We start from the raw sequence: 55,168 nt of genomic DNA, 5'->3' as shown, positions 1-55,168 counted from the left end.
GGGCTGGGATGCCGCGCGCGACATTGCCGTTTCGAACTTCACTGCGTCGGCGCGGAAAGCGGTCGTCTTCATGTTCGCCAGATTGTTGGCGATGGTCTCAAGCCTCTTTTCGACGGCGACCTGAGCGGAAAGGCTGACATAGAGCGCTGATTGCATACCGGCTATCTTCCGATCTTCAGGTTCGTGCGTGCGGCCTCCTCGGAGATCGAGCCGGATTGCCGGAGATCTCCGATAGTTTGCGATCGTGGGACACCATCGCGGAAGCAACTCCTGCGCGCACACAAGGATTAAGACTGGCTGAAAAATCGACCGGCAAGCTTGTGCGAGGCTGTTCGCGGCGGTCCAGTGACAGCTTCGTGCAAGGATCGCTGCCTAAACGAATGTGTCCCAATTCGGAGCGGTGTGCTTGAGCATTCTTTTTGGCGTCATCGTCACGATCGCGAGCCTGCTGGGCGGCTTCGTGGCGATGGGTGGGCATGTCAGCGTGATCTGGCAGCCGTGGGAGTTTGTGATCATCGCCGGCATGGCGATCGGCACCTATATTGTCGCGAACCCCTGGAAGGTCGTCATCGACACGGGTGTCGCGACCGTACAGGCGCTTACCGTGGCTGTGCCGAAGCAGCGCCACTACCTCGACCTGCTCGGACTTCTGCACGCGCTCATGCGCGAAGTGCGCAACAAGGGGCGCAATGAAGTCGAGGCGCATATTGACGACCCGACATCGTCGGAGATCTTCCAGAACTTTCCGACCGTACTTGCCAACGATTCTCTCGTGCATTTCATTTGCGACTATTTTCGCCTGATCGTCATGGGAAGTGCGCGACCGCATGAAATCGAGGCGCTGATGGACGAAGAGATCGAAACGATCGTTCGCAGCAAACTGAAGCCGTACCATTCTCTGATGATGGTCGCGGAAGGCCTGCCGGCGCTCGGGATCGTGGCTGCGGTCCTGGGCGTCATCAAGGCGATGGGGGCGCTCGATCAGTCGCCCAAGCTTCTCGGTGGCTTGATCGGGGCGGCGCTGGTCGGAACATTTGCCGGAATTGTTCTCTCGTACGGTCTTGTTGCGCCTTTGGCCCACAAGGTCAAAATGGTGCGCGAGCAGCAATGCCGGATGTACATCATCGTCAAGCAGACGCTGCTCGCCTTCATGAACGGCGCGCTGCCGCAGATCGCAATCGAGCATGGCCGCAAGATGATCGGACCTGGCGATCGTCCCTCGATCGACGTGGTCGAAAACGAAACCATCGCCGGCGCCGCAAAGGGCGGCGGTGGTGAACAGGGGGCGAAAGTGGCGGGAGCAAAGGCCTAATGTCGGAAAGCAAGCCGCTGCGGCACGAGCCGGCGCCGGATCAACTGCTCGGGGCTGCCGGAATCTCGGTCGATCGCATGCCGATGCTGCATGTGATCTTCGATCAGATGACCAACCTCTGCGCCGAGAGTCTCCGGTCGATGTCGCCATCGCAGTCGTATTTTTCGCTGACCGGCGTCGGTAGCGACCGTCTTTCCGAGATTCTCGACGGCCGCGAATCGGAGGCGATCGTGGCGGTGTTCTACGCTCAGGCGTGGGACGGCCGAATCCTCATCGGCTTCGATCGCGACTTCGTATGTACAATGGTGGAGCTGTTGTTCGGCTCCGACGGGGCGGAGCCGCCGCTGGACATGCCGCGCGTTTTCTCGAACGTGGAGCTGCATGTTGCCGAAGCGCTGTTCGAACGCTTCGGCAAGGCATTGCAATCGTCGTTCTCGCGCGCTTCGGATGTCCAGTTCAATCTGGAACGCGTCGAGACGCGGATGGATTATCTGGCAATCGGCCGGCTCAACAACATGGCGGTATATGCCAAGATTCTGGTCCAGGGATTGGACCGCGGTGGCGAGATGTTCATCGTCATTCCGCACTCGGTTCTCAATCCTCTCCGCCAGGCGCTCTCGCAGATCGTGTCCGGAGAGTCCGTATCCACGGACCCGAACTGGAGCAAGCAGCTCCACAACGAGATACAGCGCACCGAGGTGGTGCTGAAAGCAGTGCTCGAGGAGCGCTCGCTCACTCTCGGCGAAGTCGCGGGATTCCAGGTGGGTCAGGTGATCGAGCTGAATGCCACGCCGAGCACCCTCGTGAGGCTCGAGTGCAACAATCAGCGGCTGTTCTGGTGCCAAATGGGACAGCTAAACGGGGCCTATTCACTGCAAGTCAAGGAATCGGCGGATCAAAAGCGGGAGTTCATCGATGGCATCCTATCTCGTTGACCTTATTCTCCTGGCGGCGCTGCTTGTCACCACCATCCGTGTGACGAGGATGCACCGGGAGCTCGTTCACCTGCGCGCCAGTCAGGGAGACTTCGCTTTCATTCTGGGCAAGACCACTGAAACCATGGACGACATGGTGCTCATGGTGCGGGAGTTCAGCGCCGATGGAAAGCAGCTCGTCAACATCCTCGGGAGCAAGATCGAAGAGGCGCGCAAGGCAATCATCGATATCGAAACTCGCGCCGATGTGTCCCGCAGGTAGTTATAATTGGCGTGGTCGCCAGAAAACGAAATTGCCGAGAAAGCACGTGAAATGAAGCAGCCATTCGAAGCCGAATCAGCTACCGCGCCGACGCAGAATCCGTCGGAGACGGCCAAGCTGGGAGGAGCCGCGTTCGGAAAACTGGCGGATCTTGCTGCGCGCGCGGCGGAGGAAACCAGCCGACTTACAAACCTCGAGCCGATCCTGCGCATTCCGGTCACTGTCCAGGTTCTTCTTGGCTCGGCGACGATGCCGGTCGCCGATCTGATGAAGCTGGGGCGAGGCGCCGTCATTCCGCTCGATCATCGCGTTGGCGAGCCGGTGGAGGTGGTTGTCAACGGTCGAATCGTGGCGCGCGGCGCGGTCGTCGTCGTGGAGGATGAGAACTCGCGATTCGGCGTGTCCTCACCGAAATCGTCGGAGGATCCCCAGGCGATGCAGAGGCGTAAGGGATCTCCGAATGGCGTTCAATGCACCTGCAAAGCGTAGCTCCGAAGCCAGGCCGCTGAGCGGTACCGAGAAGGTTGCCGCGCTCCTTCTGGCCATGGGCCGGGAGCTCTCCGGCGGCGTTCTAAAGGAATTCGATCCGGAAGAGATCAAGCTCGTCACGCGCGCAGCGGCGGAATTGAAGCCTATTTCAGGTCCCGAGCTCGAGGCGATCATCGAGGAGTTCGCCCAGCACTTCACGACCGGGCCAAACATCTTCGGAACGGTCGGCGAGCTGGAAAAACTGCTCACCGGCGTTCTTCCTCCCGAGCAGGTCACGGACATCATATCGGAGGTGCTCGGCAACAAGACCAAGTCGGTGTGGGGACGGGTCTCTTCCGTGTCCGAAAGCCTGCTGGCCAACTATCTGCTCAAGGAGCATCCGCAAACGGCCGCCTTGATCCTTTCCAGGGTGAAGCCCGCGTGCGCCGCGCGCGTGATGAGCCTGCTGCCGGCGGAGTTGCGGCACAATCTGATGCGCCGCATGCTGAGCCTGAAACCCGTTGTCGAGGAGGCGATGGGGGTCATCGAGAAGACCATGCACGAAGACTTCATGATCAACTTCGGGCGCAACCTCGCATCCGACACCTATCCTCGCATGGCCGACATCATCAACAAGATGGAGCGGACGCAGATGGAGGAATCGCTGAAGAATCTCTCCGAATCGCGACCGAAGTCGGCGGAGATACTGAAGGGGATGCTGTTCACGTTTGACGATATCGTCAATCTCACCGCCAAGGCGCGCATGCTGATCTTCGACCAGGTCCCGACCGATCGCACGGTGACGGCGCTGAAGGGAACGGATACGAGCTTTCGCGAACTCATTCTGTCGTCGCTGGCGTCGCGGACGCGCCGGCTGGTCGAGCACGAGCTCGCCAGCAGCGTCCCTTCGAACCAGCGCGAAATCCTGGAGGCGCGCCGCACGATCACGGACCTTGCGCTCGACATGGCCGGGCGAGGAGAGATCGAGCTCAACCCGGATCAGGAAGATCAGCCGGTATTCACGTAAAGACTGACCGTTATGGCCGAGGGACCCGACAAGGAGAGCAAGACCGAAGAGCCGACGGAAAAGAAGATAAGGGACTCCGTCGAGAAGGGCAAAATTCCGGTCTCGCGTGAAGCGTCGGTCTTCTCGTCCATGATCGCGCTCCTCATCATCCTGAGCTTCCTTACGGTCGACAGTGTCCGGAAACTGGCATCGACGCTGAGCCGGTTGATCGATGATCCCTCCGGGATTCGCATCCGTAACGGTGCGGATGCGGTGGAATTCATGGTCGTCATCGGGGGCAGTTCGGCCGCGCTACTGCTTCCAATCGTGATCGTCTTGGCGATTGCCGGGTTGGCGGCTTCGTTTCTGCAGAACGCTCCGCGTCTGGTGTTCGAGAGGATAACGCCCGACAGCTCACGTATTTCGATTTCCCAAGGATGGGAAAGATTGTTCGGCGGTCAGGGACGCGTCGAGTTCCTGAAGGCCGCTTTTAAGTTTTTTGCCGTAGGCATTGTGGTGAGCATCGTATTGAGGGCCGAGGAGGCTGTGGCCGTGAATTCCTTGTTTAGCGACCCGACCGGCGTTCCGGAACTTATCTTGACGACTGCGATGCGGCTCGTATCGGCAATCAGCATTGCTACTATCGTGCTGGTGGCACTCGATCTCGTCTGGGCACGATTCCACTGGCGGCGTGACCTGCGCATGACACGGCAGGAGCTCAAGGACGAATTCAAGCAGGCCGAGGGTGATCCTCTGGTCAAGTCGCGGCTGCGGTCGTTGGCCCGCGATCGGGCACGAAAGTCGATGCTGGCTGCGGTCCCCCGCGCGACGTTGGTCGTGGCCAATCCCACTCATTATGCGATCGCCCTGAAGTATCGACATGGCGAAGATGCAGCTCCGACCGTGCTTGCGAAGGGGCAGGATCTCATCGCTCTCAAGATCAGGGAAATCGCCGAGCAGAACAATGTGCCGGTCGTGGCGGACAAGATGCTCGCGAGATCCATGTACGGTGCCGCCCAGGTCGACCGCGTGATTCCGCAAGAGTTCTTTCGTCCGGTGGCCGAAATCATCTATTTCCTGCATTCACGCAAGCAGAAGGCGGGTGCGTGAAAAACGCTCCGCATCAACGGCGGAGATCTCACCAGCCTCGGACAAGTTTGGGTTCGTATACGATCGTCATAGGATGACTGTGACGAGGACGTTGTGGGACCCGTTTATCTCTTCGATCTTGCCTCATCTCACGCACGCTGGCTGTCGCTTCGGCAGTCCACGATTTCGTCGAACGTAGCCAATGCAAATGCGCCCGGCTACCGAGCGCAGGATATCGAGCCGTTCGACAAGATACTCGATACCAAAGTCGTGCCGCTCGCAGTCACATCTCCGAAACATATGACCACCGGCTCGCTCGTGCGTCCGCAGGGCACGCGCAAGGAGAATAGCTGGGAAGTCGTTCACTCCGGAAACTCGGTGAGCCTCGAGCAGGAAATGCTCAAGGCGGGCGATATCAACAAGGACTATTCGTTGAATGTCGCAATCGTCAAATCGTTTCACCGCATGTTCATGACCGGTGCAAAGAGCTAACGCGAGGCTTGATGATCGATCCGCTGCAGGCATCAGTTCAAATCGCCAGTTCGGGACTTGAGGCGCAGTCGACCAGAATGCGCGTCGTATCCGAGAACATGGCAAACGCCAACTCCACTGGCCGTACGCCCGGTGCCGAGCCCTACCGACGCAAGACCACGACGTTCTCTGCGGAGGTCGATCGCGCGGCGGGTGTGCGGGTCGTGAAAATCAAGGACATCGGTGTCGACCGTGCTCCGTTTCGGGTCGACTACGAGCCAACTCATCCGGCGGCCGGCCAGGACGGCTATGTCAAGCTGCCGAACGTGAACATGCTGATCGAAATGGCCGACATGCGGGAAACCAACCGGTCGTATGAGGCCAATCTGCAGGTGATCAAGCAGGCGAGGTCGATGGTTGCCATGACGATCGATCTGTTGAAGGGGGCATAGTCCATGATGATGGAAGCGGTTTCTTCGGTTCTGAAAGACGTTGCCGGCGTCGTTCAATCAAGCAGCGTTGCGACGTCCGCGCCGGCCGCACCGCAGGCGGCTCGACCCTCGCTCGGTTTTGACGGAGTCCTGGAGCAGGTTGCCGCCGATGCGATCGGTAGCCTCAAGGGCGGAGAGGCCGCGTCGGTGTCCTATATCCAGGGCAAGGTGTCGGCCCAGAGCGTGGTCGAGGCCGTCATGTCCGCCGAGCAGACGCTGCAGATGGCGGTCGCCGTGCGCGACAAGGTCGTGCAGGCGTACCAAGAAGTCAGCCGAATGGCGATCTGAGGGATAGCAAATGAGAGCGCTTGCCATCGCGGCGACCGGAATGAGCGCGCAGCAGCTCAATGTCGAGGTCATCGCCAACAACATTGCGAACATCAATACGACATCGTACAAGCGTTCGCGAGCCGAGTTCACCGACCTGTTCTACCAGGTCGATCGCATGCAGGGCGTTCCGAACCGCTCCGGCGAAGCTGCGGTCCCCGAAGGGGCCAAGCTGGGGCTGGGCGTCCGGTCGGTGGCCGTGCGCAAGTTGCACCTGCAGGGCGCGTTGGCGCAAACCGGCAATACCTACGATCTCGCCGTCAACGGCAGAGGGTGGTTCCAGGTCGTGGGGCCGAACGGCGAAACGCTCTACACCCGCGCCGGGGCCTTCAATACCAACGCGGACAGGCAGTTGGTGACGGCGGATGGTTACAACGTCGATCCCGCGATTATCATCCCGCAAGGGACGGTCGATGTCACGGTCAATGAATCGGGCCAGGTGTACGCCAAGCTGGACAACGAGGTTAATCCGCGCCTGCTCGGCCAGCTAAATCTCGCGAATTTCGCCAACGAGGCCGGCCTCGATCCACTTGGTGGCAATCTCTACAAGGAGACGTTGGCGTCCGGCGTCCCGGTCGTTGGCGTTCCCGGCGATATCGGCTTCGGCAAGATCCATCAGCACTATCTGGAGAGTTCGAACGTCGATCCGGTCAAGGAGATCACCGAATTGATCTCGGCGCAGCGGTCTTACGAAATGAACTCGAAGGTGATCCAGGCGGCCGACGAGATGGCGTCGACGGTCTCCAAGGGCCTTCGATAGGATTGCAAGCGGAGAAGCGTCTTGAAGCTCGTCCAGTTCGCCCTGGTTTCCATGCTCGCAGCGCTCTTGCTCGCTGCGGGCGGTGCAGGTGGTGGCGCGATCGCGGAAGAATCCGTGCGCTTGCTCGTGCCGGCAACGGTGATCTATCCGGGCGATCTGATCAAGGACGAGTTGATCATCGATCGCGCCTTCGCGCCGAACATGCCCGGTGCAGCGGCCTTTGCCGCCGACCGGGCATCGCTCGTTGGCCGGGTCGCGCGAAGGACGCTGGTGGCGGGCCAGCCGATCCCGATCAACGCCCTCGAAGAGCAGAAACTCGTGGCGCGAGGCAATGTCGTCAAGGTGATCGTCGAGGATGGATCGCTTACCATCGTCACCTACGCCTCATCGCTGCAGTCCGGCAGTCCGGGCACCATGATCCAGCTTCGGAACCTCGATACGGGCGTGATTATCAGGGGCGTCATCCAGTCGGACGGATCGGTGCGGATTCAAAACGGATGATATTGCGACTTTTATCATTCATCGTCCTGCTGCTTTCCTGCACCGTCGCCGATGCGGCGGTGCGGATCAAGGATATCGCCAACCTCAAGGGTGTGCGGGAAAACCAGCTTATCGGTTACGGTCTGGTGATCGGTCTTAAAGGGACCGGTGATACGTTACGCAACGCCCCTTTCACCGAGCAGTCGCTGCAATCGATGCTCGATAACATGGGGATCAATATTCGGGGAACATTGCTCCGGACGCGGAACGTTGCCGCTGTCGTGGTGACGGCCGATCTGCCGCCGTACGCTACCGGTGGTTCGCGGATGGATGTCGCGCTCTCCTCGCTCGGTGATGCCTCTTCGCTGTTGGGGGGCACTCTCCTCATGACCCAACTCCGCGGCGCCGACGGTGAGGTCTACGCCGTGGCCCAGGGCGCCATTGCAGTCGGCGGATACTCGGTCGAAGGTGCCGCGCAGACGGTCAGTCAGGGCGTTCCGACCTCAGGCCGCATTCCGAACGGCGCGCTGATCGAGCGCGAGGTGCAAGGCAAATTCTACCAGATGGAATCACTCATTCTCGAGCTGAAAAATCCGGATTATGTCACCGCGACGCGAATCATCGACGCCATCAACCACTACGGTCAGGGACGATACAGCGCCAGCATGGCCTTCGAGCGCGACTTCCGGTCGATCGTATTGTCGCGGCCGCGCTCGGTCGCGCCGGTTCGTTTCATCGCCGAGATTGGCGAACTGCTGGTCGAGCCTGATACACCCGCGCGTGTCGTCATCGACGAACGGACCGGCACCGTCGTGATCGGCCGAAACGTCCAGGTCTCGACCGTCGCCGTCACCCACGGCAATCTCTCGGTTCGGATCACCGAGATGCCGGTCGTTTCCCAGCCTGGGCCATTCTCGCGCCGCGGCGAAACGGTCGTGGTGCCGCAAACGTTCATCGAAGCCGGTGAGAATGGCGCGCAAGTCGCGATCTTGCGCGGAACGGACTTGCAGCGTCTTGTGCGTGGCTTGAACCAGATCGGATTGAAGCCACAGGGCATCATCGCGATCCTGCAGGCGATCAAGGCGGCGGGCGCACTGCAAGCCGATCTTGTCATCCAGTAGAACGTCGCGTCAGCGTGGCACAAGCTTGAACGTGCAACGCTTCGGACAGATGCTGTGCGGAGAGCGGATGGTGAGGCGCGCGACGTTGCTGGGAAGAAGCATGCTCCTTGCGGGGTGTCTTGCGCTCTCCGCGCAGGCGTCGGCATGGGCGCAGCCTGAGCAGAAATTGTCGAAGCCGCTGAACCTGGCCAACTTCGCCAAGACATCGCGCGCGGTGCCGTCTCGCCCTGTCGCCAAGCCGGAGGCGCCGTCCGGCAATTCCCAGCTTGAGCTGCCGCTGACGACTGCGACCGTTGCAAAAAATGCAGCGTCGCCATCGGTGCCTGCAGAGCCGGCGACAACCGATCAGCGCGGATCCGACGCCACCGACTTCTGCAAGAACATCACGGATGCAGCGTTGGACGCGCGCGTGGCGTGGCAGCAAAAGCAGCTTGAAGCGTCCGAGGCCAAGCTTCGGGAGCGGATCGCCGAGCTGGAGGCGAAGCGCGCCGAGTACGAGAAATGGCTGAAGCTGCGCGAAGACTTCCTGAAGAAGGCGGAAGACAACGTCGTCGAGATTTACTCCGGCATGGACCCGGATGCCGCCGCACGGCAGATCGCCAGCATGGCGGATGAAACCGCGGCTGCCGTGCTCGCCAAGCTTCGCGTGCGGACCGCAAGCGCGATCCTCAACGAGATGGAGACCGGGCGCGCGGCCCACCTGGCCGATACCCTGGCGGGCATGCGGCGCCCCGACGACGGGAAGACGAACAAATGAAGGTTCTTCGCTTACTTTCTCTGTTTCCGGTTCTCGCTCTGGGGGGCTGCATGAGCAGCCTCGCCGAGATCAACCAGGCGCCCTATATGTCGCCGATCGGCCAAGGCCTGCACGCCGAAGCGCGCGCGGTTCCCGTCGAGCCGCGCAGCCGATACGCTGCAGGCTATCACTCGCTGTGGGACGAGCGGAGGGATCTTTACCGCGATCCGCGCGCAGCACGCATCGGTGATCTCATCACCGTCACCATCTCCATGAACGACAAGGCGACCTTCGACAACAAGACCGACCGGTCACGGGATTCGAAGACGAAGTTCAGCGCCGACTACCTCGTCGACATATTTGGCTGGTCGCCCAAGGGACAGGCCAATGGCAACGTCGACTCGCAAACGTCGACCAAGGGAGCGGGCAAGATCGACCGCACCGATGAGGTCAAGTTCTCGGTCGGGGCGGTCGTGGTCGACGTGCTGCCGAACGGTAACCTGCTGATCAGCGGATCGCAGGAAATGCGCGTCAATTACGAACTGCGCATCGTGAACGTTGCCGGTATCGTCCGGCCGCGGGACATCGGCCGCAACAACACCATTCCCTACGACAAGATCGGAGAGGCGCGAATTTCCTATGGTGGCCGCGGCCGGCTCATGGAGGTGCAGCAGCCGGCGTGGGGGCAACAGATCTACGACCAGGTCGGGCCGTTCTAGCCGATGGTGCGGCCAGAAGTGGCGAAGCTCGTCAGGCGGCGGAGCGGAGCATGGGAAACGTGATGCAATGGTTGGCCGCATTGTTGCTGATTACAATGCTGTCTGCTGGGGCGGGCGGCCTTGCCAGCCTGTATCTCCTGTCCGCCGGGCAGCGGATCGCGGATAGCCAAAAGGATCCCGTGGAGCGGCCGGTCGCCAGCGCATTCAGTCCGACGGCGCGCCTGCGGAAGATCTCACCGGTAGTGACCAACCTGGCGGCGCCGACCGGCACCTGGGTCCGCATGGAGGGATCGGTCGTCACCGATCAGATGAACGAGGAGGAGGCGAACCTTCTCGCGGCCCGGCTGGGCGAAGACATCGTGTCCTACCTGCGAACGGTGTCGGCGACGCAAATCGAGGGCGCGCGCGGGCTGCAGTATCTTCGCGAGGATCTCAACGAGCGGGCGGCGATCCGTTCGGGCGGAAAGGTGCGCGAACTGATCATCGAAACACTGGTCATCCAATGAAGCGTTTCTGCCTCGTCCTGCTCCTGGCTCTTCTCCCCACCGCGGCGGCGGCCCAGATTCCGGATCTGTCCACGCTGATCCCGCAAGGCGGCGGAAGCGCCAGTGGCCGGATCATCCAGCTCGTGGCGCTGCTCACGGTCTTGTCGCTGGCGCCCGGACTTCTGATCATGGTGACGAGTTTCACGAGGTTCGTCGTCGCGCTTTCGTTCCTGCGCGCAGGCCTCGGACTGCAGACGACGCCGTCAAATATCGTCATGATCAGCCTCGCGCTTTTCATGACCTTCTATGTCATGGCCCCGACATTTGACCGCGCCTGGAAGGACGGCGTTCAACCGTTGATGCAGAACGAAATTTCCGAGCAGGAAGCATATACCCGTGTGACCGATCCGTTCCGCGATTTCATGATGGCGCATGTTCGCGAGAAGGATCTGCAAAGCTTTGAAAGCCTGGCGGCCGAAGGCTTCAAGACGCGGCCCGACGGCCAGCGGATCGATCTGCGCGTGATCATACCCGCCTTCATGATCTCCGAGCTGCGAAGGGCCTTCGAGATTGGCTTCCTGGTCATCATGCCGTTTCTGGTGATCGACATGGTTGTCGCCACGCTTACCATGTCCATGGGCATGATGATGATGCCGCCGACCGTGTTCGCGCTTCCTTTCAAGGTGCTGTTCTTCGTGCTGATCGATGGATGGAATCTCCTCGCCATCGGCCTGGTACGATCGTTTCAGTAGAGCATGATCCGGAAAAAACCGGTTTTCCCTCGCGATAAATGTACAGCGTCTGCGCGGAGATCATGCTTAACAAAGAGATGAGATCATGATCCGATTTCGTCTGATCGGATCATGATCTGGCATCGGGTGCCTCGCATGGCATCCGGACCGCAAATCTTCGAGCTGCTGTTCAGCTCTGGGTAAGGTTCGGATGCTAGCAAGGATGAACGGCAGGTTGGGTGTTCCTTCAACCCCAAAGGCATGATGCCGCCCTGCCGTACCGGTGAAAGCCCGGTATGTCCCCCCAGATAAACACCTCACACTAAGGGACATAATCAATGTCAAGCTTGATGACCAACTCCTCCGCCATGACCGCTCTGCAGACCCTGCGGACGGTTAGCGCGGGTCTTGCGACCACCCAGAACCGCATCTCCACCGGCTACCGGGTGTCGACGGCGTCCGATAACGCCGCTTATTGGTCGATCGCCACCACGATGCGTTCGGACAACATGGCTCTGAGCGCCGTGCAGGACGCCCTCGGCCTCGGCGCCGCGACCATCGACACGATGTATACGGGCCTGAACGGCACCGTCAGCGTCGTCTCGCAGATCAACGCGAAGCTGGTTGCCGCCCGTACGCCTGGCGTCGATCGCGCCAAGATCCAGAGCGAAATTACCGAACTGCAGAAGCAGTTGAAGAACACCGCCGACAGCGCGGTTTTCAACGGTGAAAACTGGATCTCGGTCGATTCGACCTCGGCGAGCTACAACTCCTCGAAGACCGTCGTTTCGTCCTTCTCTCGTGCCGGCGGCACCGTCAAGATCGACACGCTTTCGGTCAATCTTGACTCGATCAAGCTCTACGACGCGAACCTGGACACCACCTACGCCGCGCAGGCCTTCCCGACGGCCACCACGGGTGCCTACGATGCCACCAACGACGTTGGCGGCAACATCGTGGTGACCGTCGGCGGCACGGCCACCAACATCGCTGTGGCGAAGAACACCTCCCTCAAGGACATCGCGACGGCGATCAACAAGCTCGGCATCGAGGGTCTGTCGGTCGGCGTCTCGGCGGCCGGTGACGCGCTGTCGTTCAAGAGCCGCAACGACGCGGACATCTCGATCGACGCCAGCGTCTCCGGTCTCGGTGCCGCGGTCTCGATGACCGCGATCACCCCGCCGGTCGCCACCAAGAAGGGCATCCTCGACCAGACCTACGATGCCTATAACGGTACGGCCTGGGAAACCTTCAGCGTCGCGACGCTGGACATCTCGAAGCTCACCGACAGCGCTGCTGACCTCAACAAGCTCGAGACCTACATCCAGGGCACTCAGGATGCTTTCGCCAAGATCACCGACTCGGCGACCAACCTCGGTGCCATCAAGAACCGCATCGGCCTGCAGCAGGACTTCGTCAAGACCCTGACTGACTCGCTCGATCGCGGTATCGGCCAGCTCGTCGACGCCGACATGAACGCTGAATCGACCCGTCTGCAGGCCCTTCAGACCCAGCAGCAGCTCGGCATTCAGGCGCTGTCGATCGCGAACGCGGGCAGCCAGAGCATCCTGTCGCTGTTCCGCGGCTAGTAGACTCGACCTCGTGACTACGACGGCCGCGACCGACCTGGTCGCGGCCGTTTTGCTACGTTCGCGCCGCGCAACCCTCGGACAAGCTTCACGATCGAGAATCGATTCGGAAGTATGGCAGAGGGTTTGATGGTTAACCGCGAACATGCGCAACGGCTCTGGAACAATCTGCTCGAGCTTGGCCCCAGGCGCCTCACCGTGCTCGCGCTTGTCGGCCTTGCCGTTTTCTTGGGTGTGGGCGGCGGCGCCTATTACTTGAGTCGGCCGGAATTCGATGTGCTCTACACCGGTCTTAGCCGGGAAGACGTCTCGCGCGTCGGTTCGGTCCTGCGCGACGCTAGCATTGCCTTTGATGTGAATGCCTCAGGCGACACCATCTTCGTGCGACCGGGGCAGACCGCCCAGGCAAGAACGTTGCTGGCCGAGAAAGGTTTGCCGAACAGCAGCAGCGGAGGCTACGAGCTGTTCGACAAGATCGGCTCCCTCGGTCTCACTTCCTTCATGCAGGAAGTCACCCGCGTCCGCGCACTCGAAGGCGAGATCGCCCGTACGATCCAGGTCCTCAAAGGCGTGAAGGCCGCGCGCGTCCACATTGTCATGCCGGCGCGTGGATCGTTCCGGCGCGAGCAGCAGCCGCCTTCGGCATCTGTTGTGATCCGGACCGACGGGGCTGCCGATGCCAAAACGGCGCGATCGATTCGTCACCTCGTCGCCGCGGCCGTCCCGGGGATGGCGGCCGACAAGGTGACTGTCCTCGACAGCGATGGATCGCTGCTTTCATCAGACGACGAGGGTGCGGCGCCGACAAGCATGGCGAACCTGCAACGCGTCGTCAGCCGGCTGATCCAGGAGAATGTCAGCAAGGCGCTTGCGCCCTATCTGGGGCTCGACAATTTTGAAGTCAGCGTCGCCACTCAGCTCAGCACGGACAAGCGGCAGACCAACGAGACCGTCTACGATCCGGAGTCCCGCGTCCAGAGATCGGTTCGCGCCGTTCGTGAGAAGGAATCGTCGCAGAGCCTGGATCGGCAGACGCCGACGACGGTGCAGCAGAACCTGCCGGATCAACAGATCAACGCGTCCGGTAACAAGAATACCAACGATGAGAAGCAGCGGCGCGAGGACGTCACCAACTTTGAGGTGTCGTCGAAAACGACGACGACCGTGAGCGATGGCTACGTCGTCAACAAGCTGTTCCTTGCGGTGCTGGTCAATCGTCCGCGCCTCCAGGCCAGCCTTGGCGACAAGGCCAGCGATGCGGCCTTGGAGGCAAAGGTCGCCGAGATCAGCCAGCTCGCCGCAACCGCGGCAGGTATTGACCGTCAGCGTGGAGACCAGATCCAGGTGTCGGCGGTCGAGTTCATGGAAGGCGCGCGCGACTTCCCGCCGGTTCCTGCAATCACTTTCACCGATGTGTTGATGCGGCAGTCGGGCGCCTTCGTCAGCGCGGTCGCGATCGTCGCCGTCGCGGCAATGCTGATCTGGTTCGGCCTGCGGCCCGCGATCAACGCGATCCTCGACTCCCGCTCGGCCGAGACTGCCCAGCTCGAGACGGGCGAGACCGCCGCGCTACTCGGCCGCGAGGGCGGCTCGATGGAGCAATTCGGGGAAGAGCCGCCAAATCTCGTCCAGGATATATCGAAAAGAGTTCTGCACGCTCCACAGAGGCGGTTGGAGCAAATCGTTCAGCTTGACGAGAAGCAGGCGGCAGCGATTCTCAAGCAATGGATTAGGCAGGAGGAGTCGGCATGAGTTCGGACAAGGTCGCGCGTTTGCTGGCAAGCTTCGATCAGCCGGAGCCGCAAAAGGCTCGTAGCCGCGTCATTCCGTTCGACTACACCCAGCATTCCACTCCCAAGGCGCAGCCGCGGCCGGCGGCCCCGCCGCCTCCGTCCGCCGAGGACGAGGCGTATGAGCGTGGAAGGTCCAGCGGCTATGCGGCGGCCTTGGCCGAGTTCGAGCAGAAGCTTGCCGACGAGAGACACAGGCTGAGCATGCAGCTCGCCGAGGAAAAGCACAATCTGCTGGATGAAATGGCTGTCAAGATTGCCAGCGAGATCGCCGAAGCGGGCGCGCAGCTTGAAGCCAAGATCGCCGGAGTGACGGCACGCATCCTCGAGCCGTTCATTTCGAACGCGGTGCAGAAGCAGGCGGTTAGCACCTTCGTCGAGCAGCTCGCGTCGGTCGCCTCCGATGTTCGCCGGCCGGCTTTGCGGGTCACATGCCCTGCCGAACTGGTGGAGGTGCTGCGCGGCAAGCTTGCGGTACGCGCGATTGCGGTGGAGCTTCGGGCCGCTCCGGTGGCGGAGGCTTCCGTCACCGTCGATCAGGTCTTCCTTGAAACCCAGATCAAGCTCTGGGCGGAGCGACTGAAGTTCGCGATCCTGAACTGACATGGCCGATCAAGACAGGGCAGAGCTGATCATCGTTCGACGCCGGAGCAGTCTCGACGGCGAGGAATCACACAACAGTGTCTGGAAAATCGCCTATGCCGATTTCATGACGGCGATGATGGCGTTCTTTCTGGTGATGTGGCTCATCAGCGCCACCAACCAGGAAACGCGCGAAAGCGTCGCCAACTACTTCAATCCGATCAAGCTGACCGACTCGACCCCTGACCGCAAGGGTATCAACGATGCCCGGCGCGTCGATCCCGGCAAGGCCGAGGAGGAAGACAGCCTGCGGCCGAAACCCGAACCGGGCAAGTCGGCGCAGTATACGCAGCGCCCGGAGCAGGCGCAGCCAGCGCAGCCGCCGCGTTTCGGTGAGGCGACGCTGTTCCGCGATCCTTACGCGGTGCTGTCGGAAATTGCCGGCGGTCCCCCGCGGATCGCGGAAGTGGGCACTGCGCTGGATTCGACCCGCAAAGAGGGTTGGAAGGGCGGCGAGGCCTTCAAAGACCCGTTTGATCCCGTCTATTGGCCCATGGGGTCTTCAGCGCCGCTGGAAAAGAAGGCGTCAGGCAGCAAGGAGCTTGGCAATCTGCCGTTCGACAATGACGCCACGGCGCTCAGCGAGGGAAAAGGTCCACGCCCGTCGGAAGGCAAGCCGGATGCCACGGCGGCCCCCATTCAGGGATCCGATTCAGCCAAGGGATATCCGGTACCGACCGAAAAGCAGAATACGGCAAAGGCGATTGGCCTGTTCGCCGATGATGACTCCATGAACGATCCGGCCGCCAATCGTTCATCTGCGGCGCAAGGAGAGAAGGGCTCGACTCCGCCCGCGGGAGACAAGGGCTCAACCGCTCCTCCAGGAGATAAAGGCTCAGCCGCTCCGCTAGCCGAAAGGAAGCCTGTGCAGAGCGAGGCGGCCAAATTGCAGGCTGCCATCTCCGCCGCTCTTGCGCCGCTCGGATCGGCGCGTCCTGTTGCTGAGGTCCGCGAGAGCAATGAGGGCCTCCTCGTCAGCCTCACCGACGATGTCAACTACGGCATGTTCGCCACCGGGTCGGCCGAACCAACCGCTGGCCTCGTGCGGGCCCTCGACAAGATCACGCCCTTGATATCACAAAGCCAGGGTCCGGTGATTGTACGCGGCCATACCGATAATCGCCCCTATCGATCGTCGGAATACGATAATTGGAGATTGTCGACCGCGCGCGCTCACATGGCTTATCACATGCTGATACGCGGCGGGCTCGATGCCCGGCGCGTCGACCATATTGAAGGTTTTGCCGATCGCCGGCCGAAAAACCAGTACGATCCGTCGGCCGCCGAGAATCGGCGGATCGAGCTTTTGATTCGTACTCCTTTGCCATGAACCGCGCGGGAACCATCGCCGTCGCGCTGGTCGTTCTGGTCGGCGCAGCCCGAGCCGAAGAGGCTGAAGCGCCGTCGCGCGAACCCTATCAACTGGTCCGGACGCTTCACGCTTTGCAGGATGACATCGCGCGCGGAAGCCTGGAGGCGCACAATGCGCAGCCGGCCCTGCTCAAGCGATTGGGCGAAGAGTTTCAGAAAGTTGATCCGTCCGTCTGGAAGGAGCCGAGAAACTCGCGCGCGGTGGTGACCTTCCTGCTGAGCGGAGGATCGCCCCAGGTGGCGGAAGCGCTGCGCTCCCGGAAACTGCTCGTCCTCGATGAGGCGATCCTGGATGGCGCGATCGCCTATGTGGAAGGCCGGGCGGAGGACGCCAAGGCGCGGCTTGGGAGCATCCATGCGCGCGACTTGCCGCCGACCATCGCGGCCGAAATTGCACTGGTGCAGTCCGCGCTCGTCGCACAGACCGACCCGAAAGCCGCGATCGAACGGCTCGATGACGCGAGACTACTGATGCCGGGAACGCTGGTCGAGGAGGCCGCGCTGCGTCGGGAGATCTTCGTCGCCGGCCAGGTTGACGATTTCGACAAGTTCGAAGCGCTGGCTCAAAGATATTTTCGACGCTTCAGGCATTCGATCTATGCGGGGAATTTCCGCCAACGCCTCGCAGTGGCTGTCGCGCGCTTCAGCTTCGTGCAGCAATCGGATCGGTTTCCCCGCCTTGTCGCCTTGCTCGATCAACTCGACGACGCCGGCCAGCGCGCCCTGTATCTGCTGATCGCGCGCACCGCGCTGGTGCGCGGCAAGGTCGAAATGGCGGATCTGGCGGCAGAGCGCGTGCTGGGGCTCACGGAAGAGGGGAGTTCCGAGCGAGAGCGCGCGCGCTTTTATCGCGCGGCCGCGCGCGTGGTGACAAACGCGCATGAACAAGCGCTGTTGGATCTGCAGAAGATCGAGGTTGGCCGGCTTCCCGAACGAGATGCCGAGTTGCTGAAGGCAGCGCTCGCGGTCGGACGCAACGTCAAAAAGGCGCTCCCCGCAGCCCCGGCACAGCAGGACCAGTCAGGCGAGGCGCAGACGTCGATGCGCCCGCGGATCGACTTCGGCCGCTCGCTTGCGGCCGTCAATCGGGCGCAAGTCCTTCTCGACGAATCGAAAGAGCAATTGAAGGAGCGAGCTCGATGAACAAGACCGACCCTTTGATGGCAATGATCCGCCAGCTCACCGGTGGCAAGGCGGCTTCGCGCCTCGTTCCCCAGAACGCGATGCTCGCCAAGGACCACAAGGGGAAGGTCGAGGACAGCAAGGGTGACGCCGGGCATTTCCGTGAGCAGCTCCGGGTGCTCGCGCAGGGAGCGAAGCAAAAGCCGCTCGATATAAAGCCGCAGCTCGATGCCAAGAGTGTCGATATGGAGTCTCCGCAGGACCCTGAGCCGTCCAATCCCCTCGCGGAAGTGCTGGACCACGTCGCCGGTCGGCCCAAGGATCGGACCCGCCAGCAGCCACGTGAGACTTCCTCGCACCAACCGGGCGGAGAAATCACCTCGCCTGCTCCGGAATGGCGTACGCCCGAGGCTGCACTCAGTTCCATGATCTCCAGGCTCGATCAGCCACTCTCTCCGCGGGATGATGGCGATGCTCCGCTCCCAGCCCGGTCGCAAGCCCGGGTCGAGCACCGAGCGGACCTGCTCACGCCGGGTGAGCCAAAATCTCCAAAGGTAGATGTCCCCGAGCAGCGCTTTGCATCATCAGGCAGTGCAATCGAGACGCGGCCCATGCCGACGGTGAAGGTGGCGGTGCGCGAACAGGAGACGCATTTCCAGCCCGTCGGCCAGCCGACGCTATTGCAGAAGATCGTCGATCGCATCGCTCCTGATCTATCAACGGCGCCGGCCGCAGCCCCCGCGACTGCGGCCGATTTCACACCTCCGGATATGCGTCGAGGGCCGGACGCGCCGATCAGGATGCTGACGCTGCAACTCGATCCGCCCAGCATGGGTACGGTGACCGTGAGGATGCGCCTGGCCGGCGATGCCGTAGAGGTAAGGCTGCTGGCGGACCAGCCAGAGACAACGGAGCTGCTGCGCAAGGATCGCGGCGCCCTGATGGATGCGATGCGGTCCGCCGGCTACACGTTCGAAATTGCGTCGATTGACCATAGCAGTGCGCGCCATCCGACGTCAGGTGGCGGCCAATCGCACGCGCAATCGGACCAGCAATCGTCGCAGCAGCCCCAGGGCGGATCGCAGTTCAACAACGGCGCCTCGGAGCGTCAGTCGAGCGATGCGCAAGCCGGGACGCGTCACAACAGGCAGCAGGGCCATGACCAGTTCATCAAGCCAACCGAGCGTCGCCAGGATGAAGAGGTTGCGGTCGATCGCAATGGCGGTGCTGTCTATCTGTAGCCTGTCCACCGTCGCACGTGCCGACGGGCTCTGCGAGCGTGAGATGGCGCGTGCGGCACGTGCTCACGGCGTGCCGCTTGGGGTGTTGTATGCAGTGGGCCTGAGCGAGACGGGACGCAAGGGTGTCCTGCACCCTTACGCGCTCAATATCGATGGCCGGACAGCCATGGCTAGCGACCTCCCAGATGCCGTTGCTCAGTTCCGTGAGGCCAAGAGCAAGGGCGCCAAGCTGGTCGATCTCGGTTGCATGCAGATCAACCATCACTATCACGGGCGCGAGTTCGCCAGCGTCGAGGCGATGTTCGATCCGGTGAAAAACGTCGACTATGCGGCGCGCTTTCTCAAGGAATTGCGCGCGCGGGAGGGGAGCTGGACCATGGCGGTCGCCCGCTACAACGCAGGTCCGAACAATACGGTCGCGCAACGGCGCTACATTTGCAGCGTGATCGGAAGCCTGGTGGCGAGCGGCTTTGGAGCGTGGACGACCGGCGCACGCGCATACTGCGCGGAGCGCACGACCTGAGCTAGAGGAATGCGCCGCAGACAGCCTCGCACAAGGAAGAACGGCTCTAATGATATTCACTCACGATGGAGGTGATTGATGAGTCTGTATGGTGTCATGCGCACTGGTGGCTCCGGCATGAATGCGCAATCCAACAAGCTGTCGACGGTGGCCGACAACATCGCGAACGTCAACACCACAGGCTACAAGCGCGCCTCCACCGAATTCTCTTCGCTCATTCTGAGGAGCGGGTCCGGCAACTACAATTCGGGCAGCGTGGAGACGAATGTCCGCTACGCCATCTCCGATCCCGGAGCGCCGCAATACACGACATCAGCGACGGATCTCATGATCCAGGGCAACGGATTCTTTGTCGTGACCGATGCCGGCGGCACGCCGTTCCTGACCCGCGCCGGTTCCTTCGTGCCGGATGGCGAAGGCAATCTGGTCAATGCCGCGGGCTTCTATTTGATGGGCTATAACGTCAAGAACGGTCCGCCCAACGTTGTCGCGAATGGTCTGACCGGCCTGGACGTCGTCAACATCGCGCAAACGGCACTTCAGGGTAATCCCTCGACGAGGGCGACATTGGAGAGTGCCAATCTCGATGCCAACTCGGCCATTACCGCAGGTCCGCCCGCCTATACGTCCAAGACCTCGATCGTCACCTACGACAATATCGGGAACAAGGTGACCCTCGACGTGTACATGTTCAAGACGGCGGCCAACACTTGGGACGTGCAAGCGTATGACAACGCTGCATCGACGAACGGCGGTTTCCCCTATTCAAGCGGACCGCTGGATTCCGATACGTTTACCTTCGACGTCAGTGCGACCGGAAAAGGCAAGCTGGACGCGGCCAGCCCCACTACTCTCACGTTTACAATTCCGGGCGGCTCGCCGTTCACGCTCGACCTTTCGGCGATGACGCAGGTCGCCGACGACTTCGCCTTCAAGCCGAACGTCAACGGCAATGCTCCGAGTTCGATCGACAAGGTGGAGGTTGATGCCGACGGCACGCTATACTCGATCTATGCCGACGGCACGCGGCTCGCCTCCTATAAAATTCCGCTCGCGACAGTGCCGAGCCCGGACAATCTCGTGCCGGAAGCTGGGAATGTCTATTCGGTCGGAATCGACTCCGGAAACGTGCAGCTCGACTTCGCCGGGCGCAGCGGCCTGGGCACCGTTAAATCGGAGGCGCTCGAACAGTCCAACGTCGATCTTGCGGCCGAGCTGACATCGATGATCGAGTCGCAGCGCGGATATACCGCCAATTCAAAGGTCTTCCAGACCGGCGCCGACCTGCTTGACGTACTGGTCAATCTGAAGCGCTAAGCGGCGTCAGCGCATCATCGGGGCGGGGGGTCTCATGTCACTCACGGTCGCACTCAGCTCGGCGCGTACGTCGCTCATGACGACCAGTGCGCAGGCTTCCGTGATATCGCGCAATATCGCCGGCTCCATGCAGGACGGCTATTCGCGAAAGAATGTGCTGGTCGCGTCGCTGCCAGGAAACGGGGTCTATGTTGCTGGCATCCAGCGCGCCACCAGCCAGGGGCTGTTCTACAATGTGCTGAAGGCGGCGTCTTCCACTGCCAAGCAGGATTCGATCTATAACGGGCTGCAGAAGATCGCGGCGACAACCGTTGACGACCCGCAGCAGGACCAGTCGCCGGCCGCGCAACTTGCCAAGCTGAAGAGCGCCCTGCAGCAATATGCGACGGCGCCGGACAATATCACGCTCGCACAAGCGGCAGTAACGGCGGCCAAAGGCGTCGCCTCAGCACTCAATGATGCGACGAAGACGGTTCAGTCGGTACGCGCCGATGCCGATGCCGACATGGTGACATCGGTCTCGACCATCAACCAACTGCTGGCCCAGTTCGAGACGGTCAATACATCGATCGTCAAGGGGACCATCACCGGAAGCGATGTCACAGACTACCTCGATATGCGGGACAACATCCTCTCCAAGCTCTCGCAGGAGGTCGGCATAACGGTCGCGACCCGTGCCAACAACGATATGGTCATCTACACGGATTCGGGCGTTACGCTCTTCGAGACCAAAGCGCGATCGGTCACGCTTGCCCCGACCCATGCTTACGCCGCCGGCACCACCGGAAATGCGGTCTATATTGACGGCGTGCCCGTCACCGGCGCGTCTGCCGTGATGCCGATCCATGGCGGAAAGCTCGCGGGCCTTGCCGCGCTGCGCGACGATTCCACGGTCACCTATCAAAACCAGCTCGACGAAATCGCGCGCGGCCTGATCGAGACGTTCGCGGAGAGCGACCAGACTGGCGCGGCGCTGCCCGATGTGCCCGGACTTTTCACCTACCCGGGCGCGCCGGCCATGCCGCCGGCGGGTGTGATCTCCTCGGGGCTCGCCGGCACCATCTTCGTCAACCCGTCAGTCGATCAGGGGGCAGGTGGCAATCCGCTGCTGCTGAGAGACGGTGCCATCTCCGGCAACGTGGCTTATCGGTACAACACGAGCGGCGCCGCCGGTTACTCGGTTCGGGTGCAGGGCCTTGTGGATGAGATGGCCAAGAGCCGTCCGTTCAACCCGGCGGCTCTTGGCAAGCCGAATGCGAGCCTGATCGACTTCGCCGGCTCGTCGGTGAGTTGGCTGGAAGCTCAGCGCAAGAGCACGAACGATGAAGCGACCTATAGCCAAACGCTGCTGGAGCGCAGCGCGGAAGCGCTGTCCAATGTCAGCGGCGTCAACATGGACGACGAAATGTCGTTCATGCTGCAGGTCGAGCGCACATTTTCTGCCTCGTCGAAGCTGATCGCGACGATCGACGAGATGTTGAAAGACCTTCTGGCGGCGGTGAGGTAACGGTATGGCTACGACGTTCATTTCCTCCAACTCGATCTCGACGACGTTGCGCATCGCGGCCATGAAGAGCCAGACCGCAATCGCACAAGCGACGAAGGAGGCGACGACCGGCCGCTTCGCCGATGTGGGCCGCGAGCTCGGCGCTCTCACCGGCCGTGATGTGACGCTCAGGGCCGAGCTGCTCGACGTCGACAAGCTGGTGGACACCAACGCCCTTGTCGGCGGACGGCTCGACGTCTCGCAGCAGCGGGTGGGCGAGTTGATCAGTACGGCGCAATCCTTCCAGAAGGATTTGTTTGCGGCGCGCAATTCCGCCAACGGCGGCAACGTCATCTTGACGCCGTCGCGCGCCAACCTCGACAGTCTGATCGGCGCGCTGAACGTCACGACGGATGGCCAATATCTGTTCGGCGGCATCAATACCGGCGTGCAGCCGGTGACTGACTACAAGGCCGGCTCGACCAGCAAGAGTGCCGTCGATGCCGCGTTCCTGGCAAATTTCGGTTTCACGCAAACCGATACCGCGGTCTCGAACATCACCGCCGCGGCGATGACAAACTTTCTGGATACGACGTTCAAGGCGCAGTTCGACGATCCGGCCTGGGGCGCAAACTGGTCGACCGCTTCCGATCAGGTGATGCGGAGCCGCATCTCGACGACGGAAACCATCGACTCGTCAGCCAGCGCCAACGAACCTGCATTTCGCAAACTGGCGATGGCCTACACGATGCTGAGCGACCTCGGCACGCAAAACCTCAACCAGAACGCGTTCCAGGTGGTGGTCGACAAGGCGACCGAAATCATCGGTGATGCGATCAACGACTTGGCCGGTGTCGGCGCCAAATTGGGAACCGCCCAGGAGCAGACAACCAGCGCCACGAGCCGCCTGAAGATCCAGAGCGATCTGATCACGAAGCAGGTCACGGCGATGGAAGAGGTCGATACGGCGGAAGCGTCTGTTCGCGTCACAAACTTGAAAAACCAGCTGGACATGTCGCTGGCGCTCACGGCGCGCATTCAGCAGCTCAGCATCCTCAACTATCTCTGATCGGCGATCCCGTCAGTAACCAGCCGGCTGCGAGTTAGATGACATTATCCAGTTACGATGCGGTGATCGAGGACAGCGGGCGGGAGGCACGTGCCCGCGAGCAACAGGCCCTGAGCCACGGGATCGATCTGCTGAGGCGTCTGCAGAGCGGGGATCTTGCGCCCCCAGAGGACGCCGAGGCGTTGCTCTTCATTCGAAGAATCTGGGCGTTCTTCGTGGAGGACCTTTCGAACGCCCGCAACGGGCTTCCGGAAAAGTTGCGCGCCGACCTTATCTCGATCGGCCTGTGGATCATCAAGGAAGCGGATCGGCTTCGGCAAGAGGAATCCAGCGACGTCGCGGAGCTCGTCGCGATCAACGTCATCATCCGAGACGCCCTCGCATGAAGAAGCCGATCTGTATTTCGTTGCGCGGCGGCGAGCGGATCTATGTGAATGGAGCGGTGTTGAGGGCCGACCGCAAGGTGACCCTCGAGCTGATCAATGACGTGACTTTTCTGCTCGAGAGCCAGGTCATGCAGGTCACGGACGCGACGACCCCGCTGCGCCAGCTCTATTTCGTCGTCCAGCTCATGCTCATGAGCCCGCACGACGTCGAAGAGGCGAAAGCTGTCTATCGGCAGCAGCGGTCGGGGCTGCTCGCAGCCACCGAAAACACAGAGATTCTGGACGGCCTGGAGCAGATCGAGAAGCTGGTCGAATCGAAGCGATACTATGAGGCTTTGCGCAGAACTCGCGCACTGTTCGAGATTGAGCAGATGATTCTGGCCGGCGGCGATTTGCCGAGGCCTGTCGAAGTCGCGTGAAGCATCAGGAGGACAATATGAACGTTGACAGCGTGGCTTCTCCAAATTCGACGGCGAACAAGAACTCAGAATCCTCGTCCGCGCCGACAACGGTGACCTACAATCAGTTCCTGCAGCTCCTGATCGCGCAGATGAAGAATCAGGATCCGACCAATCCGACGGACATGTCGCAATACATGAGCCAGTTTGCGCAGCTCTCCGCCGTCGAACAGGCAATGCAGACGAATACCAAGCTCGACACGCTGCTGTCCTCCAGCGCGCTCGCCCAGGCCGAAAGCCTGGTCGGACACACGGCGGCATTTACGAGCTCCGATGGCGAGGATGTCAAAGGCAAGATCATGTCGGTGCGAATCATCCAGGGCGGAGCCGTCGCGAAACTCGACAATGGCGTCGAGGTGCAGCTCGGGCCGGGCATCACGATCAGCTAAGCCATGAACGAACGCGACGCTCTCGACATTGTTCAGCAGGCGATCTGGACCATCATCGTCGTATCAGGCCCCGCGGTCGGGGCTGCGATGATCGTCGGTATCCTGATTGCGCTGCTGCAGGCGCTGACCCAGGTGCAAGAGATGACGCTGACCTTCATTCCCAAGATCGTGGTCATGCTGATCGTGGTAGCGGTCTCGGGCTCGTTCATCGGCGCGCATATCTACGCCTTCACCGAACTGCTCTACTCGCGGATCGAGCACGGATTCTAGAGCATTTTCGGTTCTGATGGGATCAGAACCGAAGCTCTAGGTTCTTGTTCTGACGCGTTTTCTTCACGCGAACCGGTGTCCACTTCGAAAACGCTCTGAAGCCGGGCGCGGTCGCCACCACCTTCGCGCAAGCTAGGCGCTGCAATGTGCTGACATGACGGTGTCCCAGGAATCCCCATGGCCCAAGCACTAAGCCCAGCTCTGCCGAGCGAGCGTCGGATGGGTGCCGACGTTGCCTTTGCGGTCGGCATCGTCGCCATCCTGACGATGCTGGTCCTGCCGGTTCCGTCGGTCCTGATTGACGTCGGCCTCGCCTTCTCGATTGCGCTCTCTGCCCTGATTCTGATGGTGTCGCTGTGGATTCAGCGCCCGCTTGATTTCTCGGCCTTCCCGACGGTGCTGCTGATTGCGACCATTCTTCGCCTTGCGCTGAATGTGGCGACGACGCGGGTGATCCTGTCGCGCGGGGCCGAAGGCGAGCACGCGGCCGGTTATGTGGTCGCCGGATTCTCGAAGTTCGTGATGGGCGGGGACTTCGTCATCGGACTGATCATCTTCGCCATTCTCGTCACGGTCAATTTCGTCGTGATCACCAAGGGCGCCACGCGTATCGCGGAAGTCGGCGCCCGCTTTACGCTCGATGCGATCCCGGGCAAGCAAATGGCGATCGATGCCGATCTGTCCGCGGGGCTGATCGACGACAAGGAGGCGCAGCGTCGGCGCAGGGAGCTGGAGGAGGAGAGCGCCTTCTTCGGCGCAATGGATGGTGCTTCGAAATTCGTGCGCGGCGATGCCATCGCCGGGCTGATCATCACTGCGATCAACATATTCGGCGGCATCGTCATCGGCGTGGTCCACCACGGCCTCCCACTGGCGCGGGCGGCCGACGTTTTCACCAAGCTTTCCGTCGGTGACGGTCTGGTCTCGCAGATCCCGGCGCTCATCGTCTCCCTTTCGGCTGGCCTGCTCGTTTCGAAGGGTGGCACCAGGGGATCGGCCGAGGAGACGGTGCTCAAGCAGCTCGGCGGATATCCGCGCGCGCAGTCGGTGGCTGCGCTCATGATGTTCGTTCTTGGAATGTTGCCGGGCCTGCCACTGCTGCCTTTTGCCTTCCTGGGCGGCGTGATGGCGTTCATGAGCTACGCGCTTCCGCGTCGGCAGGCGGCAAGACGGCAGCAGGAGGCGACGCTTGCGGCGCAGGAGCGCGAACGATCGCAGGCAGAGTCGAAAGAATCGATCAAGGAATATCTGAAGACGGCGGACGTCGAGCTCTGCGTGGGCAGCCAGCTAGCGGTTCAAATGCTGCATGTGCACGGGGAACTTGCGCATCGCGTCAGCAAGATACGCCGCCGCTTTGCGACCCAATACGGGTTTGTGATTCCCGAGATCAAACTGACGGACGACATGTCCGTCGGGCCGAAGAGCTACCGCATCAAGATACATGGCACTATCGTGGCGCAGCATGAGCTTCGCATCGGCGAGGTTCTGGTGCTCTTCGACGGTGTTCGCAAACCGGACGTGCCGGGCGATGAGACGGTGGAGCCGGCCTTCGGCATGAAGGCGATGTGGATTCCGGAGACGTTCCTCGAAGAAGTCAAACGGGATGGCTTCAAGGTTGCGGACAACATTTCCGTCCTTCTCACCCATTTGAGTGAAATCATCCGCGGCAACCTGGCGCAGCTTCTTTCCTACAAGGACATGCGAGCCCTGCTGGATCGGCTCGATCCCGAGTACAAGCGGCTCATTGAGGATATCTGCCCGTCGCAAATTTCCTATTCGGGCTTGCAAGCGGTCCTCAAGCTGCTGCTTGCCGAGCGCATCTCGATCAGGAACCTGCACCTAATCCTCGAAGCCGTTGCGGAAATCGCGCCTTACGTCCGCCGCGCCGAACATATCGCTGAGCACGTTCGCACGCGCATCGCGCAGCAGATCTGCGGTGACTTTGCCGACAACGGGGTCCTGAAAGTCCTGCGGCTTGGAAATCGCTGGGATCTCGCATTCCATCAAAGCCTCAAACGCGATGCCAAGGGCGAGATCGTGGAATTCGACGCCGATCCCCGCCTTGTCGAGCAGTTTGCGGCGGATGTCTCTACCGCGGTTCGAAAGGCAATGGGCCAGGGCGAAAGCGTCGTGCTCGTCGCACCCCCCGAGGTGCGTCAGTATGTTCGCATGATCACGGAACGGATGTTCCCCACCCTGCCGGTGCTGTCGCACGTCGAGATCGCTCGTGGTGTCGAAGTGAAGTCGCTCGGAGCCATTTCTTGATCGCGAGCGCATCAGGCTCCGTGCTGGCCACCTTCCTGATCTTCTGCCGGGTCGGCACGTGCCTGATGATTGCGCCTGGATTCTCTCGTTCCAACATTCCAGTGCAGGTCCGGCTGTTCCTGGCCATCAACGTCACGCTGATGCTGGCGCCCCTGCTCGAAGCCACCGTACGCCCGGTCGTCGAGACGGCTGCGACGGCGGCCATCGTCCGTGCGATCATGTCGGAATTGGTGATCGGTCTCCTGATTGGCCTGACCGCCCGGGTGTTCTTCCTCGCGCTGGAAACAATGGCGACGATGGCGGCATCCGCGATCGGGCTCAGCGGAATAGCCGGAACGATGGAAGACACCGAACACATGCCGGCCCTCGTGCCATTCATCACATTGCCGGCGATCGTCCTGTTCTTCATGACCGATCAACATTGGGAGCTGCTTCGCGGCCTCATCGGCTCCTATCGGACCTGGACGCCGGCGGTCGGCATCAGCGGCGAGACCGGCCTCTCCGAGCTTGCCGATCATCTTTCACAAGCGTTCGTCCTGGCGCTCAGGGTGGCCAGCCCGTTCGTCATTTACGGGGTCATCGTCAACCTCGCGCTCGGGCTCGCCAACAAGCTGACGCCAAGCATTCCCGTCTATTTCATTTCGCTGCCCTTCGTGCTGTTCGGCGGCCTCATGCTGGTCTATCTCACCAGTCGCGAACTCGTGCTGCAGTTCACTATCGCATTTTCATCGTGGCTGGCCGGTTGATCGACGCATGAAATCAAGAGATCGCAAAATCCGTCGCATCGCCGCCGTCCAGGCGAAGATGCACCGCCTTGCGGAATGGGAGCTGATCGAGTGCCGTGCGAAGGAGCATGAACTGCAGGAGCGGCAGCGTCGGATCATCGAGGGTTTCAACGACGGGAACGGAGTGCCTCCGTTGGCGGCGCAAAATGCGGGCCAGAATCTGAGGACGGCGAGCGTCGAACAGGGAGTGCTTGCCAAGGCGAAGGAGCGTCTCGCCTCGCAGGCCATGACCGAGGCGCGCAAGCTGAAGCAGGTGCTCCGGATGGCCGGCACGGTCGCGCGGCAGGCATTTCGGGAGCAGGAGCGGCGCGTCCTCGAGGAAGTAACTGAAACAGCGGCAAAACGGCCAGCCGAGAGAATGCAGGCCAACGAAACCAGTTCGGATCGCTAGAGCATGATCCGGAAAAGTGGAAACCGGCTTTCCGAAAAGATCATGCTCAAACAAGGAGATGAGATCATGATCCGATTCCCTCTAATCGGATCATGATCTAGTGAGGCACAGCATGACGGTCACCCCCGTACCGGATCTTATCTTGGATGTGATGGAGGCCGCAGATCCGGTCTCCCAGCGCACGGCCGCTGGCAAGCTTGAGCGCGCCTCATCGGCAGGCGGCGAAGACTTCGCTGCGGCGATGGACCGGAAGATCGAGGCAGGCGCGCTTGAACGAACCGTAGCGTCTGCGCAAGGCACGGGCGCTGCGCGCGGCGGTGCGATCGACGGCAGCGGGCACGCCACGATCATCAGGAAGGCAGATACCGATCGCGCTGTGTATCGAAAGTTCGAAGCGTTCGTCCTGCAAACGTTCGTCGAGTCGATGCTGCCGCAGAACGCAAGCGAGGTTTTCGGCAAGGGAACCGCCGGCACGATCTGGCGGTCGATGCTGGCTGAGCAGATCGGCAATGAGATGGCCAAGGGTGACGGAATCGGAATTGCCAAGCAGCTCGCGAAAGCGCGCTCCGTTGCCAATTCCGCGACTGGTAAGGGCTAATTTGCAGCAAGATGAGCGCAACGATGAATCAGAATAACGAGCAGCAACAAACGCTTGAAATCCTCGAGGCGCAGGCGACGACTGTTTCCGAGGGAGGCGGTTTGCCGGCGCTGTCACAACAAGCCTTGCCCGAGCTAACGGATGCGCAGGATATCGCGGCTCAATGGCTCGGAACCAACTCCAACGCGTTGAATGCGATCGAGCGGCTCACGGCAACCATTGACGAGGAGACGGACAAGCTTGAGAGCCGGACGCAAGTCGATTTTGATTCCTTTAGTCAGCGCAAGAATCGTGGCCTGCTTGAACTGACAAGGGCGATGCGCGTGACACAGGGAATCGAGTTCGACCCGCGGGTGGTTGCGCACCTGACGCGCCTGCGGGCAGGCCTTGTAAGAAATCAAGCCGCACTACAAATGCACCTCGATGCCGTTCGCGAGGTCTCGGCGATTATCGCGAGGTCGATCCAGGAAGTTGAATCGGATGGCACATACTCATTGATGGGGCAGGGTGGATGCAAATAGTCAGGCTGCTCGTGGCAGGAGTCTGGGCCTGCATCGTCACCGTCGGTGCAAGCTTGGCTCTGTCTTATTGGAAGGAAGGACATGCCGCGCCTGCGGCCAAGCAGGAATACGCGGGCGGCCTCCTCTATGAGAAGACCAGGGTAATCAACGTGCCGATGATCGCGGAAGGCAGCGTCCAAGGCTACATCGTTGCACAGTTCGTCTTCACGGCCGATGCTACAGTGCTTCGTCAGTTGCCGGTGCCGCCTGAAGCCTTTGTTGTGGACGAGGCATTTCGGAAAATCTATTCCGACGAGAATCTCGACTTCAAGAACCTCGCTCGATTCGATCTCGCCCACTTTGCACGTACGGTCAGAGAGCACGTCAACAAGCGCCTTCAGGCTGAGGTCTTGCAGGACGTGCTCGTCCAGGATTTCAATTATGTTTCGAAGGATCAAATTCGCCGTTAGACCGCCTTCTCAAGTCGTCGAGCCGGTATCCCATATAGCGTTTTGACTCGATCGGATCGTAGCCGAGATGGTTGCGGAGCTTCTTGCGAAGCTTGCTCACGTGCCCCTCGATTACGTTTTCGTCGAAGCTCGAGTCGAAAAGACCGTAGGTCGCATTGAAGAGCTGGGTCTTTGTAAGCCACTTTCCCTGGTGCGCGACCAGATGCTCGAGAATGCGCAGCTCGCGACGCGGCAGGGCCAGCGTTCTGCCGCCGATTTCCGGATCCCGGCCGTCAAGAAAAACGTGGATCAGGCTCGTTGGCGTTTCGGCTGATTGACCGCCGGTTCGTCGTCGGATGACGGCCGTGCGAACGAGTATCTCGCGAACATGGATCGGAATATGGACAACGTCGTCAACGCCGGCTTCGAACAACTCGATCGTATCCCGGAGCTGCTTCAGGTTGTTCAGGGCGATGATCGGTGCGTGAGACTTGTTGCGGATGCTCTTGGGAATGCTCGTTCGATCCGAGCAGTCCCCCAGGATAAACGCCCCGATTGCCATTACGTCATTGCCGACGGCGGATTGCAGCCATTCGCGAAAATCTTTCGATGAGAAGCCGATCGAAACGACGCCTTCGCGATCGAATCCAGCCGCATAGCCCCGTGTAACGGTCTCCCGATCATCGATGACGATGAACATGTGGATGCCCCTGTTTGCCCTAGATAGTTGTTGTGGAGTCGAGCAGGCGTGCTCGCTCCGCTTGGTTACGCAAAACAACAGGTACTGACACGATACAAATTACTGAGACCGAAACACGCGCGTCTGGTTCGCTCGAAAGCTTGATCAGGTGCGGGTGGTGCCGCCATTTGAGGCGATGAGGAAAGTTGCCGTGGTGATGCTGTTCGGCAGTCTTTTGGGATTCCTCAGCACTGTTCGTGCAGTTGCAGTCTGGTCTCGATACAACCGATCGAAATTGCGGCGAGAAGCGAACAGCGTCTTGTTGTTGAAGGTCACATCAAGAATGAACATCAGCTCGCGCACTGTCGAATCGGATCACGTCCATTACGTCGAAGTGGAGTATGATCGTCAAGCAATTGAACTAGGCATTTACTGCGAGACAACTCATCAGCGAGTAGATGTTGCTTTATTGAAACGCTTACTCAACCAATCTGCTCGGAATACTTGGCAATGTGCTCCTCTAAGTTGAGACAAAGGGAGAGAATTCTTCTGCCGACCGCAGCGCCACGAGTGGCGATCATCGTCCTGAAACCGTCGCGGAACATATCCGTGTTTCGATGAGATCATTTTCCGCGTGCGTGAGTCAGATTCTTCGTCGGTTGGGCAACTGTGACGTTGTCGAATTGCTGAAGGCACTCCACAATCATCAGCCCAATCGCGGCCGCGGCGTTGAAGTGGCGTTGCTGGCACGAGGATCATCATGAGGCGACAAGAGACCATCGCTTGATGTGATGGAAATTGGCCGAAGTGCGGCCTTGCCTTGGTGAGCGCCCGACTACGATGAGTGGCAAAACGTCGCGCACGCCGGAGATGCGATAGATGGACTGCCGTTCGTCGCGCGTTGCACGAACAGGCGTATGTCTGACGATCGACATGCAGACAGCGCGTCGCACGGCACGATCACGGCGCGAGTGGAACCTGCGGAAAGTTGGAGCATGTCGTACCTGCATTGCAACGCTATGCACGCTAGCGGTCATATCGGTGATGCACGCTAGCGTGCATATCGCGCGAATTGACTGCGTCATACGATCGGTCGTGCAGCAGCCACATCAACGCGCGGAAGGAACGACGCCCTTGCTGGTCCTTACCTGCCAGCCGCCGTTCTCGTTTTTGATTTCCTCGATGCGACCCAGGTTCGGCACATCCTGGCCCCGAGCAACCTCGATCACACCTGCTGGTCCTTCAATTATGGCGACGCCCTCATAAGCGCGCCGCACGCGCCAGCCCTGGATGATCTCTCGCCGCGCACTGGTTGGCCGCGGCTGCGGCTGAATGGCGCCAGTGATTTCGGGGGATGAGGCCGCCGCCACGGTTCGCGCAACCGGCGGCTTTGCTTCGGCCATGCGCTCGACTCTGGTGGCCGATATCGACTGATCTCTTTCGACGCGCTCGACGCTTTGGACCAGGCGGCCAAATCGGTCGCTCGAGGCTCGGTTTGCGGTGTCGAATGCCGCGCGGTTCGCCGCGACGTCACTTGATAGCGTTGCAACGTTGCGCCGCAGTTGCGACATCGCCTCACGGAGGTTGCGAAGCTCGGTATCGGATGCGGTGTTGATGGCAATGGGCCGCAAGACCAGGAAGGCGACGCCGCCTATGGAGATGAAAGAGGAGATCGCGACGATCACTGCGAGGGTGACGAACGGCGCCATCCATGTCCGCGGCTGCGGCTTCTTGACGACGAGTGTGGCGGCCGGGATGGGCGTACGCGCCTTGGGCCTGACAGGCTCTGGCCGCGGCATTGTGCGGGTGCGCTTCATGGTGGCGAGCGCCTCCTGGGCGAGCAGCTCGTCAACGGTAGCTGCGGCCACGCGAGGGGCGGCGGCTTTCGCCTTGTTGCCGGGGCGCGTCTGCGATGCGCCGCCCTTGCCGTCCTCGGTGGCGGTTGGCTGCGGGGCAGTCGGTGTCGCTGGGGCTGCGGTCTCGTTGGTTGCTGGTTCGGCCATGGTTTTGTCGGCGGACAGGCAAATCCTGATTTGCTGGATAGCAAGCGAACCTTGCGTGAAACCTACGATCCCCTGGGCCACCGGGACGTGATGTTGGTGTTAGCAGCGGATCTTCCGCGATCGCAGCAGTCCGTCAGGTGCGCATCCGGAATGCAGCCTCCATATTGCCGGGAGCTGCGGCTGTTCAACGTTGCTTGCCCAACAGCGCGATAGACAGGAGCGTGTCTTGACTGATGCCTGCGCCTGCCCCTTGCAGGATGGCGAGCGCTGGTGACGTGGCCTGGCTGCTGTTGTTCTTCACGTCGTACATCGCAGTAAACCGCTTTAACAGCGCTGCAACTTTCTCCGGATCGGCGAGATCCTTCAGGTTGAGGTGTTTTTCTACGATCTTTGCTTGCTGATCGACGTCCATGCTTCCCATCTCGTCGGGCAGATTGTAGGTGGTTCGAAACACCTGCGCGAGAGCCTGGTCAGCAAGGATATCGTATGCGGACGTGATCTGTGCGGACTTTCGTTCGAAATACAGCGCCAGGCGAACACCCGCATTCGCCTCTCCCTGCTGCGCTTCCAACGTTTTCTGGAGGTAGCTGTTCTGCGTTTCCAGGAGCTGGTCTCGCCGCTGCGGTCCTATTGTCTCTATCCGGGCGACGTTGCCTTTCTTGTCGAAATTGAACGATGCCGCGATCTCGGCAAAGCGGGAGTCGCTGGCGGTGTTTGCGAAGCTCTTGGGATCGTTCAGATCGGAATTGAAGATCTTCTTGAGATAGTCGTTGGTTACCTTCGCGGGATCCAGGCCGTTTGCGACGAGAACGATATCGACCAATTTCCTGTCCGAGAGCAGCTCGGAAACGCTCTCGATGCCTGCGATCGTGGTCTGGTAATACTTGGCGTCCTTCTCAGCCTTTTGTCGAAGGCTGTCCTTCTCCGCGGCGCTTGCAAATCGCGTTTTTGCAACGATGTAGTCCTTGACGATCTGCGTGACTTCAACCGAGTTCTGCGCCAGCAGGGGCGTTGTCAGGTCGCCCTTGCCGTCAAAGTTGAAAGCATGCGCGAGCTGTAGGTATCGGTCGTCTCCGAGGGTATAGGCATAGCTTGTCGGGTCGCTCAGATCGCTGGTGAGCACAGCCTTGATCGTGACCGGCGAGACTTTTTCCGGGTCGAGGCCAGCCGCCTTGAGTGCGAAGTTATAGACGTTCGGCGTCGACATGAACTGTTCAACTGACTTTATCTTAGAAATATTGGCCCTGAACTGCGTGATCGCGAGGGTTTCATTTTCTTCCTCCGCGTCGAGATATTCTGCCCCCTTGGTGAGAACGAACTTGTCGTTGGTGCTGGTCCGGTTCGCGTCGGTCTGAGCGGATGTGCCGGAAGCAAGCGTTCCATCTGCCGAAAACTCGAACGCGCCGGCGAGATCGAAATAGTGGCCGATCGTGGAGAGAGAGTTTTGGTAGCTCGATATGTCTGCCTTGCTTTGCGCCAACCGGTTTGTTTCGGTCGTAATCTTCGCTCTCAAGCCTGTCACATCGGCGCCAGGTTGCGATAGCTGCGCCATGTACTGCGCAATTTTCGAATTGGCATCGGTGGCAACCGCCTGGGCTTGACCGAGGCTGGCATTGATCGCATCCTTCTGGGGACCCAAAACGGTGTTAACATAACTGTTTGGATCGGATGGATCGCTGCTCAAGACCTTCCGTATCGTGTCACGCGACCAGTTGCTGTCATCGATCTCGAACGCCTCAAACACATATGTGCGAAGGCGGTCGTCGTTCAGCAGATCATCGACGTTTTTGACCCTGCCGATCACGATGTTGTAGTAGCGCGTGTCTTCGTCGATTGCGTCAACCCGCCTCTGGACCGCTGCCGTGTACAAGCCGATCATCTCGTCAGTCTGGTTTGACGATTGCGCAACGGGCGTATCCGAGCCTGTGAAGGAAAATGCCGAAGCAAAATCCCGGAAGCGCTTGTCCGTCAGTTTGTTGGCGAAGCTGTTCGCGTCGAGGAGATTGCTCTCCAGCACCTTTTTCATGAAGGCTTTTGCATAGATCATATCCTCCAGCCCATATGCCTTCATCGCATATTGGTAGAGTCGATCGTTCTTCAGAAACTCGTCGACGGTTTTGACCTTGCCTATGTTGTCTTTGTAATAGGCGGCGCTTCGTGTCACGTCGGGCTGCTGCGCAACTCGCGTCAGCGACTGCTGGAGGTTGCGCACGACGGAATTGTAGCTGGCGTACGTCGACACCATCAAGACATCCTTTTTTGGAAAGCTCTCTGATATAATGACCATCTTGCTTGCGTGAAGCTGGCAGGGATGCCGGGACAAGGCGGTCGCGCAGTATCGGCGGCTTCCGCGCCTGGGGATCAAGGTGGCGTCCGGCGAAAGCCGTTGGTGTTCCGCCAAGCCATGTTCCGACACAGACGTCACCGAGAGCAGGGCCGTATCAGTGTTGCGCAGGCTGGTCAGTTGCGCTGGGCCGTCCAATAGCCTGCGCAGCGCGCATTGCCGGAATGACCGCTCCAGGTTCCACGACCTGATGGACCGACGAGCCTGCCGGATCCGGAAGCGTATTTCTCGTGCACGGTCACGGAGGCGCGGACGGCGCCGGATCGCGCCACGCGCCCCCTGAAATTCACCAGATTGGGATGAGTGACGATCCCGTTGATGATGTTGACGGAGAAACTGTATGTCGGATCGCAGGGACCGTATTGCGTGACGAACAGGAGACTCCAGGGGCCGTCATAGGCAGACCGCGCGTCGGCATTGGTAACGAGGAGCGAGCCCATGCCGGCGATTGCGAGTGCGAGCAGAAGCCGTTTCATGACATTATCTCCGAAGGTTGCGCTGGTAACAGCGTGAACATCGTAAACTACGGATCATTGGCGATATCATCCGCAGCGATATCCTGACGGGGACAGATGTAGGCTGGCTTCCACAGGCGGTCCCGTAAAATCCCGTTAGGCCACCTCACTATGGCGTTACAGCGGATAGCAGCGGCCTTGCGGGCCGCATTCTGGTGGCGCCATGGCAGAGAGAATGCGCACCCGCTGAGGGCAAGCCGGAGGATGTTGCTCAGTCAGTCTACTGACGAAAAGCCCGGCTCTCGAACGCAAGACAATTGACCTTGGAATGGAGTTGCCGGCCCCCGCGGATGCGGCGGATGCAGGACGACACTGCTATCTTTTCAATTCTGCCGCGAGGACCGTGCGCCCATATACAGATGCATGGTGAACGGTCGCGCCCTGCATCCGCAGTCAGCAATCGATGACGCTGTGAGGATCTCGGGTTCCCGCGTCCGTGGCAGCATCCGTTTAGAGCTTCGAACCATAGGACATAGCATCATGGATTCCATTTCTCGTCGCCAAATGCTGGCAGCGACCGCTGCCGGGAGCCTCCTCACGACCACCGCTATCGCACAGGCTCAATCCGCAGACGCGGTCCCGCAGCCCCAGCGGCCGGGTCGCGGCGGCACCGATCCCGGTCCGCGAGATCTGACGCGGGACCGGCAAAACCCGGATATGCTCGTACCGCCCTCGACCGATCACGGCAGCTTGCCGAACCTACGCTTCTCGTTTTCCGATGCGCATATGCGGCTGGAGACAGGTGGCTGGACCCGCCAGGTGACCCGGCGCGAACTCGGCGTTGCCACGGCCCTTGCCGGTGTGAACATGCGGCTGAATGCCGGTGGCGTGCGCGAGATGCATTGGCACAAGGCTTCCGAATGGGCCTATATGCTTTACGGCAAAGCCCGCATCACGGCAGTCGATGCCAAAGGGCGTTACTTCATCGATGACGTCAGTACGGGTGACCTCTGGTTCTTCCCTTCCGGAGTTCCGCACTCCATCCAGGGCCTCGGTCCCGACGGTTGCGAGTTTCTCCTCGTCTTCGATGACGGCGATTTCGATGAAGACAACACCTTCATGATCGCCGACTGGCTCAAGCGCACACCGACCGAGGTGCTCGGCAAGAACTTTGGGGTGCCAGCTTCATTGTTCGACCAGACCCCTGAGGAAAGCCAGCGCTACATTTTCCCAGCTCCCTTGCCGGGCCCGCTCTCCTCGGACAACATTCCGGAAGCAACGCCCGTGCCGCAGAGCTTCAGTTCTCGGCTCATGGCCCAGGATCCCATCAAGACCGCGAGTGGGACGGTGCGGATCAGCGATTCCACCGTGTTCCCGATCAACACCACGACGGCCGCAGCACTGGTCGAGGTCAATCCGGGCGGATTGCGCGAGCTGCACTGGCATCCCAACGGGGACGAGTGGCTCTATGTCATCGAAGGGCAAGCACGCATGGGCGTGTTTGCAGGTCAGGGCCAGGCGCGCACCTTCGATCTCCGCGCCGGCGATGTCGGTTACGTGCCGGTCGCGATGGGCCACTATCTTGAGAATACAGGCCCTGGCCCGTTGCGATTCCTCGAAACGTTCAAGAGCCCTTACTTTGTCGACTTCTCCCTCGACACATGGATGGCATTGACGCCGCCGCCATTAGTGGATGCGCATCTTAAGCTCGATCGACAAGTGACGGATAAGCTACGTAAGACCAAGGCGCCGGTCGTGCCGGATTAGCCGCGGGTCGGTAGTCGTCGACACGCAGGTCATTGGAGGCATCGGCACACGATCGCCCCATCGTCCCGCGCTGCGGCCATCTATCGACTGCGCCGACGATAGACGGCCGTTCAGGACATGCGATACAGGGATTTCGCATTGTCGCGCAGGCGGAGCGGGAACGGCGGTGCTTCATCTGGTGGAGTGAGGACCTCGATGTAGACGCCGCTGTGTGCACCTGCGGCGTTCCGCAACGCTTGGTCGAGTTCGCCGCAAGTCGTCGCTCGCGCCGTCATCCAGCCGTCGCAACCTAATACCCGCGGCAGCTCGGCATATCGCCAGGATGGGACGTCGTTGTAGGCGATGGCAGGCTCCTTGGCGAGCAGCCGCTCGATGAGATAGCCGCCGTTATTCAGCACGAAGATCACCGGTTTCAAACCGAGACGAGCAAACTGACTGATTTCCTGCACCGTGAATTGATGAGAACCTTCTCCGGTCACGAGCACCATGCGTCGGTGTGGGGCGGCGGCAGCGGCACCCAGCGCGGCCGGCGTTGCCCAGCCGATCGATCCCCACAGTCCTGGTTATGGAAGCGCGCTCCCTGCGGCAGCCGCGCGAAAGCCAGCCCCATGGAGGCGGTGCCGGTCTCTGCGACGACGATGTCGTCAGGTCGTATGAACTTGCTCCAGCGTGAATATAGCGCGGCAGCCGTGATAGGATCGTCGCCACCGCCGCTTCCCGCGCCTAGCGAGTCGGCATGGGGCGGGGTGACGACATTGTTGTGCTTGCTCAGGCGCTTCGCAAGGGCGGCGAGCACATCGGCCATCTCGAGGCCGGAATGCGTGCGCCCCTGCAATGTGGTGTGGTGATGACCTATCGAAATAAGCCGCGCCGGATCCAGTTTGGCCGTGAAGGCGCCGGTGTTCAGGTCACTGAACAGCGTGCCGACGGCGAGCACAAGATCGCAGCTCTCGACAAACTGGCGCACGTTCTCGTTCATCAATCGGCCGGCATACATTCCGACATAAGCTGACTGGCTTTCGTCGAGCACGGATTTGTCGAGAAACATGGTGGCGAATGGCAAGCCGGATGCGTCGACAATCGCCTGCATTGTCTGCTGCAGGCCGGTACGCGCCACCAGGAGGCCTGGCAGGATGCACGCCGTCTTGGCCCGATCGATGCCTGACAGGATTGCATTCACAACCTTCTCGAGAAGGACGGGATCGCTTCCAGGAGCAGCAATAGGTTGAGCGCTTCCAAGCACGGGTCGATCGGCGAGATCGGCGGGGAAGGTCATGTAGACGGGGCGGAGGTGATAGAATGCCTCAAACAGAAGGCGTTCGGTCTCATATGCAGCATTCTGCGGCGTGATGACCGAGTGCGCGCAGACCACCGGTTCGCTCATCCGGCGGAACAGATCGAATTCACCGTTGCCCAGCGTATGGTGCAGCACGGAGCGCGCGGCTTGCGCAGACGTGGGCGGCATTCCGACCAGGTGGAAAACGGGGAGATGTTCGGCGTAGGCGCCGGCGATGCCGTTCAGCGCGCTGAGCTCGCCCACGCCATAGGTGGTGCAGACCGCGCCGGCGCCCTTGATCCGCGCATAGCCATCAGCGGCATAGGCGGCGTTGAGCTCGTTGCAGCACCCGATCCAACGCAGACCCGGTTCGCTGTACGTCGCATCGTTGAGCGGAAAGGAGAAGTCGCCCGGAACACCAAAGACGTCGGTGATGCCGACATCACGCAGCCGTGAAAGGATATGCTGAATAACGGTTCTGGGCATCATGCGGTCTCGTCAACAGTCGCGACAAAATCGAACGGTGAACTCGACCTGTGAGCGGTCTCGAATACCCATCTCGCGCAGGGTTTGATCATCAAGCGCAGCGAGTGCGCGGACCGCTCGCCTGACTTCACGCTCGTTTTCCCACTGCGTCCACAATGAGGGCGTGCTTGAGAGGGAAGTATTGAAAGAAGACCTGTCCACATGAAACTCCGCAACCTGCTCGCAGAAGTAAATGTGGTTTTCCTCTGTTACGGCACGATAACCCTGCGCGAAAATCTGGTTACATCGGCAATAATTGACCGTGCCGCGATCACAATTCACTCGGCGTTGAGCTTCCGGGGAAACTGCCGCTGGCAATCGAAGGTCGCCGACAAACTAAAAGAGAGATCTGTGCTTGCGCCTGTGACGGCTGCGTGATCGCCGCAACAACCCGATCATCGAAAAGGTGACAGAATGTTCCTGTGGCATCTCTCCAGTGCTTTCAAATCCGAGGAGACGCAAGCGGCCCCTGCCGTTCTGCCATATAGCGGCCTGGCGTTGTGCCGAGCGCCTTCCTGAACATCGTGACGAAACTGCCCGCGCTCTCATAACCGAGATCCATGGCCACTTGCTGAATCGTTGCGCCGCTCGCCAGCCATTGCAGCGCGAGCACGATGTTGAGCTGCTGCCGCCAGCGGCCGAAGGTCATGCCGGTTTGTCGGGCAATCATGCGCGCCAGTGTTCGCTCGCTAAGCCCGGCGCGCTTGGCCCAGATCTCCATCGTCCCCTGGTCCGAAGGATCGGCCATCATCATGTCGACGATCTTGCGCAGCCGGCGATCCGTTGGCATCGGCAGATGCAACTTGCCCACCGGCGCCACCGCGACTTCGTCGAGCAGGAGGGCCACAAGGTGCGTCTCCATGCCACCCTCGGGATAAGCAATCGGGAAACTGGCAGACCGGACCAGAAGCTCCCGCAGGAGCGGCGTGACCGAGATCGTGCAGCAGTTTGCGGGCAGGTTCGGTGCGACGGCGGGATCGATAAACGCATTATAGCCTTCGATCTCGCCTGCCGCCTTGACGCTGTGCGATACGTCGCCCGGAATCCAGATTGCGCTTTGCGGCGGCACGATCCAAAGGCCGCCTTCCAGCTCGCAGGTCAGAACGCCGCGCAATGACAGCAGGAGCTGCGCCTTCCGGTGACTGTGAAAATCGAGCTCAACGCCGGTCGTGACCGTCGTGATGCCGTAGGTGATCACGGCGCGCGCCACCTCATCCGGGTCGACGAAGCCAGTTCGGTCGCTCAGATCGGTAAGGATTGGCATTCCAATCGATTCCAATTTCCGTGGAAGTGCATTGGCAGGAATTCAGAATATAATGTCATAATTGGCTGATGTTGCCAATCGCGCGAAGGCCTATCCGTCCTAAGCCGTCATTGGCGCAAGCGCTGAACTCTTGGTGGATTTTGGATGAGCAAACAGATCGCCTCTGTCGCCGAACTTGAAGCGATCATCGGCAAGACGCCCCTGCCGATGACGCTCAAGGTGATTGATCATCTTGATGAAGGTGCGTTGCACTGGATCCGGCTTTCGCCGTTCAGCTTTACCGCCTTCGGTGACGCTTCGGGCATCGCGGTGACAATGGCGGGCGGAAAGTGCGGCTTCGCATCGGCCAGCGCGCACGAACTGCGGCTACCCACCGCGTTGCTCGATGATGCGGCACTCGCCCGGCCTGGTGTCGGGTTCGCCTCCCTGTTTCCGCTTCCAGGCATCACCGAGACGTTGCGAGTCAACGGAAGGGTGGCCGAGGTTCGGCACGACGAAATCTGTGTCGCGGTGGAGGAATGCTACGGTCATTGCGGCAAGGCTCTGATCCGCTCGGATTTCTGGACGGCTGCGCCGATCGCCGCGGCGCCATCGGATCTCTCGGCCTTCATCGCCGATTGCCGTTTCCTTGCGCTGGCCACCACGGACGCTCAAGGCCGCGCCGACCTCAGCCCGAAGGGCGATCCTGCCGGCATGATGGCGCATCTTGACGGCTCGCGGCTCTGGTTTGCCGATCGTCCGGGAAACCGTCGCGTCGATAGTTTTCGCAACATCATCGCTCAGCCCCGCGTCGCCGCCGCGCTGCTCATCCCTGGTTCGAGCCATATCGTGAGGTTGTCGGGGACAGCTCACATGACCGACGACGAAGCGATGCGCGCGCAATTCCGGGTGCAGGACAAGACGCCGGCGCTCGCCATAGGGATCGACGATCTCAGCGTCACGATGTCCGAAAGCCCCGCCCTCGTTCGAACGCATCTCTGGCCAATGTCCGGCCGCCCCGCCATCGACCCCGCGAAAGTCTTCACCGAGCACATCAAGCTCAACAAGGCCAGTGGATTGGGAGCCCGGCTTACGAGCGCTGCGTTGTCTGTTCCCGGTGCGACGGGCCTTCTGAAGAAGGGTCTGGAGCACGAATACAAAAATAATCTCTACTAGAGCGTTTTCGAGCGAAGTGGACACCGGTTCGCGTGAAGAAAACGCGTCAAAACAAGAATCTAGAGCGTCGGTTCTGATTCAATCTAGAGCATGATCCGGTCAAAGCAATTGCGAGCACAGTTCTACCTCTTAGGACGATCGGCCCCCGCGCACGGCTTCGACGCCATGCTCACCGGACGGCGGAATTGCAAACGCGAACATCGATAGTTGTACGTCAGGGGAGAATACGAAGGGTGTAGCGCCTATCTTGTTGGCGCCAAGACGGGCGTAGAAATCGACAGAACTTGGGCTCGAGTTGATCAGGATCACATTTCCTGCCATCTTTCTCGAAAGCTCTACTGCGGTAGCAAAAAGTCGCGTGCCAACGCCCCTTCGCGAATGGGCTGGATCGACAAAAATGCCCTCCAGGAGAATCAGGCCTCCGATTCCCGCCGGTCTTACGGCCACATAGCCGTGCGGAACGCCGGCTTCGCTGTCGGCAACAAAGACCAGTCCGGCGGCAATCAGCGAAAGGTTGACCTTGAGTGCGGGCATGAAGCGGACGATCGCATTATCGTCGTATCCGTCATTCCTGGTCGCGCGAACTGCGATTTGCGTAAGCTCCTCGGCTTCGTCAACACGTGCAGGCCTAACTGGATTATTTGTCATGATTGGTCCCTGCTCCAACATCACCCAAATAGCCGCCGCGGATCGAATTTCAAGGAGTGCAGGGGATGCAGCCAATTGCCGGTCCACGCAGCAAAGTCGCTGAGCGGGCATTTTTCAGCTCTGGGTTCAGGAGCCGACTTCGATCGAAGCCGCCGACGCGTTCATTCGGGACCAGCAGGCGACATCCGGAAGGGCGCGGCAAATCTGGCGATGTAGGCTCGTGTCACCGCCGTGACCATGATTATTTCGTCACGATCCGCCGGGTTGGCGTCACGGTGCTGGCCGGCGCCATTGGCGAGATCGAGAACGTCAGCCACGTATTCCAGCCGGCCGGGCGATTCTCCGCGGCAAATTCGCCATATCCCTTTAGGTTCAAATATCCCTGCATGTCGCCAACAGGAAAAAGAAAGCCGATCTGAGGACCGACTCCCAATACCCGGGATCGGAAGCCTCCTAGGACGGGGTGCGCGCCGAAATCATCGGTGATCTGCTGATAACCATACCCGACCAAACCAACGAGAAGCTGCTTCGATAAAAACTGAGAGGCACCCCAATCCACGTGGAAGTCGATACCGTTCTGATACTGCGTATCCTGATTCTTGAAATTGTAGGTGAAGCCCGCGACAGCAGAAAATTCATGCCCCGTCTGCGGATTGAAGTAGGTATAGCCGCCGCCGGTATCAACGGCGGCATGACCGATGCCGAGATTGGCGAGGCGGGTCGGACTGTACGCCCCAACGGGAATATCTCCCGTCACATAGGCCATGAAATTGTGCACCCCGGCGTTCCACTTGAGAGTTGCCTGCGGGTAAAGATCGCCGACCGACGTGATTGAATCGGCAATACTGCCTGTGCGCGTCATCGCCAGCGGGCCGACTGCTGCCGTCAGCGTTCCGTCAAGATTTGCGCTGGAACGCCCGAACAGACCGATTACGCCGATGGCAAGTTGTCCGCCCAGCACCGGGGTTGCGAACGTGTAGGTGGGATTGAGCAGCACGAGATCGGCCTGCGCATTCAGACGCAGGTTCAGGTTGACGTTCACCGCAGCGGGGGTCCTGCCGACCTGGATTTCCCGCGCGGCCGCCGTACGGCCAAAAGCGCTTACGCTGCTGTGATAGTAGACCTCGCCCATCGACCAGCCGGGAACCTGAGGGGTTGCTGCAAGGCTGCCGAAGCGGCCGGGAAGCCAATATGAAACACCACCTTCGTCGGCGTGGACGGTTGCAGACGGAATGGATGTCATCGCCATTGCCGTGGCGATGACTGAGTTTCTGAATCGGAAACGGATTCCGGGCCTTGTCTTGTCGCGCCTGTTGGACTGTCCCTTTTTCCGAAGATCAAGAAGCCACATATCACACCCCCGCCCTTTATGCGTATCGCGCAACGATCTTTGCTGCCCGCGTGATTTTTTTGGCGGTACAGCGCAAAGCCGGAACACTTCGGCTCAGACCGGCCCACTCGGGGCCGGCCTGAGTTCAAGTTCTCAAGCCCCGACCTTCCTGGCGGCAGGAACCGTCCATGTGCCGTTGATGATGGAGGGGTCCGTTTCCTCAGGCCAGTACATGCGGAGCATGAGTATGAAATCTCCCTCAGGGGCGGGAAGCCAGTTTGACTCCTTGTCTTTGCCCGGGGAGTCCTTTTGAATGTAGAGCTCGACCGAGCCGTCCGCGTTTTCCTTCAGGTCTTCACGAGCGCTGATCGAGTAGCGGTTGATCGGATTCTTCACGAAGAAGTAGCTGCTATCGTACATCGTGAGCGACCAGAATCCCTCCACAGGAGGCAGGTGGCCTTTGGGAAACCGCATGACGTACTTGTTCGCACCGTTGTACTTCTGATCATTCGCATCCTTTTGCGAAACCGGGTACACCGCATCCTGCGGACGATTGGCGCCGAGTCCGATCGCGGTCACCAGGGCTCGCATCGGATAGTCGGTGCCGTAGATGCCGGTTTTTGTTGTGAAGGCAAAGCCATTCTCATCCCTGATGGCTTTGTTGATCTTGAACTGAAGCATGATCCTGTCGAACGAGACCTCCGGTAAGCGCTTCAGGAAGTCCGCCTTGAGCTTGCTCTCATCAAAATCCTGTCCGGGGACGATTCCGATTCGGGCAAATTTGGCGAGCTGAGGCGCGTCTGCTTCTGATGGCGGATTGGTCTTCATAAGCTCGCACAGCAGCTTGAAATACGACGCCGCGTCCATGCGATTGACCTGCTCGCGGACCGCGGTCTTCATGTCGACCGACGGATCGACCTTTCCTGGAGGTGGCGTGTACGGCTTGCCGTAAGCACTGAGCGGTACGAGTTTGCACTCATCCTGCAGCTTGTGGACGGCGGCGTAATCCTCCGGCGTGCCGGTGCAATAGATGCGGCCAAGCAGCCACACGATATTGGTAGGCGATTTGTACTCCTTTACGCCGGCCGGCAGCGTGCCTTTCCACCCGGGTCCGGTGATCGCGTAAGTCTGCGCGCCGGTGCCGGTGGTGCGCTTCCCTGGGACTTGAAACACCGTCGTCCAGCCGTCCAGCATCGGCATCAGGAAATAGCGCCCCTTCATGTCCGGGATGCTGAGGACCCACGGCTCTTTCCCGACGTCGAAGAAGGAGGTTGTATAGAGAGTGTCCGCGTTCGGCGCGGTGACATCCCTGAACGAGGCGTCCGGATACTGGCGCAGCTTGATGATATGGCCCATCGGCCCCCGCGTTCCGACGGGTTCGGCAACATTGGTGATGACCCGGCGAGTCATCTCCATCGTCACCAACGGATAGCCGAAAATGTAGGCGTCGCTCGCGAGCCAGAAATCCTCCAGGCCTTGCCCCACGCCGAGGAAAGAATCCTGGGCAAGGACCGATCGTGTTGCGGCCGCTCCTGCCAGCAGCCCCATTCCACCAAACGCGAGGGATCGGCGGGTGATGTTCATCGTTTATCTCCTTCTTGAAACGAATACAAATGACGGCTGATGATTTCAGATGTGGCTCTCATGCCATGAGGCTGACAGCGACTGACCAAATGACGAGGCGGTCGGGATGAATTGCGCGGGCGGCAGCTACGATGCCGCCAGTCAGCGCAGCTCAATAGCAAGGCGGATAAGGATAGTATCCGCACCGGGGCGCGTAGTACGGATAGGCCGCGGCTCCGGCCACAGCGGCCGCTCCCGCAAAGGCCGCGCCTCGGTAGAAAGCACCGCGCCAGGCCGTTCGGCGCGCGACGCCCGCAAAGGACAGCGGAGTGAAGGGGCGGCCGATGATGTCGATAAAAACCGATGCCGGTCCATCAGCTCCCACAAGATCGCCTTCGAGAATATCGACATCGAAAGTCAGCTTGTCGTCCTCAAGCTTGGGCGATTTCAGCACGACAACGGCGTCGATCACCGACGATCCGTCTTTCTTGAAACCGGAAACCGTAGCGTTCGGTGGATCTTTGGCGAAGTTGTCGCTGCCGTTGCCCCAATCCTCGACAATTCGCGTCGTGAGATCGTGACCGGCGGCCCGAACAGGTCGATCGGCAAACACGATGGCATTCGGCGAAATTCCCGTCAGCACAAGCTTGCTGTCCTTCAAGCTCGCACCGCGCGAATTGAGGACGAAGAGGGACGGCACGACTTCCGGCTTTGCCTGGCCTATGGATTTCTCAAGCGGAATATGCGGCTTGCGTTCGGGTGCCGTTTGAGCAGAAAGTTCTTGGGGGCAGACCAGCAATCCGCCGGCGCAAAATGCGAATAGAGCAGCACGAAGTGTCATGGTTATTCTCTCCGTTGAAAGAGGGATTGTTTCTTTTCGGCCGGCTCCTATGGCTTTCAAAAATCGACCGGCGCATCTTCTTCTGCGCCTTCAAAAAAGTGGCTCCCCAGCAGCCGGGCAATCGGCAAGCAGCTTGGCTAAGCATTTCGCGCCAATTCAGATCGCGAGTCTTGCCATTTCGCGCCAATTGTCCGGATCAGTTCAGCGGTCAGTCGCAAGTTCTTCTGCGAAGGCGTGCCCGCTCCTGCTTACGGGCAAGTTGCTGCTGTCTGTAAACAACGGGTTGAACTTTCATCAAACGCACGAAAGTGCGGCTGAAGCTGCTTGCATTCGTATAGCCGAGGAATTTTGCGATATCGGACAGGCGCTTGCTTGAGTCCACGAGCAAGCGGCAAGCGATACTCAAGCGAACTTCCGCAAGCATTGCGCTGTGGCTTGTGCCCATGCGACCGAGATGACGCTGCAAGGTGCGCGTGCTGATTTTGCAGGCGCGAGCTGTGCCATCGAGAGTTGCGTCACCGTGTCGCAGCGACGCGATAATGGCCGCGCGGACCGCCCGAGCTGAAGGCAAACGGACAGCTCTCATCGGTTTGTGTGAGGCGTGAAGCCCATGTTCCCTCAAGAGAAAAACCGATGCTTCGAGCTTACACGCATTTTCAGGACCAATCTGGCCATCAGCCGCCAAAATGTTCGTCAAGTGGAATTATCTGTTGCTCGCAATGCATGGCACGACCTGACAATCGATAAGGCAAGACAGTTGCCAGCCTGCTAGTCTGCCACCGCGGCAGACTTCTTGGGCAGGTAGTGATGACCGTTATTCCATTGACCCGTTGCCAATTTCTCGTGCCATTTGCTGATATCCATTCAGAAATCGGCGGACCCACCGCGGCGCTTCTCGCCAAATTCCGGCTTCCTACCTCTTTGGAGGAAAAAGCGGATCACTACGTGCCACTGCTGCCGGCCGTTCGCTTTGCGGCGGCTGCCCAGGAAAAGCAGGGGCTGTCGGAGATCGCCTTTCGCGCAGCCCAGAGGCTCTCATTCGATCATTTGAGCGATGCCATGCGAGTTCGAATCCGGCATTCACCAACTCTGCTAGTTGCTCTTCAGCAGATGTGCAAGTGGGCGCCGGTCGAAGATACAAATCTGCGTCTATGGCTGGAGCCGTACGACGAAAGCGTGAAAATTTGCAGCAGGCTCATTGGAACGGAAGGTATTTCCCATCTTGAGATGTCCCAATGGCTTCAGAACATATTCGTCCTGCACATCGTTCGTCAGTTCGCGGGCGCGTGCTGGACTCCCAGAGTGATCGCGTTTGAAGCCAATTATGTACCGAGCAAGGAAGTTCAATCGCATTGGCCGGATACACGCTTCATGTCAGGTCAGAAAGCCTCATGGATCGAAGTGCCGCTCCAATTCTTGAGCTATCCCAATCGAGCAGATGTTGTCCGGTCTAATTTGCACGAGACAGAGCGGCAGCCTTTCAGCAACGACGTCGTCAGCATTCTCAAGTTGACTTTACCATCGTATCTTGATGAAGGAGGCCCGGCGATAGTGCAGGCTGCCGAGATGGTTGGACTAAGCGTCAGGAGTCTGCAACGGAAGCTCGCGCTGGCCGGGCTGACATACTCGGGCCTGCTTGAGCAGGTCCGCTTCAACAATGCGATGCAGCTTCTAAGCGATACCGAGAACAAGATCATCGACGTAGCATTCTCATCGGGCTATGCAGACCCTGCCCACTTTGCTCGCGCTTTCCGACGGATTTCCGGATTCACCCCGCGAGAGTTTCGGGAAAGGTCGAGGAGCGGACAGGCTGAGATCGACCTTCGCGCCTGCCAACTTGATGAAGATCGTCTCTAGAGAAGATTTACGCCTTGGATCCTCCTCAATGTAGCGGCGCAGAATTTTCGGCTTTCAGGCTGATCTTGAAAGCTGGACTGTGCGCGACATTGATCTTCTCCGCTGGGACAGCCTTTGGCGCAAATGATGACGACGGCGCTATCAGCGCATCGATACCGGCGGTCTATCTTGACCTGAGAACAATCTACGCGCAGGTGCCGGCAGGATCGCTCACATTCGGCTTTGGACGTCCAACTCTGTTCAATGCGTTGCAAACGCTCGCAACACCGAACCGCGCGGCGTTTCCGACCGGCCTGCCAGCAGCGAAATCTCTCAACGTGGATTTTCCGTTGACGGTCGATGTCACGGACAGCGTCTCGCTATACGCAGGCGTCTCCGGCAGCTCGACGGACTTCGGAAGCACTGGGTGGTCGTCCTTTCAAGTCACAAGCTGGAACATCGGCTTCCAGGCGGATCTCTACCAGCAGAACGGCGGGACCTTTCCTACCGTGACGCTGCAATCGACCATCACACAATCGATCCCCAATGGTCCGCTGACCACAACCTCCTTCAACAACATTCTCGAATTCGACTATGCTCTTGATCCTGATGAGACCAAAGGCTTCCTCGCCGGTTTCCAGGACACGCGCACTGACGTCGGCACTACGCTCGTGAAGATCAACCCGAACACGATCGCCTATGTCGGCGGCTACTATCAATGGTCCAATAATTGGAAATTCACCGGTCGTGTGGGCGTGCAGTCCTTCGAAGGGGCGCATCTTCTGGCCCTTGCGCCCATTCGGCCCTTCACACAACCGATCGTGCGGCTCGATCTCGATCGCTTGGACGATAACGACAATCGGCTGTTTGGCGTCACAGCCGAAATCATGTGGGTGCCGAAGCCCGCCTATCAACTGACGGTCAGAACACCCCTGTACGCAGTCCGCAATTAGCCGGCGCTCCTGGCGCGAGCCGACAAGCACCAAAACGACACTGTGTCTGCTGCTTTTTCAATCCACGAGGGCCATTAATCCTTCATTCCCGTGATCGAGGTGCTGACCGCCCGTGGATCGCGGAGGGGCCAGCGGCCGCAATCGACCTGGGCCAGGAAATCGCCGACGATCCGGTTGTACTCCTCCGGCTCCTCGATGTTGATCGCATGCCCCGAATTCGGCATCACCGCGAGCGCGGCGGACGGAATGCTCTGCTTCATGAGAATGCCCGGCAGCAGGCACGGCCAATCCTCATCGCCGGTGATAATCAACGTCGGCACGGTGATGCGCTTCATCTCCTCGACCAGCGAATAAAGCGAAGGCCTCTCCTTCTGCACCCCTTGCTGCGTGTTGGCCGATCCGACCGCCGAATGTTCGGCCAGCATGGTCTTGAACTCGGCGTGACCGCGCGGGTCCTTGTTCTGATATTGCACGCGTGTCGGCCCGTAGGCATAGCGCTCGGCGAACGCCGGCATGCCCTCGGCCCGGATCATGTCGGCGATCACGTCGGCTTCAGCGCGGAACGTCTCGCGCTTGTCGGGCTCGGCGCCGTAGCCGCAGCCGCCGATGCAAAGTGACAGCGCCCGCTCGGGATGACGCAGGCCGAAATGCAGGGTCGCAAAGCCGCCCATCGACAGGCCGATGATATGCGCCTGCCGCTCGCCGATATGATCGAGCACCGCGAGGATGTCGTCGGCGGCGCGTGCCTGCGAATAGGATGAGACCTGCTCGGGAACGTCGGACGGCGGGAAGCCGCGCGCGTTGAAGGCTATGCTGCGATAGCGCTTGCCGAAATGCCGCATCTGCAGCTCGTAGCTGCGCAGATCTCCGGCGAATTCATGGACGAAGATGACGGGACGGCCGGCTCCCGTTTCCTCGAAATAAAGGCGTACCCCGTCATCCGTCGTCGCATAGGGCATGTTGATCTCCCGCCGTCAGATCCTAAGGATGTGAAAAGTTGATCGTCGCCGCGGGCTTGCTCCGCGGCAGGTAGGTGCCATGGCCCTTCGCCCCGACCAGGACGCCATCGTCGACCACCACGCGTCCGCGCACCATGGTCAGCACCGGCCAGCCCGTGACCTCAAGCCCCTCATAGGGCGTGTAATCAGCGCCATCATGGATAAGCTCGTGGCGGATCGTGACCTTGCGCTTCGGATCCCACAGCGCGATGTCGGCGTCCGAGCCGACCGCGATCGTGCCCTTGCGCGGATAAAGGCCGTAGATCTTTGCGTGATTGGTCGCGCTGAACGCGACGAATTCGTTGAGGTCGATGCGGCCCTTCACGACGCCTTCCGAGAACAGGATCGGTAATCGTGTCGCCACGCCGGGAATGCCGTTCGGCACCCAGCGGAAACTGGTACGGCCCTTGGGCGCAAGCTTTCCCTTCGGGTCGTCATAGCGGAACGGGCAATGGTCGGACGAGAACACCGAGAACACCTTTTGCTGCAGGCCTTCCCAGCACGCCTGCTGGCTCGCGATGTCGCGTGGCGGCGGCGAGCACACATACTTGGCGCCTTCCATGTTGAGCTGTTCGAGATCGTTCTCGGTCAGAACCAGATATTGCGGGCAGGTCTCGCCCAACACGTTCAGTCCGCGTTGGCGGGCACGGCGGATTTCCTCCATCGCTTCGCGGTTCGACACATGCACGATCATGATCGGCACGTCGACGAGTTCGGCCAGCGAGATCGCGCGATGCGTGGCTTCGCGCTCGACTGGAATTGGCCGCGAGGTCGCATGGAAGCGCGGCGCGGTCTTGCCGGCGCGTTCGAGGCGATCGGTGAGGAAGCGGATGGCGTCGAAATTTTCCGCATGCACCATCAGCATGGCGCCGGTCTCGCGCGCGACCGACATGGTTTCGAGCAGTTCGCGGTCCGACAGCGCCAGCCCCTCATAAGTCATGAACACTTTGAGCGAGGTGTAGCCGTCCTCCACCAGCGCCGGCAGCTCCTGGCCGAGCACCTGCTCGGTCGGGTCGGTGACGATGAGGTGAAAGGCGACGTCGACGTGACATTCGCGCTCCGCCAGCGCGTGGTAGCGCCGCAGTGCCTCGCGCAGCGTCTGGCCTTTCTCCTGCAGGCAGAACGGCAGCACGGTGGTGTTACCGCCGAACGCCGCCGAGCGCGTGCCGCTGGCAAAGCCGTCGGCCATCACGATGCCGTCGCCGGATGGCTGGGCGAAATGCACGTGGCTGTCGATGCCGCCGGGCAGCACCAGGCGACCGGTGGCGTCAATGATGGTCTCCGCCGTGCCGAGATCTTGCCCCAGGGCCGCGACCTTGCCGCCCTGGATTCCGACGTCGCAGGCAAAGGTGTCGGCGGCGGTCGCAACGGTGCCGCCGCGGATGATGGTGTCGAACGGCATCAGTTGGACCCTCCTTCAGCGTCATGTCGCTTCCGATGCTCGATGACAGCGGCCAGCGGCTCCGCCAACCCAATGGTCGCCTTCGCATCGGGACGGCGGAATGTCCCGGCGACGGGCTTGCGCAGCTTCAGCACGGCGAGCGTCTCGGCCTGCCGCACCGCCGCGGCGATCGGATCGATCACCGGCACCGGAATGCGATGGCTGACCTTGGCAGCAAGGCCCGCCAGTGGCGCTCCGGAAAGAATGACGACATCGGCGCCATCCTGCTCGACGGCGCGGTTGGCGAGCGTCACCAGCATGTCTTCCTTCTCGGCCTGGACATCCGCAATGGAGCGGAAGCCGTCGTCGAGCGTCCGTATGCCGGCGCAACGCGCGCCGAGCCCATGCATGGCAACGCATTCCTGGTACCAGGGCGCGAGCGCGCGGGCGAACGTCACAATGGAAAATCGCTGACCGACCATGCAGGCGGTCAGCATCGCGGCTTCGGCCAGGCCCACGACTGGAATGTCAAACAGTTCACGCGCTCCGAACAGGCCTGGATCGCCGAAGGCGGCAATGATCGCTGCATCGATACCGGTGCTGGCCTCGGCCAGCATTTCCAGCGCGATGGCGCCGCCGATCTGCGCTTCGGCCCGGGTTGCGATATAGGGCACGCCGCGGCTCGCCGTCATCGCCGCCAGCTCGGTGCCGGGCGTGGCTACTTGCGCGCCGGCCGCATGGAGCAGGTCGGTCACCGCTGTCGTTGTGTTGGGATTGAGCAGCAGGATCTTCACGGCGCGGCCTTTCTCGTGATGCCGCGCATGTTGGGCCGGGCTTTCGCCGGGCCGGCATCATCCGTCTCGCCATCCAGCGTGGTGGCCATGATCTCGCCGGTGCGGCGGACATGGTGGCCAAGCAGCCGTCCGGCGCGGTCGGCGTCACCGGCCTTGAGCGCGGCCAGAATGTCCTGATGCTCGCGCACCGATTCATCCCATCGACCATGGACCGACAGGGCAAAGAAGCGCGCGCGTTCCACCCGCGCCAGCAAAATATCGTGCGTGGCCTTCAACACCGCGTTGCGGGCGAAGTCGACGATGGCGCTGTGAATCTGCTGGTTGGTCTCGAAATATTCGCGCAGCTCGCCGCGCTCGTGGTGCCATTCGATGCGCTCCTGTAGCGCCTCCAGTCGCTCAACGTCGCGCTCCACCATCCGCGTCGCGGCGAGCTCGGCGGCGCAGCGCTCGATCCCGCTCACCGCAGGAAGAACAGTGTGGAGGACAGCAGCACCACGACCGTGACCGGATCGCGCACATAGGCCACCAGGAAAATCGACACCGTCGCCATGATGGCGGCAATGCCGAACAGGGTGCGGAATACCAGGTTCGGCGCACCACCGCGGCTGCGCCAGGTGTCGCCGATCCACCCGCCGACCAGCTCGCCGACGAAGCCCGCGAAGAAGATGATGAAGGATGCGCCGCCGAGCACCTTGATGTCGAAATTGTGCACCTTGAACAGATAGGTCGGCATCCACGTCAGCAGGCCATAGAAGGTGGTGTTGAAGAACATCCAGCCTAGGCACATGCACCAGACCGAACGGAAGCGGAAATAGGCCATCCAGCTTCCGCCAGAGGAGGGCGGCGTGGCGGCGTCTTCCAGCGCGTGTGCCTGTTCCAGGTAGCGCGCCTCGGCTTCATTGACCGAAGGGTGCTCGCGCGGTTCGTTGTGGATATAGTACCACGCCCATAGGCCGCACAGCATCGTGCCGACGCCGGCGATGACAAAGGCAGTGCGCCAGGAATCGAAGGCCGCGATCAGCCACGCGATCACGATCGAGCCGAGCGCGGCGCCGAGCGGCGCACCTCCGTCGAGCAGCGTCGCGCCACGCCCGCGCTCGTTCTGCGTCATCCAGATGGCGTTGAGCTTGCCGCCCGCCGGATAGATCGGCGCTTCCGATGCGCCCAGCCCAAGCCGGGTCAGCAGCAACACCCACCAGTTGGTAGCCACTGCCGCGATCGCCTGGAAGGCACCCCAGAAGATCGTCGCCAGGGCGATCACGATCCGCGGCTTGTAATGGTCGGCGAGCAGGCCGCCGGGAATCTGCATGGCGGCGTAGGTCCAGAAGAACGAGCTCAGGATCAGGCCCTGCATCGCCGGATCAATGTCGAACTCCTTGGAGATCAGCGGCATCGCCACCGAGAGCGAGGCGCGATCGATGTAGTTGATCGAGATCAGGAACAGCATCAGCAGGAAGATGTTCCAGCGCACACCGGTCGGTCTGACGGCGCCTGTCGCTCCGATGGCGGACACCTGCTCGCTCATTGCTCCCTCCATGCCGGCAGACTTCCAGCGAGCGTCTCCATTGAAGTTCATTCGTCCCCTGACGTGGCCAAGTCTGGTCCAGTCGAAGATGAGCGGCAACAACATTTTGTATGCTGCATGCAATACGACATATCATACTGATATATATAATATTTCAATATCATTGTTACCTGCGGTGCTGAAATTTTATCGCGGAGCTGATTACGAATTGGGCGGCCGGCGGGGCCTGACCAAATGAGATTGCGTATTTCAATTTTGCTGTATAGATTTGAATACAGTTAAAAAATACATGAGATCGCTGAACCGGATGCTCTGACAACTTCCAAGGCAAGGCATGGAGATCAAGCAGAACTTCGTTGTATCGCAACCTTTCCCCACGGTGTGGACGTTCTTCCATGACGTTCCGAGCGTCGCCGCGTGCCTGCCTGGAGCAGAATATCTCGGTACGAAGGACGACGGCTCGATCAGTGGAAAGGTCTCCGCCAAAGTGGGCCCATTCCAGGCGAGCTTCGAAGGCGAAGCAAAGGTCAAATACGACGAAGAGGCAAAGAAGGTCGAGTTCGAGGGGAAGGGCGTCGACAGGAAAGGCGCCAGCCGCGGCAAAATGTCGATGCTGTGCACGCTTGTTCCAGAGGGAAGCGCCACTCGCGTTGACGTCCTCGCCGATGTCCAGCTCTCCGGAACCATCGCTCAGTTTGGGAGAACCGGGCTCATCACCGAGATCGCCAATCAGCTTGTCCGTGAATTTGTGAGAAATGCCGAGACCGAACTCGGCGCCAGAAGCGCCGCGGCGGCAGCCGAAGCAGGTAGTCCTCAGGCGGATTCGTTGACGAAGTCGGCCCCGCAATTCGCGCCTGGTTCGGGAGCGGTCAAGCCGCTCAACACCACCTCGCTGCTTCTTGCGGCTCTGAAAGGGTGGCTGAACTCGCTCTTCAAGAAGGCTGCGTAAGCCAATCAACGTAAGCAAAGGAATTCGCGCGATGAAGATCGTCGACCTGTCTCATCTGATGAATGTGCACACGCCCGGCTGGGTCGGATATGCCGGCAACAAGATGTACTACGCGCAAAATCTGCAGACGATCCACATCGTCGCGCAGCGGATCGATTCCGCGCTCCATGTCGGAACCCACATTGACGGTGCGATGCACGGCACGGATGGGATGGGCGACATGGCATCCTATCCGCTGGATTTCCTGGTCGGACCGGGCGCAGTCGTCGACGTGTCCAAGCACATGGAAGATTGGGCCGTCATCACTCCCGAAATGATCGAGAGTGCACCGGTTGAAGTAAAGGACGGCGACATCCTTATCATTCACACCGGCTGGCACCGCTATTGGGAAGGCAAGCCGCAGCAGGACCTGGTGAAGTATTTCTGCATGCATCCCGGAGGGAAGCAGGAGCTTCTCGACTGGATGCTGAAGAAGAAGATCAAATGGTTCGGGATCGACTGCGGTTCCGGCGATCACGCGATGAACACCACAATCCGGCGCATGCGGCCTGACCTCGCAAAGCAGTTCGAGGCCAAGGTCGGAATGAGCTGCGACGAGTTCTTCGGAAAGAATTCGTACACGCACAAGCGTTCGGGGCGAAAAGTCGTCGAAGACTATTTTCCGTTTCACTCGCAGGCATTCCAGGAAGGGCTCATTCACGCTGAGAATGTCGGCGGCGACATCGAGCTGATGCTGAACAAGCGCGCCGTCATCGGCGCGTTTCCATGGCGGTGTGCCGAGTATGAACGACAGCTTGGAGGTGGAAGTCCTCTATCCAGCCTGATGACGGCGAAGGATTAGCGAAGCG

At 60.4% G+C, this 55,168-nt stretch carries 61 protein-coding genes and 1 pseudogene (1 of these 62 cut by a window edge); 43 read left to right on the top strand and 19 right to left on the bottom strand.

The window, feature by feature from the left end:
• Nucleotides 1-156 carry the 5' portion of a flagellar basal-body rod protein FlgF gene (gene flgF, locus AAFX91_RS01210; RefSeq protein WP_394565310.1) on the bottom strand. The gene continues 576 nt to the left of window position 1, outside the view, so the window shows 156 of its 732 coding nt (coding positions 1-156); its start codon is at nt 154-156; its stop codon lies beyond the left edge, outside the window.
• Nucleotides 157-466: 310 nt separating this feature from the next.
• Between flgF and motA the strand changes: the two genes are divergently transcribed.
• From motA to AAFX91_RS01030, 36 genes and pseudogenes are all read left to right on the top strand, one after another.
• Complete coding sequence (gene motA / locus AAFX91_RS01205) at nt 467-1,312, top strand: flagellar motor stator protein MotA (RefSeq protein WP_394565328.1); 846 nt, start codon at nt 467-469, stop codon at nt 1,310-1,312.
• Complete coding sequence (locus AAFX91_RS01200) at nt 1,312-2,247, top strand: flagellar motor switch protein FliM (RefSeq protein WP_394565309.1); 936 nt, start codon at nt 1,312-1,314, stop codon at nt 2,245-2,247. Before motA ends, AAFX91_RS01200 begins: the two co-directional genes overlap by 1 nt.
• Nucleotides 2,228-2,509: a hypothetical protein gene (locus AAFX91_RS01195; protein ID WP_130577363.1), complete on the top strand. Its 282-nt coding sequence runs from the start codon at nt 2,228-2,230 to the stop codon at nt 2,507-2,509. Before AAFX91_RS01200 ends, AAFX91_RS01195 begins: the two co-directional genes overlap by 20 nt.
• A gap of 51 nt (nt 2,510-2,560) precedes the next feature.
• Nucleotides 2,561-2,958, top strand: a pseudogene (gene fliN / locus AAFX91_RS01190) (flagellar motor switch protein FliN).
• Between the two features lie 11 nt (nt 2,959-2,969).
• The gene (locus AAFX91_RS01185) at nt 2,970-4,004 is read left to right on the top strand and encodes a flagellar motor switch protein FliG (protein ID WP_394565308.1); all 1,035 of its coding nucleotides are present in this window, start codon (nt 2,970-2,972) and stop codon (nt 4,002-4,004) included.
• A gap of 12 nt (nt 4,005-4,016) precedes the next feature.
• Complete coding sequence (flhB, locus tag AAFX91_RS01180) at nt 4,017-5,093, top strand: flagellar biosynthesis protein FlhB (protein ID WP_394565307.1); 1,077 nt, start codon at nt 4,017-4,019, stop codon at nt 5,091-5,093.
• 93 nt (nt 5,094-5,186) lie between these two features.
• A complete protein-coding gene (gene flgB, locus AAFX91_RS01175; protein WP_394565306.1) occupies nt 5,187-5,564 on the top strand; it encodes a flagellar basal body rod protein FlgB in 378 nt (125 codons plus the stop codon).
• 11 nt (nt 5,565-5,575) lie between these two features.
• Entirely contained in the window at nt 5,576-5,995 is a 420-nt protein-coding gene (gene flgC, locus AAFX91_RS01170) for a flagellar basal body rod protein FlgC (RefSeq protein WP_028161567.1), read from the top strand.
• A 6-nt stretch (nt 5,996-6,001) separates the two neighbouring features.
• Nucleotides 6,002-6,322, top strand: a complete 321-nt coding sequence (locus AAFX91_RS01165) for a flagellar hook-basal body complex protein FliE (protein WP_130577388.1) — start codon at nt 6,002-6,004, stop codon at nt 6,320-6,322.
• A 10-nt stretch (nt 6,323-6,332) separates the two neighbouring features.
• Entirely contained in the window at nt 6,333-7,121 is a 789-nt protein-coding gene (flgG, locus tag AAFX91_RS01160; protein ID WP_130577359.1) for a flagellar basal-body rod protein FlgG, read from the top strand.
• 21 nt (nt 7,122-7,142) lie between these two features.
• Nucleotides 7,143-7,622: a flagellar basal body P-ring formation chaperone FlgA gene (flgA, locus tag AAFX91_RS01155; RefSeq protein WP_394565305.1), complete on the top strand. Its 480-nt coding sequence runs from the start codon at nt 7,143-7,145 to the stop codon at nt 7,620-7,622.
• A complete protein-coding gene (gene flgI, locus AAFX91_RS01150; protein ID WP_207234390.1) occupies nt 7,619-8,722 on the top strand; it encodes a flagellar basal body P-ring protein FlgI in 1,104 nt (367 codons plus the stop codon). The genes flgA and flgI overlap by 4 nt, the downstream gene beginning before the upstream one ends.
• 100 nt (nt 8,723-8,822) lie before the next feature.
• Nucleotides 8,823-9,479 (top strand): MotE family protein, encoded by a 657-nt coding sequence (locus AAFX91_RS01145; RefSeq protein ID WP_282529132.1) that lies wholly within the window; start codon nt 8,823-8,825, stop codon nt 9,477-9,479.
• Nucleotides 9,476-10,177 (top strand): flagellar basal body L-ring protein FlgH, encoded by a 702-nt coding sequence (gene flgH, locus AAFX91_RS01140; protein ID WP_130577358.1) that lies wholly within the window; start codon nt 9,476-9,478, stop codon nt 10,175-10,177. Before AAFX91_RS01145 ends, flgH begins: the two co-directional genes overlap by 4 nt.
• Before the next feature lie 50 nt (nt 10,178-10,227).
• Entirely contained in the window at nt 10,228-10,683 is a 456-nt protein-coding gene (locus AAFX91_RS01135; RefSeq protein WP_394565304.1) for a flagellar basal body-associated FliL family protein, read from the top strand.
• The gene (gene fliP / locus AAFX91_RS01130) at nt 10,680-11,414 is read left to right on the top strand and encodes a flagellar type III secretion system pore protein FliP (protein ID WP_130577357.1); all 735 of its coding nucleotides are present in this window, start codon (nt 10,680-10,682) and stop codon (nt 11,412-11,414) included. Before AAFX91_RS01135 ends, fliP begins: the two co-directional genes overlap by 4 nt.
• A gap of 317 nt (nt 11,415-11,731) precedes the next feature.
• Complete coding sequence (locus AAFX91_RS01125; RefSeq protein ID WP_130577356.1) at nt 11,732-12,982, top strand: flagellin; 1,251 nt, start codon at nt 11,732-11,734, stop codon at nt 12,980-12,982.
• A gap of 129 nt (nt 12,983-13,111) precedes the next feature.
• Complete coding sequence (gene fliF, locus AAFX91_RS01120) at nt 13,112-14,734, top strand: flagellar basal-body MS-ring/collar protein FliF (protein ID WP_282529134.1); 1,623 nt, start codon at nt 13,112-13,114, stop codon at nt 14,732-14,734.
• Nucleotides 14,731-15,375 (top strand): hypothetical protein, encoded by a 645-nt coding sequence (locus AAFX91_RS01115; RefSeq protein WP_394565303.1) that lies wholly within the window; start codon nt 14,731-14,733, stop codon nt 15,373-15,375. Before fliF ends, AAFX91_RS01115 begins: the two co-directional genes overlap by 4 nt.
• Nucleotide 15,376: 1 nt before the next feature.
• Nucleotides 15,377-16,744, top strand: coding sequence for a MotB family protein (locus tag AAFX91_RS01110; protein WP_394565302.1), 1,368 nt, complete (start codon nt 15,377-15,379; stop codon nt 16,742-16,744).
• Complete coding sequence (locus tag AAFX91_RS01105; protein ID WP_394565301.1) at nt 16,741-17,928, top strand: chemotaxis protein; 1,188 nt, start codon at nt 16,741-16,743, stop codon at nt 17,926-17,928. Before AAFX91_RS01110 ends, AAFX91_RS01105 begins: the two co-directional genes overlap by 4 nt.
• Before the next feature lie 80 nt (nt 17,929-18,008).
• Nucleotides 18,009-19,148: a flagellar hook-length control protein FliK gene (locus tag AAFX91_RS01100; protein ID WP_394565300.1), complete on the top strand. Its 1,140-nt coding sequence runs from the start codon at nt 18,009-18,011 to the stop codon at nt 19,146-19,148.
• On the top strand, nt 19,102-19,671 hold the full coding sequence (locus tag AAFX91_RS01095; protein WP_394565299.1) for a transglycosylase SLT domain-containing protein: 570 nt from the start codon (nt 19,102-19,104) through the stop codon (nt 19,669-19,671). Before AAFX91_RS01100 ends, AAFX91_RS01095 begins: the two co-directional genes overlap by 47 nt.
• A 78-nt stretch (nt 19,672-19,749) precedes the next feature.
• On the top strand, nt 19,750-20,988 hold the full coding sequence (locus tag AAFX91_RS01090; RefSeq protein ID WP_394565298.1) for a flagellar hook protein FlgE: 1,239 nt from the start codon (nt 19,750-19,752) through the stop codon (nt 20,986-20,988).
• A 34-nt stretch (nt 20,989-21,022) separates the two neighbouring features.
• Nucleotides 21,023-22,495, top strand: a complete 1,473-nt coding sequence (flgK, locus tag AAFX91_RS01085) for a flagellar hook-associated protein FlgK (protein WP_394565297.1) — start codon at nt 21,023-21,025, stop codon at nt 22,493-22,495.
• 4 nt (nt 22,496-22,499) lie between these two features.
• Entirely contained in the window at nt 22,500-23,543 is a 1,044-nt protein-coding gene (locus tag AAFX91_RS01080; RefSeq protein ID WP_394565296.1) for a flagellar hook-associated family protein, read from the top strand.
• 38 nt (nt 23,544-23,581) lie between these two features.
• On the top strand, nt 23,582-23,929 hold the full coding sequence (gene flaF / locus AAFX91_RS01075; RefSeq protein ID WP_282529141.1) for a flagellar biosynthesis regulator FlaF: 348 nt from the start codon (nt 23,582-23,584) through the stop codon (nt 23,927-23,929).
• A gap of 8 nt (nt 23,930-23,937) precedes the next feature.
• Nucleotides 23,938-24,348, top strand: a complete 411-nt coding sequence (gene flbT / locus AAFX91_RS01070; RefSeq protein ID WP_165420987.1) for a flagellar biosynthesis repressor FlbT — start codon at nt 23,938-23,940, stop codon at nt 24,346-24,348.
• 17 nt (nt 24,349-24,365) lie between these two features.
• Nucleotides 24,366-24,776: a flagellar hook assembly protein FlgD gene (gene flgD, locus AAFX91_RS01065; protein ID WP_282529142.1), complete on the top strand. Its 411-nt coding sequence runs from the start codon at nt 24,366-24,368 to the stop codon at nt 24,774-24,776.
• Nucleotides 24,777-24,779: 3 nt separating this feature from the next.
• The gene (fliQ, locus tag AAFX91_RS01060) at nt 24,780-25,046 is read left to right on the top strand and encodes a flagellar biosynthesis protein FliQ (RefSeq protein WP_027581587.1); all 267 of its coding nucleotides are present in this window, start codon (nt 24,780-24,782) and stop codon (nt 25,044-25,046) included.
• Nucleotides 25,047-25,223: 177 nt separating this feature from the next.
• Nucleotides 25,224-27,311: a flagellar biosynthesis protein FlhA gene (flhA, locus tag AAFX91_RS01055; RefSeq protein ID WP_394565295.1), complete on the top strand. Its 2,088-nt coding sequence runs from the start codon at nt 25,224-25,226 to the stop codon at nt 27,309-27,311.
• Nucleotides 27,308-28,057, top strand: coding sequence for a flagellar biosynthesis protein FliR (gene fliR / locus AAFX91_RS01050; protein WP_130577344.1), 750 nt, complete (start codon nt 27,308-27,310; stop codon nt 28,055-28,057). The genes flhA and fliR overlap by 4 nt, the downstream gene beginning before the upstream one ends.
• A gap of 7 nt (nt 28,058-28,064) precedes the next feature.
• The gene (locus AAFX91_RS01045; RefSeq protein ID WP_130577343.1) at nt 28,065-28,487 is read left to right on the top strand and encodes a hypothetical protein; all 423 of its coding nucleotides are present in this window, start codon (nt 28,065-28,067) and stop codon (nt 28,485-28,487) included.
• A gap of 112 nt (nt 28,488-28,599) precedes the next feature.
• A complete protein-coding gene (locus AAFX91_RS01040) occupies nt 28,600-29,085 on the top strand; it encodes a rod-binding protein (protein ID WP_394565294.1) in 486 nt (161 codons plus the stop codon).
• Nucleotides 29,086-29,108: 23 nt separating this feature from the next.
• Entirely contained in the window at nt 29,109-29,606 is a 498-nt protein-coding gene (locus AAFX91_RS01035; protein ID WP_245475691.1) for a hypothetical protein, read from the top strand.
• Nucleotides 29,597-30,055 (top strand): hypothetical protein, encoded by a 459-nt coding sequence (locus AAFX91_RS01030; protein WP_130577341.1) that lies wholly within the window; start codon nt 29,597-29,599, stop codon nt 30,053-30,055. Before AAFX91_RS01035 ends, AAFX91_RS01030 begins: the two co-directional genes overlap by 10 nt.
• Here the strand turns inward: AAFX91_RS01030 and AAFX91_RS01025 are convergent.
• The 5 genes from AAFX91_RS01025 to AAFX91_RS01005 form a co-directional block, all read right to left on the bottom strand.
• Complete coding sequence (locus tag AAFX91_RS01025) at nt 30,021-30,734, bottom strand: response regulator transcription factor (protein ID WP_130577340.1); 714 nt, start codon at nt 30,732-30,734, stop codon at nt 30,021-30,023. The genes AAFX91_RS01030 and AAFX91_RS01025 overlap by 35 nt on opposite strands.
• Before the next feature lie 144 nt (nt 30,735-30,878).
• Nucleotides 30,879-31,076: a hypothetical protein gene (locus AAFX91_RS01020; protein WP_394565293.1), complete on the bottom strand. Its 198-nt coding sequence runs from the start codon at nt 31,074-31,076 to the stop codon at nt 30,879-30,881.
• A gap of 746 nt (nt 31,077-31,822) precedes the next feature.
• Complete coding sequence (locus AAFX91_RS01015) at nt 31,823-32,716, bottom strand: hypothetical protein (RefSeq protein ID WP_394565292.1); 894 nt, start codon at nt 32,714-32,716, stop codon at nt 31,823-31,825.
• A gap of 184 nt (nt 32,717-32,900) precedes the next feature.
• Nucleotides 32,901-34,961, bottom strand: coding sequence for a DUF1217 domain-containing protein (locus AAFX91_RS01010; RefSeq protein ID WP_394565291.1), 2,061 nt, complete (start codon nt 34,959-34,961; stop codon nt 32,901-32,903).
• A gap of 215 nt (nt 34,962-35,176) precedes the next feature.
• Nucleotides 35,177-35,536 carry a hypothetical protein gene (locus AAFX91_RS01005; protein ID WP_245475660.1) on the bottom strand — a complete coding sequence of 120 codons (360 nt, stop codon included), beginning with the start codon at nt 35,534-35,536 and terminating at the stop codon, nt 35,177-35,179.
• Between the two features lie 519 nt (nt 35,537-36,055).
• On the opposite strand from AAFX91_RS01005, the gene AAFX91_RS01000 reads away from it, so the two are divergent.
• Nucleotides 36,056-37,282 (top strand): cupin domain-containing protein, encoded by a 1,227-nt coding sequence (locus tag AAFX91_RS01000; RefSeq protein WP_394565327.1) that lies wholly within the window; start codon nt 36,056-36,058, stop codon nt 37,280-37,282.
• 110 nt (nt 37,283-37,392) lie between these two features.
• On the opposite strand, the gene AAFX91_RS00995 is transcribed toward AAFX91_RS01000, so the two are convergent.
• Both AAFX91_RS00995 and AAFX91_RS00990 read right to left on the bottom strand, forming a co-directional pair.
• Nucleotides 37,393-37,803 carry a thiamine pyrophosphate-dependent enzyme gene (locus tag AAFX91_RS00995; RefSeq protein ID WP_394565326.1) on the bottom strand — a complete coding sequence of 137 codons (411 nt, stop codon included), beginning with the start codon at nt 37,801-37,803 and terminating at the stop codon, nt 37,393-37,395.
• Entirely contained in the window at nt 37,758-39,044 is a 1,287-nt protein-coding gene (locus tag AAFX91_RS00990) for an alpha-keto acid decarboxylase family protein (protein WP_394565290.1), read from the bottom strand. Before AAFX91_RS00990 ends, AAFX91_RS00995 begins: the two co-directional genes overlap by 46 nt.
• Nucleotides 39,045-39,245: 201 nt before the next feature.
• On the opposite strand from AAFX91_RS00990, the gene AAFX91_RS00985 reads away from it, so the two are divergent.
• Nucleotides 39,246-39,461, top strand: coding sequence for a hypothetical protein (locus AAFX91_RS00985; protein ID WP_394565289.1), 216 nt, complete (start codon nt 39,246-39,248; stop codon nt 39,459-39,461).
• A gap of 64 nt (nt 39,462-39,525) precedes the next feature.
• Here AAFX91_RS00985 and AAFX91_RS00980 read toward each other — a convergent pair whose 3' ends face one another.
• Nucleotides 39,526-40,347, bottom strand: coding sequence for an AraC family transcriptional regulator (locus AAFX91_RS00980; protein WP_394565288.1), 822 nt, complete (start codon nt 40,345-40,347; stop codon nt 39,526-39,528).
• Nucleotides 40,348-40,491: 144 nt separating this feature from the next.
• On the opposite strand from AAFX91_RS00980, the gene AAFX91_RS00975 reads away from it, so the two are divergent.
• Nucleotides 40,492-41,502, top strand: coding sequence for a pyridoxamine 5'-phosphate oxidase family protein (locus AAFX91_RS00975; protein WP_130577165.1), 1,011 nt, complete (start codon nt 40,492-40,494; stop codon nt 41,500-41,502).
• Nucleotides 41,503-41,631: 129 nt separating this feature from the next.
• Here AAFX91_RS00975 and AAFX91_RS00970 read toward each other — a convergent pair whose 3' ends face one another.
• From AAFX91_RS00970 to AAFX91_RS00950, 5 genes are all read right to left on the bottom strand, one after another.
• Nucleotides 41,632-42,150: a GNAT family N-acetyltransferase gene (locus AAFX91_RS00970; protein ID WP_394565287.1), complete on the bottom strand. Its 519-nt coding sequence runs from the start codon at nt 42,148-42,150 to the stop codon at nt 41,632-41,634.
• A gap of 241 nt (nt 42,151-42,391) precedes the next feature.
• Entirely contained in the window at nt 42,392-43,399 is a 1,008-nt protein-coding gene (locus tag AAFX91_RS00965; protein ID WP_394565325.1) for a transporter, read from the bottom strand.
• Nucleotides 43,400-43,633: 234 nt separating this feature from the next.
• Nucleotides 43,634-45,064, bottom strand: coding sequence for a DUF1254 domain-containing protein (locus AAFX91_RS00960; RefSeq protein ID WP_394565286.1), 1,431 nt, complete (start codon nt 45,062-45,064; stop codon nt 43,634-43,636).
• Nucleotides 45,065-45,215: 151 nt separating this feature from the next.
• Nucleotides 45,216-45,884 (bottom strand): hypothetical protein, encoded by a 669-nt coding sequence (locus AAFX91_RS00955; protein WP_394565324.1) that lies wholly within the window; start codon nt 45,882-45,884, stop codon nt 45,216-45,218.
• 208 nt (nt 45,885-46,092) lie between these two features.
• Nucleotides 46,093-46,581, bottom strand: coding sequence for a helix-turn-helix domain-containing protein (locus tag AAFX91_RS00950; RefSeq protein WP_394565285.1), 489 nt, complete (start codon nt 46,579-46,581; stop codon nt 46,093-46,095).
• Between the two features lie 110 nt (nt 46,582-46,691).
• On the opposite strand from AAFX91_RS00950, the gene AAFX91_RS00945 reads away from it, so the two are divergent.
• A complete protein-coding gene (locus AAFX91_RS00945; RefSeq protein ID WP_394565284.1) occupies nt 46,692-47,741 on the top strand; it encodes a helix-turn-helix domain-containing protein in 1,050 nt (349 codons plus the stop codon).
• 65 nt (nt 47,742-47,806) lie between these two features.
• Nucleotides 47,807-48,673 carry a hypothetical protein gene (locus AAFX91_RS00940; RefSeq protein WP_394565283.1) on the top strand — a complete coding sequence of 289 codons (867 nt, stop codon included), beginning with the start codon at nt 47,807-47,809 and terminating at the stop codon, nt 48,671-48,673.
• 74 nt (nt 48,674-48,747) lie between these two features.
• Here the strand turns inward: AAFX91_RS00940 and AAFX91_RS00935 are convergent, their stop codons facing one another.
• The 5 genes from AAFX91_RS00935 to AAFX91_RS00915 are packed head-to-tail and all read right to left on the bottom strand — an operon-like array spanning nt 48,748 to nt 53,371.
• A complete protein-coding gene (locus AAFX91_RS00935; protein WP_394565282.1) occupies nt 48,748-49,632 on the bottom strand; it encodes an alpha/beta fold hydrolase in 885 nt (294 codons plus the stop codon).
• Between the two features lie 22 nt (nt 49,633-49,654).
• Nucleotides 49,655-51,073, bottom strand: a complete 1,419-nt coding sequence (gene hydA, locus AAFX91_RS00930; protein ID WP_394565281.1) for a dihydropyrimidinase — start codon at nt 51,071-51,073, stop codon at nt 49,655-49,657.
• A complete protein-coding gene (locus AAFX91_RS00925) occupies nt 51,073-51,846 on the bottom strand; it encodes an aspartate/glutamate racemase family protein (RefSeq protein ID WP_394565280.1) in 774 nt (257 codons plus the stop codon). Before AAFX91_RS00925 ends, hydA begins: the two co-directional genes overlap by 1 nt.
• A complete protein-coding gene (locus AAFX91_RS00920) occupies nt 51,843-52,307 on the bottom strand; it encodes a GntR family transcriptional regulator (RefSeq protein ID WP_394565279.1) in 465 nt (154 codons plus the stop codon). Before AAFX91_RS00920 ends, AAFX91_RS00925 begins: the two co-directional genes overlap by 4 nt.
• Nucleotides 52,304-53,371: an MFS transporter gene (locus tag AAFX91_RS00915; RefSeq protein ID WP_394565278.1), complete on the bottom strand. Its 1,068-nt coding sequence runs from the start codon at nt 53,369-53,371 to the stop codon at nt 52,304-52,306. The genes AAFX91_RS00920 and AAFX91_RS00915 overlap by 4 nt, the downstream gene beginning before the upstream one ends.
• 334 nt (nt 53,372-53,705) lie before the next feature.
• Between AAFX91_RS00915 and AAFX91_RS00910 the strand changes: the two genes are divergently transcribed.
• Together AAFX91_RS00910 and AAFX91_RS00905 are read left to right on the top strand one after the other, a co-directional pair.
• The gene (locus AAFX91_RS00910; RefSeq protein ID WP_394565277.1) at nt 53,706-54,320 is read left to right on the top strand and encodes an SRPBCC family protein; all 615 of its coding nucleotides are present in this window, start codon (nt 53,706-53,708) and stop codon (nt 54,318-54,320) included.
• 31 nt (nt 54,321-54,351) lie between these two features.
• A complete protein-coding gene (locus AAFX91_RS00905; protein WP_394565276.1) occupies nt 54,352-55,161 on the top strand; it encodes a cyclase family protein in 810 nt (269 codons plus the stop codon).
• Nucleotides 55,162-55,168: the final 7 nt, after the last annotated feature.

It is taken from the genome of Bradyrhizobium sp. 31Argb (assembly GCF_043638955.1).
Taxonomy (GTDB): domain Bacteria; phylum Pseudomonadota; class Alphaproteobacteria; order Rhizobiales; family Xanthobacteraceae; genus Bradyrhizobium.
Note: the sequence above shows the minus strand (reverse complement) of the source record. Positions and strands in the feature narration are given on the sequence as shown.

What these genes read in the sequence shown, in the direction of transcription:
- flgD (WP_282529142.1), top strand. Translation starts at nt 24,366, where the DNA reads ATGAACGTTGACAGCGTGGCTTCTCCAAATTCGACGGCGAACAAGAAC.
- AAFX91_RS00985 (WP_394565289.1), top strand. Translation starts at nt 39,246, where the DNA reads ATGAAACTCCGCAACCTGCTCGCAGAAGTAAATGTGGTTTTCCTCTGT.
- AAFX91_RS00915 (WP_394565278.1), bottom strand. Translation starts at nt 53,371, where the DNA reads ATGAGCGAGCAGGTGTCCGCCATCGGAGCGACAGGCGCCGTCAGACCG.
- flgC (WP_028161567.1), top strand. Translation starts at nt 5,576, where the DNA reads ATGATCGATCCGCTGCAGGCATCAGTTCAAATCGCCAGTTCGGGACTT.
- AAFX91_RS01145 (WP_282529132.1), top strand. Translation starts at nt 8,823, where the DNA reads ATGCTCCTTGCGGGGTGTCTTGCGCTCTCCGCGCAGGCGTCGGCATGG.
- flaF (WP_282529141.1), top strand. Translation starts at nt 23,582, where the DNA reads ATGACATTATCCAGTTACGATGCGGTGATCGAGGACAGCGGGCGGGAG.
- AAFX91_RS01185 (WP_394565308.1), top strand. Translation starts at nt 2,970, where the DNA reads ATGGCGTTCAATGCACCTGCAAAGCGTAGCTCCGAAGCCAGGCCGCTG.
- AAFX91_RS01000 (WP_394565327.1), top strand. Translation starts at nt 36,056, where the DNA reads ATGGATTCCATTTCTCGTCGCCAAATGCTGGCAGCGACCGCTGCCGGG.
- AAFX91_RS01045 (WP_130577343.1), top strand. Translation starts at nt 28,065, where the DNA reads ATGAAATCAAGAGATCGCAAAATCCGTCGCATCGCCGCCGTCCAGGCG.
- AAFX91_RS01005 (WP_245475660.1), bottom strand. Translation starts at nt 35,536, where the DNA reads ATGAAACGGCTTCTGCTCGCACTCGCAATCGCCGGCATGGGCTCGCTC.
- AAFX91_RS00980 (WP_394565288.1), bottom strand. Translation starts at nt 40,347, where the DNA reads ATGCCAATCCTTACCGATCTGAGCGACCGAACTGGCTTCGTCGACCCG.
- flgK (WP_394565297.1), top strand. Translation starts at nt 21,023, where the DNA reads ATGTCACTCACGGTCGCACTCAGCTCGGCGCGTACGTCGCTCATGACG.
- AAFX91_RS01115 (WP_394565303.1), top strand. Translation starts at nt 14,731, where the DNA reads ATGAGTTCGGACAAGGTCGCGCGTTTGCTGGCAAGCTTCGATCAGCCG.
- AAFX91_RS01100 (WP_394565300.1), top strand. Translation starts at nt 18,009, where the DNA reads ATGCTCGCCAAGGACCACAAGGGGAAGGTCGAGGACAGCAAGGGTGAC.
- fliP (WP_130577357.1), top strand. Translation starts at nt 10,680, where the DNA reads ATGAAGCGTTTCTGCCTCGTCCTGCTCCTGGCTCTTCTCCCCACCGCG.
- AAFX91_RS00965 (WP_394565325.1), bottom strand. Translation starts at nt 43,399, where the DNA reads ATGGCGATGACATCCATTCCGTCTGCAACCGTCCACGCCGACGAAGGT.
- fliF (WP_282529134.1), top strand. Translation starts at nt 13,112, where the DNA reads ATGGTTAACCGCGAACATGCGCAACGGCTCTGGAACAATCTGCTCGAG.
- AAFX91_RS00910 (WP_394565277.1), top strand. Translation starts at nt 53,706, where the DNA reads ATGGAGATCAAGCAGAACTTCGTTGTATCGCAACCTTTCCCCACGGTG.
- AAFX91_RS01080 (WP_394565296.1), top strand. Translation starts at nt 22,500, where the DNA reads ATGGCTACGACGTTCATTTCCTCCAACTCGATCTCGACGACGTTGCGC.
- flhB (WP_394565307.1), top strand. Translation starts at nt 4,017, where the DNA reads ATGGCCGAGGGACCCGACAAGGAGAGCAAGACCGAAGAGCCGACGGAA.
- AAFX91_RS01165 (WP_130577388.1), top strand. Translation starts at nt 6,002, where the DNA reads ATGATGGAAGCGGTTTCTTCGGTTCTGAAAGACGTTGCCGGCGTCGTT.
- AAFX91_RS01110 (WP_394565302.1), top strand. Translation starts at nt 15,377, where the DNA reads ATGGCCGATCAAGACAGGGCAGAGCTGATCATCGTTCGACGCCGGAGC.
- flgI (WP_207234390.1), top strand. Translation starts at nt 7,619, where the DNA reads ATGATATTGCGACTTTTATCATTCATCGTCCTGCTGCTTTCCTGCACC.
- AAFX91_RS01200 (WP_394565309.1), top strand. Translation starts at nt 1,312, where the DNA reads ATGTCGGAAAGCAAGCCGCTGCGGCACGAGCCGGCGCCGGATCAACTG.
- AAFX91_RS01135 (WP_394565304.1), top strand. Translation starts at nt 10,228, where the DNA reads ATGGGAAACGTGATGCAATGGTTGGCCGCATTGTTGCTGATTACAATG.
- AAFX91_RS01040 (WP_394565294.1), top strand. Translation starts at nt 28,600, where the DNA reads ATGACGGTCACCCCCGTACCGGATCTTATCTTGGATGTGATGGAGGCC.
- AAFX91_RS01030 (WP_130577341.1), top strand. Translation starts at nt 29,597, where the DNA reads ATGCAAATAGTCAGGCTGCTCGTGGCAGGAGTCTGGGCCTGCATCGTC.
- AAFX91_RS00935 (WP_394565282.1), bottom strand. Translation starts at nt 49,632, where the DNA reads ATGCCCTATGCGACGACGGATGACGGGGTACGCCTTTATTTCGAGGAA.
- AAFX91_RS01025 (WP_130577340.1), bottom strand. Translation starts at nt 30,734, where the DNA reads ATGTTCATCGTCATCGATGATCGGGAGACCGTTACACGGGGCTATGCG.
- AAFX91_RS01090 (WP_394565298.1), top strand. Translation starts at nt 19,750, where the DNA reads ATGAGTCTGTATGGTGTCATGCGCACTGGTGGCTCCGGCATGAATGCG.
- AAFX91_RS01010 (WP_394565291.1), bottom strand. Translation starts at nt 34,961, where the DNA reads ATGGTGTCGACGTACGCCAGCTACAATTCCGTCGTGCGCAACCTCCAG.
- motA (WP_394565328.1), top strand. Translation starts at nt 467, where the DNA reads ATGGGTGGGCATGTCAGCGTGATCTGGCAGCCGTGGGAGTTTGTGATC.
- AAFX91_RS00955 (WP_394565324.1), bottom strand. Translation starts at nt 45,884, where the DNA reads ATGACACTTCGTGCTGCTCTATTCGCATTTTGCGCCGGCGGATTGCTG.
- AAFX91_RS01195 (WP_130577363.1), top strand. Translation starts at nt 2,228, where the DNA reads ATGGCATCCTATCTCGTTGACCTTATTCTCCTGGCGGCGCTGCTTGTC.
- AAFX91_RS01015 (WP_394565292.1), bottom strand. Translation starts at nt 32,716, where the DNA reads ATGGCCGAACCAGCAACCAACGAGACCGCAGCCCCAGCGACACCGACT.
- AAFX91_RS01095 (WP_394565299.1), top strand. Translation starts at nt 19,102, where the DNA reads ATGAAGAGGTTGCGGTCGATCGCAATGGCGGTGCTGTCTATCTGTAGC.
- AAFX91_RS00960 (WP_394565286.1), bottom strand. Translation starts at nt 45,064, where the DNA reads ATGAACATCACCCGCCGATCCCTCGCGTTTGGTGGAATGGGGCTGCTG.
- AAFX91_RS00990 (WP_394565290.1), bottom strand. Translation starts at nt 39,044, where the DNA reads ATGCCCAGAACCGTTATTCAGCATATCCTTTCACGGCTGCGTGATGTC.
- AAFX91_RS00975 (WP_130577165.1), top strand. Translation starts at nt 40,492, where the DNA reads ATGAGCAAACAGATCGCCTCTGTCGCCGAACTTGAAGCGATCATCGGC.
- AAFX91_RS00970 (WP_394565287.1), bottom strand. Translation starts at nt 42,150, where the DNA reads ATGACAAATAATCCAGTTAGGCCTGCACGTGTTGACGAAGCCGAGGAG.
- flgH (WP_130577358.1), top strand. Translation starts at nt 9,476, where the DNA reads ATGAAGGTTCTTCGCTTACTTTCTCTGTTTCCGGTTCTCGCTCTGGGG.
- AAFX91_RS00945 (WP_394565284.1), top strand. Translation starts at nt 46,692, where the DNA reads ATGACCGTTATTCCATTGACCCGTTGCCAATTTCTCGTGCCATTTGCT.
- AAFX91_RS01105 (WP_394565301.1), top strand. Translation starts at nt 16,741, where the DNA reads ATGAACCGCGCGGGAACCATCGCCGTCGCGCTGGTCGTTCTGGTCGGC.
- flgG (WP_130577359.1), top strand. Translation starts at nt 6,333, where the DNA reads ATGAGAGCGCTTGCCATCGCGGCGACCGGAATGAGCGCGCAGCAGCTC.
- AAFX91_RS00905 (WP_394565276.1), top strand. Translation starts at nt 54,352, where the DNA reads ATGAAGATCGTCGACCTGTCTCATCTGATGAATGTGCACACGCCCGGC.
- fliQ (WP_027581587.1), top strand. Translation starts at nt 24,780, where the DNA reads ATGAACGAACGCGACGCTCTCGACATTGTTCAGCAGGCGATCTGGACC.
- AAFX91_RS01125 (WP_130577356.1), top strand. Translation starts at nt 11,732, where the DNA reads ATGTCAAGCTTGATGACCAACTCCTCCGCCATGACCGCTCTGCAGACC.
- hydA (WP_394565281.1), bottom strand. Translation starts at nt 51,073, where the DNA reads ATGCCGTTCGACACCATCATCCGCGGCGGCACCGTTGCGACCGCCGCC.
- AAFX91_RS01035 (WP_245475691.1), top strand. Translation starts at nt 29,109, where the DNA reads ATGAATCAGAATAACGAGCAGCAACAAACGCTTGAAATCCTCGAGGCG.
- flhA (WP_394565295.1), top strand. Translation starts at nt 25,224, where the DNA reads ATGGCCCAAGCACTAAGCCCAGCTCTGCCGAGCGAGCGTCGGATGGGT.